The organism is Myxococcus sp. AM009 (genome assembly GCF_013372605.1).
GTDB lineage: Bacteria > Myxococcota > Myxococcia > Myxococcales > Myxococcaceae > Myxococcus > Myxococcus vastator.
Genome location: NZ_JABXEP010000029.1, coordinates 1 through 57,671 on the forward strand (window position 1 = coordinate 1; position 57,671 = coordinate 57,671).

Consider the following 57,671-nt stretch of genomic DNA (forward strand, 5'->3'; position numbering starts at 1 on the left):
CGCCCAGCCAGGACGTGCCCAGCCACGCCGTGCCCACGGCCTCCACGTCGTTCGGCGTGAAGCCCTCATAGGTGAGCCCGGGCCCTACATCCGCCTGACGGCCGTCACGGAGGGACAGCCCATAGCGAAGGCGCAACGAGGCGTGCTCGGCCACCGCCTCCGCGTGGGCGGAGGGCATGGCCAGCATGACGAGGAGCACCAGCGCCAGGCGCGCCACGGAGCAACGCGGGAGAAGCGGAAGCGGCAAAACGCGGCGGAGTATAGAGAAAGCCGGGAAGGCCCCCAACCCCGGGGGACAAGCCCGTTCCACCCCCTCGCGCGCAGGGTGCGGATCCGTGGCCTCCACCCCACAGGGCGTCCGGAGGGCATGGGAACGGGCACGGAACCTCCTTCAGGAAGCGGAAGGCTTCTTGCTGGAGTGGAGACGCTTTGCTAAGCATCCTGACGGTCGGTAGCGCCTCGTCTAACCTCGTGGATTCACTCTAGAAACATCGGAGCGTCGCCATGAGCGGGGCGAGCGAACGCTGAGGAGCGCATACGCCCATGGGCACGCAACTGGTGATGTACGAAGAGGAGTTCACCAAGATCAACGCCGTTTGCGACCGGCTTACCAAGGACGCGAACGCGAAGGTGGTCTTCCTCGTCGACAAGAACGGGCAGCTCATCTCCTCCGCGGGTCAGACGCAGAACATCGACACCACGTCACTGGCCTCGCTGACGGCCGGCAACGTGGCGGCGATGGGAGGCCTGGCCAAGCTGATTGGGGAGAACGAGTTCCCCAACCAGTTCCACGAGGGGGCCAAGGACTCGCTGTACATGACCATCGTCGGCAGCCGGGTCGTGCTGGTCGTCATCTTCGACAACCGCACCAGCCTCGGCCTCGTCCGCCTTCGCATCAAGAAGGCCAGCGACGAGCTCACGAAGATCTTCGAGAGCCTGGTGAAGAAGACGGACAGTCCTGGAGCTGGGTCGCCCTTCGCCGAGATCTCCGACGACGATATCGACAACCTCTTCAGCGAGTAACCCGGGAAGCCATGTCCTTCATCAATTACTCATCCCGCGAAATCAACTGCAAGATTGTCTATTACGGGCCCGGGCTCTGCGGGAAGACGACGAACCTTCAGTACATCTACAACAAGACCGCCGCGGAGACGAAGGGCAAGCTCATCTCCCTGTCCACGGAGACGGACCGCACGCTCTTCTTCGACTTCCTGCCGCTGTCGCTCGGTGAGATTCGCGGCTTCAAGACGCGCTTCCACCTGTACACGGTGCCCGGTCAGGTCTTCTACGACGCCAGCCGCAAGCTCATCCTCAAGGGCGTGGACGGTGTCGTGTTCGTGGCAGACAGCCAGATTGAACGTATGGAAGCGAACATGGAGTCGCTCGAGAACCTCCGCATCAACCTGGCGGAGCAGGGCTACGACCTGAACAAGATTCCGTACGTCATCCAGTACAACAAGCGCGACCTGCCCAACGCGGTGACGGTGGAGGAGATGCGCAAGGCGCTCAACCCCCGCAACATCCCGGAGTACCAGGCCGTGGCCCCCACGGGCGTGGGCGTCTTCGACACGCTCAAGGCCGTGGCGAAGCTCGTCCTCACCGAGCTCAAGAAGGGTGGTTGAAGCAAGCGCCCAGGCGGGCGACCCCGGTCCCCGCCCACGGCGTGGCAAGACGTCCTACAGGCAAGGGTGCTATGTCCTCTCTTGCCGTCAGGTCGGACCGTCTGCCCACTGAGGTCGTACCGTGCGTGTCGCCGCCACCTTCCCGCTCCTCGCCCTGCTGGGCGCCGCCCTCTGTGGGCCGGCGCTCGCGCAGGAGCCCGCCGCCTCCGCTCCTCCCTCCGCGCAGGCCACCGCGGACGAGGCGTTCGACACCCGCGTGAAGACGCTGGAGGAGAACGTCGTCGACCTGAAGGAGAAGATCTACCGCTCCAAGGCGCGCCTGCTGCTGCTGCAGGAGACGGTGCTGGGCGGTGACGTCTCCACCGGCGCTCGCGCCGTCATCCTCCACAAGAACGAGATGGGCGGCTCCTTCGAGCTGGAGTCGGTGGCGTACGCGCTCGACGGCGCGCCCGTCTACACGCAGGTGGATGAAGAGGGCCAGACGGACCTGGGCAAGCGCGAGCGCTTCGAGGTCTTCAACGGCCGCATCGTCCCCGGGCAGCACCAGCTCGCCGTGCGCCTCGTGTACCGGGGCAAGGGCTACGGCGTGTTCAGCTACCTGGAGGGCTACAAGTTCAAGGTGCAGTCCAGCTACACCTTCAACTCCGAGCCGGGGAAGACCTCCACCGTGCACGTCGTGGGCTACGAGCAGGGCGGCATCACCACGGACCTGAAGGACCGGCCCGCGGTGCGCTATGACGTCTCCGTCGCTCGTGAGTCGGGCCGGAAGGCCGCGCCGCCGCCCGTCACCCGCTCCATTCCCGGGCAGTAGAGGGCCAGACGGTGAACGCGTCACTCCGTGCCCTCGCTCTCGCGGCGGCCCTGCTGGGGCCGGCGGCCGTCCGTTCCGCCGAACCCGCGCAGGTGCCCGCGCCCCCGCCGACCGCGCGCGACCTGTCGCCGCGGCTCGACGCGGTGGAGGCGGGACTGCTCGGCGTCGAGGAGAACCTCCGCTTCGTGGAGACGCAGTTCACCCAGCGCGCCGAGCCCAGTGACGACGACGCCCGCGCGCGCCGCTACTCCGACGGCGAAATCCACTACCTGCTGGGCGACTGGCCGGCGGCGTCCGTCCTCTTCTACGACCTGGTGAGCGACCCGCGCTTCCGCTCGCATCCGCGCTATCCGGACGCGCTCTTCTTTCTGGCGGACTCGCTCCTGGCGCAGCGCAACTACATTGGCGCGCGCCTGTACCTGCGCGAGCTGCTGGCCCTGCCCCCCACCTCCGGGCACTACCGCGAGGCCCTGTCGCGCTACCTGACGGTGGCTGGCCGCCTCAACTACTTCGACGGTGTCGAGGCCTACGTGGCGCAGGCCCGCGCGCTGTCCGGCGGACAGCTGCCCCCGGAGATTGCCTACGTCCACGCCAAGTGGCTGTTCCGGCGCACGGACCTGGCTCCCGCGGACCGCGTCGCCCAGGCGCGCGCCGCCTTCACGCCGCTGGCGCAGGTGCCCGACGGCGCCTTCCAGCTCCAGGCCGCCTACCACCTGGGCGTGTTGTCCGTGCAGGAAGGTGACCTGCCCGCGGCCATCACCCGCTTCCAGCAGCTGGCCACCCCACCCTCCGCTCAGGCCGCCCAGGCCGCTCCGGGCAAGACGGGACCTCGCCGCGCCACGCCCACGCCAGAGGAGGAGTCCCGCCGCGTGCGCGAGCTGGCGCTGATGTCACTGGGGCGGCTGCTGTATGAGACGGGCCGCTTCGACGACGCGCTGGACCGCTACGGCCAGGTGCCGCGTGACAGCGAGTCCTTCCCGGACGCGCTCTACGAATCCGCCTGGGTCCACGTGCGCCAGGGCCACTACCAGCAGGCGAAGAACGCCATCGACATCCTGCTGCTGGTGGCGCCCGACTCGCAGCTCGCGGCCGAAGGCCGCATCCTCCAGGGCCACCTGCTCCAGAAGCTGCGCCGGTACGACGAGGCGACCGACGCCTATACCCACGTCATCGACACCTTCCGTCCCCCCAGGGAGCAGGTGGACGCGCTGCTGGGCTCGCACAGCGACCCGGTGGCGTACTTCGACCGGCTGCTGGTGCGCGCGGACGGCCCGCTGGACATGCGCACGGTGCTGCCGCACCTGGTGCTCAAGTACGCCACCACACAGCGCGAGGTGACGGACGCGGTGCGGCTGGTGGAGGACCTCGACAGCGGTCGCCGGGGCCGGAGCGAGGCCGCGGCCATTGCCCAGCGCATCCTCCACGCCCTGGATACGCGCGGCCTGGAGACCTTCCCGGAGCTGCAGGAAGTCAACGCGCGCGCGGACGCGGTCGACACCTCCCTCACCCAGGCGGAGGCGGAGCTGGTGCGGGTGGAGACGCTCGCGATGCAAGGCGTGCTCACGCCCGACGAAGTGGCGCGGCTGACGGAGGCCCGGCAGGCGCGCGAGGCACTGGAGCGCCGCTTCTCCGCGCTGCCCACCACGCTGACGGCGATGGAGGACCGCCGCGAGCGCATGCAGCGGCGCGTGGACGCGTTGGACCGAGAGGCCCACCGGCTCGACGTCGAGCTCCAGTCGCTCCACGCCATCGCCGCCTCGGTGCGCAAGTGGGTGGATGACTCGCGGCCGCTCCGGCAGACGCCTCCGGACGAGGAGCGCGAGTTCCTGCTGCAGTTGCAGGCCGAGGTCCAGACGCTGAAGGACCTCAAGGCGGAGCTGACCGCCACGCGCGCGCGACTGGCGGACGAGCGCAACGCCGTGGACACCACCCTGGCCGGCGAGCGCGCCATCCGCACCGCCTATGCTGATTCGCTGCGGCGCGAGCACGCGCTCCTGCGCGAGGCGGAGCCCCGGGCGGACGCGGAGGTCCTGGCCACGCTGCGGCGCACCCAGGGCGTGCGCGGCAGACTGGACGTCCTGCGCGGGCGGGTGACGGCGGCCCGGGTCGTGGTGCGCGAGCGGCTGGAGCGCCGGGGCCGCGTCATCCGCGAGAAGGTCGTGGCCGAGCAACAGCTCCTGGAGCGCTACGAGGCCGAAGTGGCCACCGTGTCCGGTGACGCCCGGCAGCTGGTGGGCCGCATCGCCTACGACAGCATCCGCCGCGTGCGGCAGCAGCTCTACGACCTGGTGCTCAAGGCGGACGTGGGCGTGGTGGACGTGGCCTTCAACGAGAAGCAGGACAAGACGACGGCCATCCAGACGCTCTCCGCGCAGAAGGACGAGGCCCTGCGCGAGCTGGACGCCGAGTTCCAGGACGTCCTGTCCGAGGTGAAGGAGTGATGCGCGCCCGTCTCGTCGCCGCGCTGCTCGCCCTGGGTGGCCCCGCGTCCGCAGCGGAGGCTCCCGCCGCGCCCGCATCCCCCTACCTCCTGGGCATGGGACGCACGCCCGAGCAGGAGGCGCTGTTCCAGGAGGTGAGCAGCGCGCTCGAGCGCTACGAGTCCGAGGCGCGCGAGTTCCACCGCGAGGTGCAGGAGCTGGTGGAGCGGCGCTACGAGCAGAAGCGTGGCGCGCTGGCGGCCTCCTACGAGAAGCGCATCAAGGACCTGGAGGCCCAGGAGCGCCGCGAGCGGCTGGACGCCATCGCCCGGTTCGAGGCGTTCCTGCGCCGCTACCCCGCCGAGCCGCGCTTCACGCCGGACGTGATGTTCCGCCTGGCGGAGCTCTATTACGAGCGCTCGTCGGACGACCACCTGCTGGCGATGCGGGACTACGCGGAGCGGCTGGAGGCGCACGACAAGGACCCCGGCGCGGAGTTCCCCACCGAGCCGCGCGTGGACTACGCGCCGTCCATCGCGCTCTACCAGCAGCTGCTGGCCACCTTCCCGGACTACCGCCTCAACGACGGCGCCTGGTACCTGCTGGCCTACTGCCTGGAGAAGCAGGACCAGTACGACGACAGCCTCCACGCGTACGAGCAGCTCATCGCCCGCTACCCACAGAGCCGCTTCGCCACCGAGTCCTGGGTGCGCATCGGCGAGTACTGGTTCGACAACTACGAGGACCCACGGGCACTGCCCAAGGCCGCGCAGGCCTACGAGGCCGCCACGCGCGACGCCTCGCACCCGCTCTATGACAAGGCGCTCTACAAGCTCGGCTGGACGTACTACCGCATGGACCGCTTCGAGCCGGCGGTGGCGTCCTTCCTGACGCTGGTGGAGTTCTACGAGGCCCAGCGCGTGGCGAAGGGCGACGCGGCGGCCGGCGGCGACCTGCGCGAGGAAGCGCTCCAGTACGTGGCCATCTCCCTGGCGGACGACGCCTGGGGCGGCATCACCCGGGCGGACGCGCTCTTCGCGGAGCGTGGCCCACGCCCCTACGAGGCCGAGGTGTACCAGCGGCTGGGCAACGTCTACTTCGACCAGACGAAGCACGCGCCGGCCATCGAGGCCTATCGCCGGGTGCTGCAGAAGGCGCCGGACGCACCGGACGCGCCCATGGTGCAGCAGCGCATCGTCCAGGCCTACGAGCGGGACCGCCTGCTGGGCCTGTCCTTCGCCGAGTCCGAGGCCCTGGCCAACCTCTACCAGCCCGGCGGCGCCTGGCACGAGAAGAACAAGGGCGACACGGCGGCCATCACCCGCGCCAACACGCTGGCCGAGCGCAGCCTCTACGGCAGCGCCACGTACCACCACCAGCAGGCCCTGGTCTTCAAGCAGGAAGGCAAGTTCGAGCAGGCGCGGAGCGCCTTCGACGTCGCCGCCCGCGCGTATGGCACGTACCTGGAGCGCTTCCCGCGGACGAAGAGCGCGGGCGACATGCGCTTCTATTACGCGGAGTGCCTCTACAACGCCTTCCAGTTCGCCGCCGCCGCGCGCGTCTATGAAGAGGTGCGCGACACGGACGCGGCCAACAAGCACCGCCCGGACGCGGCCCTCAACGCGGTGCTCGCGTGGCAGCAGCAGCTCACGCTGGACGTCCAGGCGGGCACGGTGCCGGAGTCCAGGACGCTGCGCTCGACGGAGCGGCCCCAGGGCCAGGCGGTGAAGCCCCGCCCCTTCGCGCCCACCGAGCAGAAGCTGGTGGCCGCCGCGGACGCCTACGTGGCCCTGCTGCCCGGCAGTGAGAAGGCGCCCGGCATCGCCTACCAGGCCGCGGAGCTGCATTACTCGCACGACGACTTCCCCGAGGCGCGCCGCCGCTTCGAGGCCATCATCCAGGCGTACCCGAGCCACGAGGTGGCCCGCTACGCCACCAACCTCACCATCGAGACCTTCCTCATCGACGAGGACTGGCGGAGCGTGGAGTCCATCAGCGCGCGGCTGGCCAGCAACGACAAGGTCATCGACCCGGCCAGCGACCTGCACAAGCAGCTGGTGAAGTTCAAGCTCGCCGGCCGCTTCAAGCTCGCCGACCAGCTCATGGCCGAGTCGAAGTACGAAGAGGCCGCGGCGAAGTACATCGAGCTGGTGGACGAGTCACCCCGCCACGAGTTCGCGGACAAGGCCCTCAACAACGCCGCGGTGGCGAATGAGAACACGCGCCGCTTCGACTCCGCGCTGAAGCTGTACGAGCGCATCTACCGCGAATACCCGTCGTCGCCGCTGGCTGGCGGGGCGCTGTTCCGCGTGGCGGTGAACGCGGAGAACTCCTACGACTTCGACAAGGCCGTCGTCAGCTACCAGAAGCTGGTGAAGGACTACCCGGGCTCCAAGGACCGGGAGGCCGCGCTCTTCAACGCCGCGCGCCTGTTGGAAGGCCAGCAGCGCTACCCGGAGGCGGCCGCCGCCTTCATGCGCTACTCGGACCTGTTCCCCAAGGCGGAGGACGCGCCCAAGAATCAGTACCGCGCCGCCATCATCTACGAGAAGCAGGGCAACCCCCGCGGAGAGGTCCGCGCGCTGCAGGAGTTCGTCCGCAAGTTCGCCTCGCGGTCCAGCCAGGTGGAGCTGGTGGTGGACGCGCACCGGCGCATGGGCGACGCCCACCAGAAGCTGGGCAGCGCGCGCGAGGCACAGCGCGCCTGGGAGCGCTCCGCCGCGGAGTTCGACCGGCGCAAGCTCCAGCCGGACACGCACCCGCTGGCCGCGGATGCCGCCGCCTACAGCCGCTTCCAGTTGGCCGAGCTGGAGTTCCAGAAGTTCGACAAGCTGAAGATTGGCGGCAAGGGCAAGGCGCTGGAGCGCAGCTTCACGGCGAAGCGCAACGGCGTGAAGTCCGTCAACACCGCGTACGCGCGCGTCTACCCGTACAAGCAGCTGGAGTGGACGCTGGCCGCGCTCTACCGCCGGGGGTACGCGCTGGAGCGCTTCGCCAACACCATCATCGAGACGCCCGTCCCGGTGGAGGTGAAGCGGATGGGCGAGGAGGCGGTGGTCGTCTACCAGGACGCGCTGGTCCAGCAGACCACCTCGCTGGAAGAGGCCGCCGTGGAGAGCTACGCCGCCACGCTGGCCGAGGCGCGGAAGAACCGCCTCAACAACGAGTGGACGCGCCGCACGCTGGAGTCCCTCAACCGCTTCCGGCCCAAGGAGTATCCGGTGCTCAAGGAGCCCAAGCAGGCGCTGGCCGCGGACGCCACCTATCCGGATGGGCTGGTGGGCAGCCTCACCGGGCCCGTTCGCTCCACGACGCAAGAGGGCCCGCGCCTGTCCGGGGAGGGAACGAAGTGAGCCCTGGCCCGCGTCTTTCCCGCGCCCGTGCGCTGACCTCCGTGGTGCTGGCCTCCAGCCTCTGGCTGTCCGCGTGCGCCACCACGCCCGCCGTCACCCGGCCAACGCCCGAAAGGGCTGGCTCCACCGAGGACGCGGGCGCCGCCGCGACACCGCCGGACGCGGGCGCCACCGCGCAGACGCGGCCGCAGCCCCTGCCCCGCCTGGAGGCGCCGCGCGGCCCCGAGCGTGACTTCGTCGAGGCGGTGGAGATTGCGCGCCGGGGAGAGCTGACCGCGGCCGAAGCGGCGCTGCGCACCCTGGTCGAGCTGGACCCGAAGCTGGACTACGCGTGGACGAACCTGGGCATCGTCCAGGAGCGGCTGGGAAAGCCAGCGGACGCGGAGCGCTCCTACCGCGAAGCGCTGAACGTGGCCCCCGAGCAGCAATCCGCGTGGGACTGCCTGGCGCGCCTGTATGGCCGCACCGGCCGCACGGCGAAGCTGGAGGCCGAGCTGCGCGAGCGACTGTCGTCCCAGCCGGACGCGGTGGCGCTGCGCACCGCGCTGGCCATCACCCTGCTCCAGGCGAAGAACCACGCGGGCGCCTCGGCCGAGGCCAAGCAGGCGCTGAAGGGGGACGAGCGGCACGTGCGCGCCATGCAGGTGCTGGCGCAGGTCTATTACCGCGAGGGCAAGCACGAGCTGGCGCGCATGGTGCTGGAGAACGCCCGCGCCATCGACCCGAAGGACGCGGCCACGCACAACGCGCTGGGGCTGGTGTACCTGGCGCTCGACTCGCGCCCCCAGGCCCTGGAGTCCTTCAAGACGGCCGCGCTGCTGCGGCCGGACTTCGCGGAGGCGCGCAACAACTTCGGCGCCATGCTCAACGAGGCCCAGGACTACGCGGCCGCCGTCACAGAGCTGGAGGCCGCGGTGCGCGCCGCGCCGGACTTCACGTCGGCCCGCCTCAACCTGGGCAACGCCCACCGGGGCCAGGGGAACTTCGCGCGGGCCCGCGCCGAGTATGAACAGGTGCTGCTGCTGATGCCGGGCGCCGCGGACGCGTACTTCAACCTGGCCATCCTCTACCTCGACGTGGAGCCGCCGGGGATGGAGACGCTGAAGCGCTACAAGACGGCGCTCACCCACTTCGACAGCTACCAGGCGCGCGGCGGACGCGATGAGCGCATCCCCCAGTACGTGAAGGACGCCCGCAAGCTCATGGACCGCGAGGAGCGGCGGCTGGAGCGCGAGCAGAAGGACCAGCTCCGCAAGGCCGCCGAGGCGCAGAAAGCCGCCGCGGCCACGCCGCCCGAGGGAACACCGCCCACCCCCACGGTGTCCAACCCGGAGCCAGGCACGCGCGCCGCGGCGCCTGGCGCCTCACCTTCCACCACCTCCACCCCAAGCAGCCCGGCACCGGCACCGGACGGCGCGTCCGCTGCACCGGTGCCCACCGGCTCGGGTAGACTCACCACCGACGCCCAGTAAATCCGCCATGCGCTCCGCCTTCGCCCTCATCGTGCTGCTCGCCGCCGCGCCCGTGCTGGCCCAGGACGCCAGTCAGGCCTCCTCGTCCAGCAGCGGCGCCGCGGCGCCAAAGAAGGCCCCGCGCAGAGTCATCCGCCTGGAAGCCCTCACCGTCGAGGGCCGCATCCAGAAGCCCCAGGCCATGTACATCCTCCAGCGCTCCAACCTGAGCTTCGACGACCTCAGCCGCACCGAGAGCTTCGTGCCCAAGGTCGAGAAGAGCGTGGAACAGGAACCCTTCTAGTCCCATGGCCGCCACCTCGCAGAACAAGCTGCTCCGCGTCGGCGTCATCCAGAACGGCCGCATCGTCGAAGAGCACCACGTCCGCCGCGAAACGGTCACCATCGGCCACGACGCGAAGAACACCATCGTCCTGCCCGCCACCGAGGGCCGGCCCGCACGCTTCGCCCTGCTGGAGAACCAGCACCAGCAGTTCCAGCTCGTCATCGCGCCGGACATGAAGGGCCGCGTCAACCTGGGCTCGTCCGACGTGGACTTCGAAGCCCTGCGCGCGCAGGGCCTGGCCACCCGCCGCGGCGACCTGCACGTCCTGCCCCTGCCGGAGAGCGCGCGCGGCAAGGTGGAGCTGGGTGACGTCACCCTCTTCTTCCAGTTCGTCACGCCGCCGCCCGAAGAGGCGAAGCCGGTGCTGCCCGCGGACGTCATGGTCAGCCGGTGGAAGACGATGGACCGCGTCTTCTTCGGCATCCTCGCCGCCTCGCTCCTGGTCCACTTCTCCGGCGCCGCCCTCATCATCACCTCGGAGACGCCGCAGGTGGCCGAGCTGGAGCTGGACGAGCTGGATGACCGCTTCGTGCGCGCCATCATCCCCCAGCGCCCGGTGGAGGCCCTCAAGCCGGCGGACACCGGCGCCGCGGAAGCGCCCAGGAGCGACACGCCCGATGCGGCGCCCAAGGAGGACTCGCCCGCGCAAGACAAGCCCGCGGGTGACGCCGCCCAGCAGCGCCGCGCGGAGGTGGTGAAGAAGGTCTCCGGCAAGGGCCTGCTGAAGATTCTGGGCTCCAACAGCGGCGGCGGCCAGGGGGCCTTCGCGGACGTGCTGGGCGGTGCCAGTGGCGGCGGGGACATCGCCGAGGCCCTGGCGGGCGCGGGCGGCGTGGGCGTGGCCCGCGAGGCCTCCGTGGGCGCCACCGGCGGTCCTCGCGGCGGTGGCACGGGCACGGTGACGGACATCGGCGCCATCGGCACCCAGGGCGGCGGCAAGGTGGACCTGGGCGACAAGAAGGAGGCGGTGGTGAGGGGCCGCGTGCAGGACGCCACGCCCGAAATCGAGAGCTCCGACGTGGACCGCGACGCCCTGGCCCGCTACGTGCGCGCGCGCAAGGCCGCCATCCAGAGCTGCTACGAGAAGGAGCTCAAGCGCAATCCCCGCCTCAAGGGCAAGGTGGTGGTGCGCTTCACCATCAAGACGTCCGGCCGCGCCGGGGACATTGAAATCGAGGAGAACACCCTGGGCAGCGAGGCGGTGGGCAGCTGCATCCGCACCACCATCCGCAGCTGGGTGTTCCCCTTCAAACCCGACGACGAGACAGCCGTTTCCTACCCCTTCGTCTTCGCGCCGGCGGGCTAGGCTCCCGGTGTCGGGAGCACCCGGCCGGGCCCCGGGGGGGACCATGGAGAAGCTGTCCGTCATCGCCGCCTCGCCACTCTTCGAGATGCTCTCCTCCGCGGAGCTTGGCCACCTCGCCGAGCTGGCGCGCGCGCGGCACTTCGCGGCCGGGGACGTCATCTTCGAAGAAGGAGATTTGGGCGACAGCCTCTTCGTCGTCGTCCGCGGACAGGTGGAGGTCGCTCGCCGTCAGCCGCAGGGCGGCCTGCATCCGCTCGCGGTGCTGTCCCCGCCCGAGTTCTTCGGGGAGATGGGCCTCATCGACAAGGACTTCCGCTCCGCCACCGTGCGCGCGATGACGGACGTGGACGTCCTTCAGCTCTGCGCACAGGACCTCCGCGAGTTCCGGAGGACACATGGAGATGGGTTCACCTTCATCGTGGTGAATATCGCCAGGAGCCTGTCTGCCCGGCTGCGCGAGGCCAATGTCCGTCTCGCGACGAAGGTCTGATTAGTCAGTCCTGACCACTTTCATCGCCCTCGTGTTGGTTTGACACCCCCCACCCCTGCCTCTACGCTCTGCGGCATCGTGAGCCGCATGCGCACTGTCGGAATGCTCGCCGTCCTGGCCGCCGGCATGGCGACGGCACAAGGTCCGTCCCCCGCCGCGCCACCCGCCCCTCCCGCCGCCACCGCGGCGCTGGAGCAGGCCCGCGACGTGCCGGACTCGGCGAAGCTGGCGCGCAGCACGCAGGCCCTGGGCGTCATGCGCGAGGTGCTGCGCTCGGTGTTGGGGAAGGTGGAGGAGGCCCGGCGCACCAAGGACGTGGTGAAGCTCAACTGCGCCAACGAGAAGCTCACCCAAATCAAGGGCCTGCTGCGCATCTCCGAGCAGGCGGACGTGTCCCTCCAGGAGGCGGTGTCCCGCCAGGAGTCCTCGTCCAGCGAGCACGAATTCACCAAGGTGATGATCGCCCAGCAGAAGGTGGGACAGCTCCGCTCGGAGGCCGAGGAGTGCATCGGCCAGCTCGCCTTCCGCACCGATGAGAACCTCTTCGTGGAGGTGGAGGAGCCCAACAACCTCCCCGGAGGAGACCCCAGCCGTCCCCTCACGCCCGACATCGTCCTGGTACGCCCACCTCCCGCCAGCCCCGTCCGGTAACAAACGTTCGGTCCGGCCTGACTCGCATGTTATGACGCCGCCGGCCGCAAGCACGAAAGGTGGGAGGAGATGCGCCTCACACCTGGGAAGCCCTCCTGAGCCATGAAGCAACCCGCGACATTCTGGGGAGGACTGGGTGCGCTGGCGCTGCTCGCGCTGGGCGGCACGGCCTCCGCCCAGGGCATCGCGGCGCCTCCCACCGGGGGCAACGGCTTCAAGGTGGGCAACGGGCGGCTGCACCCCTACTTCGACCTGGAGACGCGGCTGGACAGCGGCGTGGGCTACTTCTCGCCCACCGGCAACTCGGAGCCCAACAGCGACCCGGTGTCAGCCAACCTGGCGAGCGACGTGGCGCTGCGCTTCCGCCCTGGCTTCCGGCTGGAGATTCCGTCGTCCACCCTGGCGTTCAACCTGGGCGCCAACCTGGACTACGTGATGTACACGGGCCTGGTGACGAAGAACTCCAGCGCGGCCTCGCGCATGGAGGGCGCGGCGGACCTCAACGCGCGCTTCAACCCGGACGCCCCGCTGTCGCTGGAGGTGTCGAACCAGTTCGCGCGCTCGGACCGCACGCGCACCGCGGCCGTGGGCGTGGGCGTGCTCAGCCTCTTCAATGAAGCGCGCGTGAAGGCCCCGTGGCGCCCCGGCGGCGGCGCGGTGGAGCTGACGCCCAGCGTGGCCTACGCGGTGGAGTTCTTCCAGCCGCTGAGCTCGGTGAGCCCCATTGGCTGTACCGAAAGCGTGTGTGACCCGGCCGCCGTGGAGCGCTTCGACTACGGCAACCTGCGCGTGGGCGCGGAGGGCCGCTGGCGCTTCCTGCCGAAGACGGCGGTGGTGCTGGACACCAACCTGGACGTGCGCAGCTACTTCAATGACAGCACGCCGGGGGCCGCACTGCTGCGAGTCATGGGCGGCGTGGCGGGCCTCGTGTCCCCCAAGGTGGCCGTCACGGCCAAGGCGGGCTGGGGCCAGAACTTCGACAGCACCGGCGGCGGCACCTTGCTGGGGCAGTTGGATGGCACCTACCTCTACAGCCCCACCCTGAGCTTCAAGGCGGGCTACCTGCGCGCCCTGGAGCCCGTGGCCGCCTACGGCTTCTTCACGGACAACCGGGGCTACGGCGAGGTGCGCGCCCTCTTCGGCGGCAAGCTGACGGTGACCGGTGGACTCGCGGTGGACTTCCTGCGCTTCGACGGCGGCCGGAAGGACACCGTCGTCGGGGTGAATATCGGCCCGGAGTACCAGTTCTACCCGTGGCTGACGGGCGCGGCCGGCTACATGCTGGGCAGCCGCTCATCATCGGTGGATGGCGGCGGCCTCAACTACTCGCGGCACGAGGGGTACGCCCGCCTCTCCGTGACGTACTGAGTGAGCGTCTGTCCCTTTTGGAGATGAACAGCTTCCGCGCCGCCCTCACCGTGCTGTCCCTGCTGACGCTGCCGGCCTGCTTCGGCACGTCGCGGCGTCCGCCGCCGCCCGCCCCGACTCCCGCGGCGGAGGCCGAAGCCGCGCGTTCCACGGGCGGCAGGCTGGGCCCCGGGGACGTGGTGGAGGTGCGCGTCTTCCAGGAGCCCGAGCACTCCGGCACCTGGCGGCTGTCCGGCGAGGGCACCATTGACTACCCGCTGTGCGGCAAGGTGCCGCTGTCGGGGACGACGCCCAGCTCGGCGGCGGACCAGCTGCGCGACTGCCTGGCGCGCTATGTGCGGCGCCCTCAGGTGTCGGTGCTCATCCGCGAGTACAACTCGCAGAAGGTGTTCGTCTTCGGCGAGGTGCAGAAGCCGGGTACCTTCCCCGTGGACAACGAGATGTCCATCGTCCAGGCGATTACGCTGGCCGGCGGCTTCACCAAGCTGGCGGCGAAGAACAACACGCTGGTGACGCGCGTGGTGGGCGGGCAGGAGCGCAAGATTCGCGTGCCCGTGGAGGACATCGGCGTGGGGCGGGAGAAGAACTTCATGCTCCAGCCCGGCGACATCGTCTTCGTGCCGGAGAGCTTCTTCTAGCCTGGGGCCTCAGCCGCGCGGAGGCTGTTCGCGCAGCCCGTCCACGAAGCGCTTCGACTCGGCCAGCAGCGCCGGGGCCAGCGCGGGCGCGGAGGCAATCACGTCACCGCGCAGCACCTCGAAGGGCTCGCCGGAGATGTGGCGGATGACGCCCCCCGCCTCCTCCACCAGCAGCGAGCCCGCGGCGATGTCCCACGGCTTCAAGCCGAACTCGAAGAAGCCGTCGAAGCGGCCCGCGGCCACGTAGGCCAGGTCCAGGGCGGCGCTGCCCGTGCGGCGCATGCCCTGCGCGTGGAGGATGAGTTGGCTGAAGAGGCCCACGGGCCCATCCGGGCGCTCGCGCACGTCGTAGGGGAAGCCCGTGCAGAGCAGCGCCCGGTGGAGCGAGGCCACGGTGCTGGCGCGCAGCGGACGGCCGTTGAGCGTGGCGCCCTGCCCGCGCGCGGCGGAGAACAGCTCGTCCAGCATCGGGTCATAGACGACGCCGGCCAGCACGCCGCCGGGGCCCTCCACCGCCACGCTCACGCAGAAGTGCGGCACACGGTGCGAGTAGTTGGTGGTGCCGTCCAGCGGGTCCACCAGCCAGCGCAGGCTGTCGGTGCCCTGCGTGGCGCCGCTCTCCTCCGCGAGGATGGCGTGCTCCGGGTGGCGCTCGCGGATGAAGGCCAGCAGCGCCTCCTCGGAGGCCTTGTCCGCGTCCGTCACCAGGTCGATGCCCCCCTTGAACTCGATGGTGCGCTCGCCCAGGAAGCGGTCCGCGAGGATGCGGCCGGCGAGCCGGGCGCCCTCCTCGGCGGTGCGGCGCAGGCTGTCGGGTGAGTCCTGGGACATGACGCGCTCCTCTACGGGGTGGGCTCGGCGAGCAGCGCCTCGAGCTCCGTCTGGTACTTCGCGAGGAACTCCTCGGTGAAGCCTTCATGGACGTGGCGCACCACGCCCTTGCGGTCAATGAAGTACGTGGTGGGCATGCCCCGCACCTTGAGGGTGCGCTCGGCCACCTGAGCGTTCTCGTCCATGAGGACGGGCAGCGTCACCTTCGTCTCCGCCAGGAAGGCGGGGATGGCGCGCGGGTCCTCGTCGATGTTGAGCGCGTACACCTTCAAGCCCTGGGCCGCGTACTCGTTCGCGAGGTCCTGGTAGTAGGGCAGCGCGTCCTTGCAGGGCTCGCACCAGGTGGCCCACACGTCGAGCACCACCACGCTGCCCCGGTCCGAGGCGACGTCGTACGGCTCACCGCCGGGGTAGCGCTTCACCTGGAAGTCCAGCGGCTGCGCAGCCCCCTGCCCCTCCGGCACCGGAGGCGGCATGGCGGGGCGGCTCGCGCAGCCGGACAGCGCGAGCGTTCCCACGACGACGGCGAATGGCAGGCGCGGCATGTCAGGCTCCCTTCCGAGCCCGGGCCGAGAGGGCCACGAGCACCTTGTCGATGAAACCACCGAAGGCCCCGTTGCTCATCACCAGCAGCACGTCGCCGGGGCGGGCCTCGCGGGCGGCCAGGTCCACCAGGGTCTGCACGTCCGTGGCGCCCTCGGCGGGGATGCCCTGGGCCTGGAGGTCCGAGACGAGCTTGCGCACGTCCAGCTCCTCGCCCACGGGCACCTTGTCGTGGCGCTCGGGCACCTTGAGGCTGGCGCGGGTCGCGCCGGTGAAGGCGTGGGCGTAGTCCTCCTGGTGGATGTTGCGCCGGCTGGTGTTGGAGCGCGGCTCGAAAATCGCCCACAGCCGCCGCTCCGGGTAGCGGTGGTGGACGGCGGCGATGGTCTCCCGCACCGCCGTCGGGTGGTGCGCGAAGTCGTCAATGACCATGACGCCGTCCGGCTCGCCGCGAAGCTCCTGCCGGCGCTTCACGCCGCTGAAGGTGGCCAGCCCCTGGGCGACTTCGTCGAAGGTGAGCCCCAGGCCCCGCGCCGCGGCGATGACGGCCAGCGCGTTCTCCACGTTGTGCGCGCCGCCCATGGGGAGCTGCACGGTGCCCAGTGATTCTCCATGGGCCACCACGTCGAAGCGGGCGCCGTCCGGGCCGAAGGACAGGTTGCGTGGCGTGTAGTCCGCGTCCGCGCCCTCCTTCGCCACGTACGTCACCACGCGCCCCTTGCACCCCTCGCGCGACAGCTTCACGGCGTTGGGGTAGGCGGCGCAGACGACGAGCTGCCCGTCCTGGGGGATGAGCCGGACGAACTTCTCGAAGGTCGCCTCGTAGTGCGGCAGGTCGCGGAAGATGTCCGCGTGGTCGAACTCCACGCTGGTGAGGATGGCGGTGCGTGGCCGGTAGTGGAGGAACTTGGAGCCCTTGTCCCAGTACGCGGTGTCGTACTCGTCGCCCTCGACGACGAAGTGCGGCCCCTTCCCCACGCGGTAGTTGCCCGCGTAGTTCTGGGTGACGCCGCCCACCAGGAAGGACGGGTCCTTGCCCGCGGCCACCAGCACGTGGGCGATGAGCGAGGACGTCGTCGTCTTCCCGTGCGTGCCGGCCACGACGACGGAGTGCGCGCGGTCCAGGAAGAGCGAGCCCAGCGCGGCGGGGAAGCTCATCTGCTTCAGGCCGCGCTCGCGCACGGCGGTGGCCTCGGGATTCACCCGGCGGATGACGTTGCCGATGATGACGAGGTCCGGCTTCGCCGCGTCCAGGTTCTCCGGACGGTACGGCGTGGAGGCGGGGATGCCCCACGTCCGGAGCATGTCGCTCATGGGCGGGTAGACATTCTCGTCGCTGCCGGTGACGTCGTAGCCGGCGGCCTTGAGCATGCCGGCGAAGGAGCCCATGCCCGTGCCCGCCACGCCCACCAGGTGGACGCGGCGCACGCTGCCGGGTTCGAGGGTGTCGAGCACGTTTCCGTTGTCGTCAGCCATGGTGTCCCTGCTTCGTTTCAGTGAGCTCGAGCGCCTCCACGACGAAGTCATGGAAGAGCGGGCGGAAGTCCCGGATGCGCGTTTCCTGGCGGCCGTTGGCCACGCGGTTCGTCACCAGCGCCACCACCAGCGAGCGGCGCAGGTCCACCCAGAGGCTGGTGCCGGTGAAGCCCAGGTGCCCCACCGCGCCCGGCGGGGTGTCGCCAATGTAGTGCCCGGCGCTGGACACGCCCTCGGACGGCGAGTCGAAGCCCATGGAGCGGGTGCTGGCCTGCACCTTCGGGTCCGTGGCCAGCGCGCGGTGCCACAGCGGCCCCGGCGCGATGATGGCCCCGCCCGCGCAGCCGTCCAGCACGGCCTGGCCGAAGCGGGCCACGTCCACGGCGGTGCCGAAGAGGCCCGCGTGGCCGGCGACGCCGTCCATCACCCAGGCGTTGTCGTCGTCCACTTCGCCCGGGCGCGTGGGCTGGGTGGGCACGTCCTTCCACAGCGTCTCCTGCCCCGGAGCGGGCTCGCGCGGGCGGGTGGCGCCGGTGGGCGCGGGCATGGCGTCCGCGGGGAAGTCGGTGAGGCGGTGGAAGCGGGCGCCGAGGCCCAGGGGCTCGGCGACGTGGCGGGAGAAGAGCGTGTCCAGCGGAGCGCCCGCGGCCCGCGAGAGGATCTCGCCCAGGAGGATGAAGCCCACGTCGCTGTAGGCGGCGCGCGTCCCGGGCTCGGCGGCGAGCGGCGTGGCGGCGGCGGCCTGGATGACCTCGTCGCGGACGCGGGCGCGCAGGGCGGAGGGACAGTCCGCGTCGAGCAACTCGGGGTGCACGGTGAGCGCCTGCGCGAAGAAGGGCACGAAGGGCGGCAGACCGGAGCGGTGGTAGAGCAGGTCCGCCACGGTGACGCCCGCGTCGCCCACCGGAGTGCCCGGGAAGTAGCGGGACACCAGCGTCTCCGGGCCTACCTTCCCTTCCGTCCAGAGGCGGAGGAAGAGCGAGGTGGTGCTGATGACCTTGGTGAGCGACGCCAGGTCGAAGCGCGTGTCGCCAGAGACGTTGCCCGCGACGCCGCCGAACACCTGGACGCCCCGGTGCAGGACGACGGCCTGGGCCGAGGGGAAGACGCCCAGGGCACAGGCATCGTCGAGGACCTTCTGCAGAATCGCGATGGGGTGGGTACCGCCACTCATGCGCGCACGGCTCCTTCGAGGAAGGTGAGGCGCGCGGCGTCCGCGTCCAGGCGGACCTGGGTGCCGAGCGCCACGGGGTAGTTGAGGTCACCGTGGCCAATGGGGAAGCCCGCGGCGCAGGGGAGGCCCGCCTCGCGCGCGAGCTCTCGGAGCACGTCGGCGCTGGAGTAGTCCGCGCCCTTCTCCTCGCACCCGGTGAAGTCGCCCAGGACGATGCCGCGCACGCGCGAGAAGACACCCGCCAGGCGCAGGTGGGTCCACATGCGGTCGAGGCGGTACGGGCGCTCGGTGACGTCCTCCAGCAGCAGCACAGCGCCGTCGAGCGGCGGCAGATACGAGGTGCCGATGAGGCGCGACAGCACGGACAGGTTGCCGCCCACGAGGTGCCCCTCCGCCATGCCGGGCACGTAGGTGGCCGAGCCCGTCAGCGGGGGCGGCGCCTCGGGGGACTCGAGGAGGCGGAACAGGTACTCGCGCACCGAGGGGGGCTGCCGACCGAGCTGCGTGAGGACGGGCCCGTGGAAGGAGACGCGCCCCAGCGCCTGGAGCGCTCCGTGTACGGAGGTGAGGTCGGAGAAGCCGACGAAGGCCGCGTGCGAGGCGTCCGCGAAGGGGAGGTCCGGCAGGAGCCGGGCGCTGCCGTAGCCACCACGGGCGCTGAAGATGGCGCGAGCGTCCCGGTCCAGCAGGGCGCGCGACAGCTCGCCGCCCCGGCGCGCGTCGTCGCCCGCGAGGTAGCGGTGGGCGGAGAAGAGGTCGGAGCCGTGGATGGGGCGGTAGCGCTCGGCGATGACGGCCAGGCCGGCCTCGAAGCTCGGGCGGTCGAAGGGCCCGGAGGGGGCGACGACATGCACGGCGTCGCGAGGACGGAGCGGAAGGGGCTTGAGCCAGCGCACGGTGCGCTTCATAGCATCCGGGGCTCGGGCGGCACGGTGATTCGCGGCCTGGACGGGCGAAGCGTTGAGTTCCCCCGTCCGTCGGGACACGGACACTGCGACCGCCTGCCGCTCCTGCCCCTACCCTGCCGAGCGCTCCAGGACGGCCGCGAAGAAGGCGTCCGTGCCATGCCGGTGCGGCGCGACGAAGAGGAAGCCGTCCCGGAGACACGCGTCGGGGAGCCACCCCGTCCCGGGCCGCACGAGGTGGAAGTCCGGGCGGGATTCCAGGAAGGCGGCGACGACGTCCTCGTTCTCCGCGCGGTTGACGGTGCAGGTGGCGTAGACGAGCCGCCCGCCGGGGCGCACCAGGCGGGCCCCGCGCTGGAGGATGTCCTGCTGGAGCGCCGGGAACCGGGTGAGCACCTCCGGCTGGATGCGGAAGCGCTGGTCAGGGCCCCGGCGCAGGGAACCCAGCTCGGAGCACGGGGCGTCCACGAGCACCCGGTCCGCTTCGAGGTGCTCGGGGAGGCTCCGGAGCACCTGGACCCGGGTGAGGTGCGCGCGGGCGGAGCGCTGGAGGAGCCGGTCGAGCCGCTCGGGGTCCGGGTCATAGGCCAGGAGCCGCCCCGAGTCCTTCATGTCCGCGCCCAGTTGGAGCGTCTTCCCGCCCGCGCCGGCGCAGAGGTCCAGCACCGTCTCTCCAGGCTGGGCGCCCACGAGGAGCCCCAGGAGCTGGCTGCCCTCGTCCTGGACCTCGAACAGGCCCTCCTGGAGGGCGCGGAGCCCATAGAGGTTGGGCCGGGGCCCCTCGATATGGAGCGCCAGCGGGCTCCAGGGGCCGGGGCGCGTCTCGACGCCCTCGGAGCGAAGCCGCTCGGCGAGGGCCTCTCGGGCGGTGCGCAGGACGTTGGCCCGGAGGGTGATGGGGCCCGGGACGTTCAGGTGGGCACAGAAGTCGTCGGCCTCGGGCCCGAGTTCCCGGGTGAAGTGCTCGGCGAGCCAGTCCGGCAGGGAGGCCCGGAGCGCGAGTGAGGGGGGCGAAGACGCGTCCAAGAAAGGCGGAGCCCCCTCCTCCAGCCCGGCCAGGGAGGCGGCTTCCACGGCTGGGAGGCCGGCGAGGCCGTGCAGCAGGGCATGGAGCAGGGAGAGAGGCGCGACGTCCTCCCGGCCCAGGAGGAACCCGAGGCGGCGCCGCCAGAGCCCGACGTTGAAAACGGCTTCCTTGAGGGCCTGGCGCTGCTCGCGGGTCAGGGAGCGATGGTCACGCAGAGTGCGGTCGAGCACGCGCTCAGCGGCGGAGCCGGCGAGCACCTGGGCGATGGAATCGGCCGCCACAGGGCCCAGGCCGGCGAGTGCGGACCAGGGCTGGAGGCGAAGCCGGGAGAGCGGATCAAAAGGGACTGTTGACAGAGCGGGCACCATTCTCTAGAAAGCGCCTCATCACGGCAACGCGGTTCCGCCGGGACGACATATTCCCCGATAGCTCAGCCGGTAGAGCGGGTGACTGTTAATCACTAGGTCCGAGGTTCGAGTCCTCGTCGGGGAGCTACTTGAAGGGCCCTACCAACTGGTAGGGCCCTTTTTGTTTAACAAGGGCCTCGCGATGATATCGCGGGGCCTTCGTGCTTAAGCCGCTGAATCCCAAGGGATTTTGGCTCGCGGTGCTGAAGAGGGCGCTCTCGGCTCTCTACCCCGCAGAGCGAGATGCCCCCTCTCCTCCGCCGCTGATTGGGCTCTCTGGACCGCTCTTTCACCTGTTTTGGGGAGAGAGAGGTCGAGAGTGGTTAACAGGTGCTGTTAATTTTTGGGGAGGCGGTTAACAACATTCCCCTGGAGACCCGCTCTTTCCGCTCTGAAGTTTCTGGGAAGGCGTCTCTCTCCTGTGCCTACCCAAAATTCGGTCGCTGCGTCATGAGTGCGTCAAAGCTGCGTCAAAACGCGCGTCATGACGTGAGCGATGCGCATGACGAGCCGCTCGGTCCTCTCTTCCATTTCATGGAGGTCGGGATTACGCCCGGCTCAGACGCCTCAACACCTCTCTGCCCGCGTGTGGACACTCCCCTGCCGTCCTGCGAACGCAGGTGGGCTGATGCAGCATGCGCGGATCTGCGAGGGTGTTGGTAGAAGGACCCAGACGCTACGCAGCGCGGCGCTCGTACCGGTGGTGGAGCCCGAAGACTTCCCGTAGCTCTATCACCTTGGCTCCGTGATCCGGGCCCTGCACCTCACGCGTCTCGGGCGCATCTTTCCCGAGCGACAGGTGCGTCCGGCTCGCATTGTAGTAGCGCTGGTACTCGCGCAGCAGGCGCCGAGCGTGGGCTTCGTTCAGGACGACGACATGGTCCAGCAGCTCCCTACGTATCGAGCCGATGACTCTCTCCGCATAGGGGTTCTGCCACGGACACCGTGCTGCACTCGGCACCTCGCGAATCCCAAAATGGGTAAGCGTGGCGCGAACGCCCTCGGAGTAGAGCTTGTCCCTATCTCTGTGCAAGTATCTCGGAGCACTGGTCCAGGGAAAGGCCTCTCGCAACTGCTGCTTCGTCCATTCTTCCGTCGGGTGAGCTGTCACATTGAGGTGGAGGATTTGCCTGTCTCGGTGACTCACAACCACAAATCCCAACAGCACTCCAAACGTCGCAGTCGGAATGACAAAGAAGTCCATCCCCGCGGACTCCGCCAGATGCAAGCGCAAGAAGTTCCGCCATGTTGGTGACGGTTTCGGCGCTCCCCTTCTCGGTCTGGGCATGTACCGAGCGACCGTTGTCTGGCCTACCTCCATCCCCAGCTTCAGTAACTCCCCGTGAATCCGCGGGGCACCCCAGGTCGGGTTGGCTTCGGCCATGCGCCGAATCAACGCGCGCAGTTCCGGAGCTGCCCGAGGCCGCCCCACCCGACGCCGGGACGTCCAGCGCCAGAAGAGCCGAAAGCCCATCCGATGCCACTTCACCACTGTCGCCGGCTGAACCAGGCACAATGGCCTCCGCCAATCCTGCCAAAGGCGTTGGAGAACGACCCAGAAGATGCGGTCGCCCCGGGCAAGCCTCGGGGATGGGCGCCTCTCACGGAAGACAGCGAGTTGCTGTCGAAGGGCCAGGTTCTCCAGCGCCAGCTCCGAACGGCTCCGCAGGGCTGAGCGCATCGTCTCGACCAGCGCCTTCACGAAGACCCGCATCTTGCCATTCTTGCCGACCGCAGCTGGCGGGCCAGAATTCTGCCACGCCCTGTCACGCGAGGCCTGGCGCCACAGAGAAAGCCGCGCACACTCACCCACTTTCGCCCCGTCAAGCCCAGCATTCTTCGGACCCATCCGTAGAACTGTGCATGCAATGACGCGTTCGCCGACGCACGCTTCTCGCCGGCCCCGAATATCCGGTAGTCAAACGCCCGCTGGCGACGCCTACGCGCCCGTCTCCGTGACGCGGTCACGCAGCGGTTGGCCGGGGCCAGATGCGCTTCGCTACTTCGAGCAGCATCTCGCCGCGCTTCACGATCTCGGCCTCGTCCCAGGTCGTCACGTCCTGGAAGTAGGTGTTCAGGCGAAGGACGCTCTGCTTGGCAATCTCGGGGCGCTTGGTCGCGAACGGGCCGTTGCTCACGGACGAGTTCAGCTCCTGCGTGAGCAGCGTCAGGTTCCCAATCGCGTGCAGCAAGCGCCCACGGCGCTCGATGGCGGTCTCGTCGTCGTTGCCGGCCTCGGCGGGCAGCTCAGGCCACGCGGGCGGCGCCCACTGCTGCGGGAGCACATGCTCCACCGTGAGCTTACCGTTGATGGTCACCGCCTCCTGCTTCGACGTCAGCATGGCGCGGTCGAGGGCCTCAAGGAGCATCGAGCAGCGCATCGGCTTGAGCGTCTCGTAGAGCGGCTTCTCCAGCCACGCCTTGGCGAACTTCTTGTCGTCGGGCCACTCGCCCGCCGAGCCGTCTGGCGCGAGCATCATCTGCTGGACCGTCGCGCGCGAGATCGGGCCCGTCGAGCCGCGGAGCTTCTGGAGCATCGAGAGGAAGAAGCGGTTGTAGTTCTTCGTGCCGAGGTCGCAGACCATGCGACGAACCAGGTACGACTCAAGGTCGGTCACGATGCCGTCGAGATCGCCCGCGACCACGCGGTCCTTCCCTCCGACGAGGAGCAAGAGGAGCACCGGGTAGACGGTGCTCGTGTCGAGCGCCTGGAGGCGTTTGGCGAAGAGCGCGGTGCGCCCGTTGCCGTCGGGAACGAGCACGTTTGCAAAGACGTCGCTGTGCCGTCGCAGCTCCTTCAGCTCGGCGGAGACGCTCCGCTTCGCCTTCGCCCCCCACCACGACCGGAAGGCCTGGAACAGGTGGCCGATCGAGAGGTCCTGCGCCGACCGGTACTGGACGTAGTGGTGCATGAACAGGTCGAGGCGCGGGCGCTTCACGCGGCCTTGGCGCTCCTCCAACTTCCAGAAGTGCTCGTTCTTGCCGGCGCCCGCCTCTGCGGGGCGCTCGTCGTACTCCTTCCAGTGAGCATTGTAGAGGTCCTCGGCGCTCTCGCCCTGTTGGGTGGCCTTCAGGAAGACGAAGTTGCGAATGAGGTCCGACGGCAACAGCGGAACGCCGCGCGCGTTGAGGGTCTCGAAGATGACCTGGGGATCGTCGTCGTCTTCGAGCTCGATCACGACGAGCTGGATGTGGCGCTTGAGCGCCTCGAAGAGCGCGTAGGCGCGGTCCGCCGAGAACGTCGGCAGCGCAGGCGTCTCAGCGTTCTCCGGTGCCCCCTCCGGCGCGACCGAGCAGAACTCGCTGACGCGCCGGGAGAAGAACAAGTAGGTCTCCACGAGGCGCGGGCGCGGGTCAAACTTGCGGGCGTACTTGCGGCGCTGGAGCGGGTACTTGGCTTCGAGGTCAGCAACGGAACCCGCAACCAGAGCTGCCTCGAAGTCACGCCGATCGGCATTCGTCGGCCAGACCTTGAAGCGCTCGATCTCCGACGCGAGCACACCGCTGTTCTCGGTGAGCCGAGTGAGGTCGTCGACGAGACGCCTCTCCTCCGTGCCCTTGACCACGTCGCGGAAGGCGGCGAGCAGGAGCTGTAGTGTCGTCAGGCGTTGCTGCCCGTCGATCACCTCGACGGCGTCGACCTCCTTGCCGTAGACCCTGATCTGGTTGAGAACCACGGCACCGAGGAAGTGGTTCTCAATGCGGTCGCTGCGAGTTCCTCGCGCCTCGCGCTCAAGGATGGAGTCTGCGCGACCCGTGATGTCTTGCCAGAGAGGCTCCCACTGCTCGTCCTGCACCCAGACGTAAGGGCGCTGGAAGAGCGGCACGACGTAGCGCCGCTGCTTCTCGAACATCTCAACGAGGGAAAGCTTGCTCGGGCGCATATGCCTACTTCCCCTCCTCGGGCGCTGCGAACGTGTAGGTCTTCGCCAGTCCGTCGAGGGTCATGTTGTCGGCGATGACGTCGTGCGGGATGAGGAGGTAGCGCCACGGCTTGCCCTTGTTGGCCGTCTCGTGAGCGGTAGCGTGCTTGCACCACGTGGCCGCTGCGCGTGCCTTGGCAAGGACCACCGGGTCAGTCATTCGGTCCGCGCCCTTCGGCTCGCAGATCAGCTTCTCGGTCTCGGTCTCGACGACGAAGTCGGGCTCATAGTCGGCATCGTTCGAGTAGCAGATCTGGAAGACGCGCTTGCCGGGCTTGAACCACTTGATGACAGTCTTGTCCTTCTCGATAACGACCGTGAAGCGGCGCTCTGTGTCCGAGTCGAACTTCTGCGTCGGGTACAGGCACTTCTTGAACCCACTGAAGAGCATCTTGCGGATGTCGATCTTGTTGTCGATCGGCACATCAAACTGGCGAACGACTTCGCCCGCGGGCGCTGCAAAAGCCTGCGAACGCACGTCGGAGAAGCCCTGGTTCACCACGGCCTCGTAGGACGAAGCCTCCTCCCACACGTGCGGCTGCATCTGCGCGTGAACAAGCTCGCCGATCTGCTTCGCATGGAAGATGAGAACGTTGCGGACCTCGTCGTCGTCCTTCAGGTACGAGCGCAGGTGCGTGACCAACTCTCCGGCGAGCTTGTAGAGCAGGTCCGCCTGGTCGTCGTAGCTGATGTCGTCGAAGTCGATCAGGGTACGTACCACGTAGTCCTCGAGCCGCTCCTCAGCAGCACCTCCCGTGAGCGCACCGATGACGTGTTCGTCGCCGCTCTCGAGGTGCCGAACGAGGATCTCCTTCGAGACCGGCTGCAGCCGGAACGACGAAAGGTTCAACGAGAAGTCACTGAAGCCCGCCTTCACCACTCCCTTCGGCAGCACGATGACGCGCGGGATAGCGATGATGTGTTCGACGTAGATGGCCGTCGCCTGTTGCACGACCTCGTTGAGTCTTTTCTCGCTGAGGACTCCGACCGCCCCTAGCAGTGCGAGCTGGCCCTTCGAGGACTCCTTCACGACCTGAGCAATCTTTTTCTGAACCTCGGGGCTTTGGAGCGCCGCCGGACCAGGAACGAGCTTCGGATCGCGGACGATCTTGGCGATGGCGTCGAGCGTTGCCTTCGCTGCCGCGACCTCCTCGGGCTTGGTGAACTTGGGCGGCGCCACAGGCGCGGGCGCTGCCGGCTTCATGCCGGGACTCGGTGCCGTCGGTGACGGTGCTCCCTCGGGCTCCGGCGGGGTGATGCCAAGCGCGGTCTCGAACGACGGCGCGACCACGACGGTCTGCTTCGGCTTCTCGTCGACGTCGGTGCCGATGTTCACCGTGCTGAACGAGTAGCCACCCCTCTTCGCCTCATCGACGATGTCCTGGAAGCGGTCGTGCGCGATGATGGTCAAGCGATCAACGGCAGCGACGCCAGTGCGCTTGCCAAACGGAAGACGCAGGCCACGGCCGATCGACTGCTCCACCAGCGTGCGCGAGTCCGCCGTGCGCAGCGGCACGATGGTGTAGAGGTTGGTGACATCCCATCCCTCTTTGAGCATGTTGACGTGGACGACGATCTCCGTCGGAGAATCGGACCTCTCGACCGAGAGCAGCCGCTCAATGTTCTCGTCCTTCTCCGCGCCCTTCTGGCCGGAGTGGACCTGGATGACTCGGCCCTTGTAGCGCCCCTCGAAGAACTGCGGATCCTCGATGAGCTTCACGAGCTCGCTCGCGTGGCCGGTGTCCTCCGCGATAACGAGCATGAACGGCTTGACCTTCCGCTCGCTGTTCTGCTGCGCATACACCTCGAGGTCGACCTTCGTCGACTCGTGAACACGCACGCCATCCTCAAGTTTGAGCCGCTCCAGCGCGCTCTTGCTCATCTCCTTCGTGACGAGCTCCTTGCGCGTCGCGACGGCGGGAGCCTTCACGTAGCCGTCCTGCATCGCCTTCGAGAGCGGGTAGTCGAAGATGACGTTCTTGAAGCGCGTGGCCTTGCCGCCGGATTCAATCTGCGGCGTCGCGGTGAATTCGAAGCCGAGCACCGGCTTCAACTCTTCAATCGACTTCGCGCTGGTGTCGGCTCGGTAGCGGTGCGCCTCATCCATGATGAGTACGAGGTCGTCGAGCCCGGCAAGGTAGTCGAAGTACGACTGGCCGAGGAACTCGGAGAGGCGCCGCACCTTGAGCGTCTTCTTTCCTTCCTCGTCAGTGGCCTTCGCCTTCTCGTTGAACTTCGAGATATTGAAGACGTTGACCTCGACGCCTCGGAACAACTGCCCCTGCGTCGTTGCACTGGAGGCGTGCTCGTAGTTGCCGGCGGTGACCAATCGCGGGGCATTGATGGCGAACTCGGCGATGCCCTGGAATACGTACTTCGGCGTGTTGGGCGTGAAGTCGGCGACGAGCTTGTTGTAGATGGTGAGGTTCGGGGCCAGCACGAAGAAGTGCCGGATGTCGTGCTCAAGGTGCAGGTACGTGATGAACGCACCCATGAGCCGCGTCTTGCCGACGCCGGTGGCGAGCGCGAAGCACAGGCTCGGGAACGCGTGCTCAAAGTCCTCCACCGTCGGGTACTCCGAGCGGATGACGTCGAGCGCCGCATTGAGGTCGCGGCTCTTGTGCGGCTGCGCGATCTCCATGACGCGGTCGAGGATCTCGAGAGACTTCTTCTGCGGGGAGCGAAGAGAGAGGCGTCCGGTGATGCTGTTGACGTGACGGCTGGCCATTACTTGCTCCCGTTGTCGATCCCGGCGAACAGCGGGAGTGCTTGCACCGGCGTCGCCTTCTTGCGCCGCCCGCCGGTCTTGGTCTTTGTACCGTCGGCGGTCGACGCGTCGGCCTTCGCTTCCTCGACGGCGACGACCGGGGCCTGCTCAGTCACATTGAGGCTGTAGTCGACCTTGCCCCACTCGCAGCGCGAGAGTACCGCCTGCGGGATCTTCTTCACCGTGAGGTTCGGGAAGTCGGGCTTGCCCCGGAAGGCACCACAGCAGATGAGGAGCGTGCGCTCCGGGCCAACCTGCTCGCTGATGAAGCGGAGCTGGTCGGGGCTGAGGTTCTGCGTGGTGACGTAGATGAAGTCGCGCTCGGTCGAGTGGCCGTGGTTCCAGAACACCTCGCGGTCAGGCGCGTAGCGGAAGCCTTCGAGCTTGCACATCGCCTCGGCAAGCATCTCGGGTTTGTACTGCTTGCTGACGATCCAATTTCCCCACTTGTCCTTCTCGAGGAGTGAGGGGGCGAGCTTGAAAAAGCGGAAACCGCCACCACCCTTCCAGCCGACGTCGGAGGTGACGCCACTCGCGTCGGTGCCGTCGATCACAGAGCGGATACGCGGAAGGATGAGGCTGTGGCAATGCTCTCCGAGTTCGATCATCACCCAGCGTCGCCCCATCTTTTGCGCGACTGCGCCGGTCGTCCCCGAGCCTGCGAACGAATCCAAGACCCAGTCTCCCGGCTTCGTGGAGAGTTCCAAAGCACGCTTCAATAGCGCTTCGGGCTTCTTGTTCTTCGGGAAGGCGACGCCGCCCTCTTTGTGCAGGTTGTTCGACAACAGGTCGTCCCAGAGAGTGGTGAGGGGTTCACCGGACATCTCCTGCCCATCGATCACCTTGATCTTGTTCTCGTAGAAGAGAATCCGCTCCCCACGAATGAAGAAGAAGTCCGAGTGGTCCTCGCGAGTCAAGTGGAAAATGCGCTCAGGCTTTGCCTTTGAGCGATCGATCATATTGCGCGCGGCCTCGCTGACGGCCTTGTAGTCGGGTCTTGCAAGGCGACATACGGACTGGACGTTCTTCATGACAAAGGCATCGAGTAGCTCGGGCTCGGCCTTCGTCTGCGCGCGCGCCTCACGGACGTCGATTCCCTCCGCAGCCGCATACCCTTCGATAAGCGGAACGATCTCCCACTTGTCATACGGCTCATTCCGGTTGAGAACGAACTGCGAGTAGCGCTTGTCTCGGTCGCGGGCGACGAACAGCCGGTTCGGCGACCACTTTGATTTGTCCTTTGCATAGATCAGGACGAAATTCGTGGTCGTGACGCACCCCGGATTGATCGCCTTGTGCCCTGTAGGAGCACCTTGCTTGAACGTGATGATCGACGCGCGGTTCGCCCGCCCCCATATTTCGTCGAGCAAGACGATCAAATAGCCGAGTTCATTGTCGTCGATATGGACGTATAGCGTTCCATCGTCTGCAAGCAGCGAGTGAAGGATCTGCAGGCGGTCGCGAAGGAGCGTCAGCCAGATCGAATGCTCGATGCCGTCATTGTACTCCTCAAAGGCCTGCCCCGTGTTGAACGGAGGATCGATGTAGACGCAGCGAAATTTCCCGGTGAACTCCTGCTCCAGCGCCTTCAGGGCGAGCAGGTTGTCGCCGTAGATCAACCGGTTATCGAAGATGTCCTCGTTCGAGATGCGCTTCGCGTAGGACAGCTCTTGTTCCTCAAGGAGGATGCGCGGCTCCAGGCGGGGCCGGTCCTCCTTGCCGATCCAGGTCAGTTCCAGTCGTTTCAATCGGTTCGTCATCGCTTCGTCCCCGGCATCGTCATGCGCTCGCTCCGTCGACCAGTGTCCAGCGCAGCGTGAAGACCGATTCGACACTGGTCTTGGTTTGAAGCTGCTTCTCAATGTCCTCGATGAGCGCGTCACGCCGCTTCACTACTTCGTCTTGAGCATCGAAGAGTTGCCGGCGCTTCATGTTCCGCTTCGCCTCCAGCGCCTTGAGCACCTTCTGGGCTTCGAGCTTCTCTGCGAGAGCGACCACCGACTTCGAGGTCTTCTTGGCCGCTTTGATCTGCGTGTCGATGTCGCGCAGCTCGCGCTCAAGCCCAAACTTCACGTCTTCGGCCCAGCGGTCGAGCTTGTCTTCCTCCTCGTGGAAGAACTCTTCGTTTCGCTCCTGGAGGTCCTGCAAGCGGAAGCTGCGCAGCTTGTCGCGGATCTCGTTCAACACAGCGGGCACAGCTCCCGCAGCGGCATCCGACGCTCGTCCTGAGAGGGAGAACAGCTTGGTCGCCACGTCCGGCTCGACGTGCTTGCCGTCGGCATCACACGCGGCGACCAGGAGGAACTCCTCGATGCGCCCAACGGCTTCTGCGGTGAGCTTCGAGACCTCGAGCCAGCCCGACGTGCCCCGGTAGCGTTCGAGGGCGCTTGCGTGCGCCTCGTACTCGAATGCCACCTCGGCAACTTTTGTTGCCGCCTTGGAGGCCTTCTCGATCAGTTCTTCAGCGAGCGGGTGTTCGACGCGGAAGAACGCGTCGCCCAACGCCTCCGCTCGTTGCCATTCAAGGTGATACCTCTGGGGTTCCGCAGCCCCCACAGGCCTTACCCAGAATCGGGGTTCGTCTTCGTCAAAAGTCGCGCGACCGTCGAGACCGAACCTGGCGAGATCGAGCAGCATGCGCTGCTGCTCGCCGAGTGACTGCTTGGCCGCGCCCTTGTGAACGCGCAGCCGGTCGTGGACCTCGGCGTCGAAGTTCTCGAGGAACGCGCGCCGCGCCGAGCTGATGCCTGCCTTGATCTTCTCGTCGAACTCGACCTGCAGCGCATCAAAGGCGGTCTTGATTTGCTCGGGCGTGCGGCAGTCTTGGTAGATGGCGGCGATACGCATCTCGAGATCGACGCCGCTCTCGACCGCGCCGAGCACGTCGTCGCTCGCACCGAAGACGCCCTTGAACAGGTTGAACTTCTGGTCGAGCAGCTCGAACACGCGCTTGTCGGCTTCGTTCTTCCGGTTGAGGAAGTTCACGACGAGGACGTCGGTCTTTTGGCCGTAGCGGTGGCAGCGGCCGATGCGCTGCTCGATGCGCTGCGGATTCCACGGCAGGTCGTAGTTGATGACGATGGAGCAGAACTGGAGGTTCACGCCCTCGGCCGCCGACTCGGTGGCCAGGAGCAGCATGCCACGCTCGCGGAACTCGTCGACGATGGCTGCCTTCATGTCGGCGCTCTTTGAACCCGAAGAGACGTTGTCCCAGCGGTGCTCGTTGCGAGCTTTCCACTCGGCGTAGATGCGCCTGGACGTCTCGTCGTTGTTCGTGCCGTTCATCAGCACGATCTGGCCGGCGTACCCGCTCTCGGAGAGGAGCTTGAACAGGTACTCCTGCGTCTTCACCGACTCCGTGAAGAGGACTGCCTTGCGTGCGGCTCCCTTCTCCTGGGCGAGCTTGAAGGCCGTTGGCAGAACTTCGACGAGCTTCGTCGCCTTGGAATCACACTCGACCGACTGCGCGAGCTGCACGAAGCGCTGGAGATCGGCCAGCTCGATCGTCGCCTCCGAGCTCGAGTCTGGCGTCGTCGGCTCGGCTGCGGTGTCGCCATCATCACCGCTCCACTCCTCGTCAATCTCGGCCATCGACTCGAAGTCCTGAGCCAGCGACTCCTCTACGGGGATCGGGAGCTTCTGCTGCTCGGACAGGCGCGCCGCGAACTTCGCGAGGGTTGCGCCGATGGCGGCCGACGACGACGCAAGCAGCTTGCGCATGATGAGCGTGATGAGCTTGCGGCGCGCGTTCGGCAGCGCGACCAACACCTCGCGCTGCAGGTACGCAGAGACTTCTTCGTAGAGCTGCTCCTCGGCCTTCGAGGGAACGAAGTCTGCGGTGTGCGTGAAGCGGTTGGTGAAGGGGATATACTCGAGCACCTGCCGCCGGAGGGTGCGCTTGCAGACGTGCTGGAGCCGCTCGCGCAGCGAGGCATCGCGCTCCTCTACGTCGTCGTTCGAGAGGAACTGCGCTTGGAAGGCCTCGGGACTTCCGAACAGGTCGGGGTCGAGGATGCTGACGAGCCCGTAGAGTTCCCAGAGAGAGTTCTGGAGCGGCGTCGCGGTGAGCAGCAGCTTCCGCGCCGGTCGAATCGCATCGACGATGCCCTCGGCGGTCTTGGTGCCCTTGTAGATGCTGCGAAGGCGGTGCGCCTCATCGACAACCACGAGGTCCCACGCCACCTGCTTGACCAGCTCACGCTTGGCGAAGACAAACTGGTACGAGGCGATGACGATCTTGTCGTCAATGGAGAACGGATTCTCGATGCCCTTCTTGGCGAGCGCGTTCGCCGCGCGGGCATCGAGGATCTTTGACGGCAGGAAGAACTTGTCCTCGAGCTCGACCTGCCACTGCTTGCGCAGCGTCGCCGGGACGATAAGCAAAATGCGGCGTCTGCGCTCGGCCCACTTCTGCGCGAGGATGAGCGACGCCTCGATGGTCTTGCCGAGGCCGACCTCATCGGCGAGGAGCACGCCCTTCGAGTAGGGCGAGCGCAGTGCGAAGAGCGCGGCGTCGACTTGGTGAGGGTTGAGGTCCACGCGCGCGTTGCCGATCGAGCGAGAGAGCGCGTCGACGCCCTCGTGACGCGCGAGGCGCAGACTGTTTGCCCAGAACTTGGCGTGGAACGGAGTGAACATTGGGGACCGCAACCTCGCGAACCTATCGAAGCGCGCGGCGACCGTCGCAAAGCCCAACTCCTTCCAGGCTTGGGCCCGCAGCGCGGCGATGTCCCTCTTGGCGTGCGCCGGAACGACGCCACGAAGAGCCAGCAGGGCGGCTTCCCATGCGCCGTCCTGCACGAGCCCACGTGACGCCGCGAGTTGCTCGTGCTCATCGGCGGCGACCAGTGCTTGGAGTGCGACGTCGCGACCGCGCAGAGACTTCAAGTCATGGAGGAGCCCGGCGTAGAGGCGGCGCTCCTTCTCGGCCATCTGGGCCCACGCATCGTCGAGGCTCGAGCGTGTTGCTTCGAGTTCGTCCTCACTCGCGCCGCGCGCGAGCTGGTCGTGCAGTTGAAGGACCAGCGCCTCTAGCTTCATGGTTCTCCCACCGTCCAGAGCGTCGCTGTCGCCGCAAGGTGCGCCTCGTACTGCGCGAAAGGGCGCTGATCATCAGGCTCGACGTGCGCGTGCGTAGCCGATGTCACTCGAAGCGACAGACCTTGGGCGAACGCGCCGTCGACAAACGCAGCCGTGCCGACGACCCAAACGCGATCCCCGTCGGCGCCCGACGCGCCCTCTCTCAGGTGACCAAGACGTTCAGGAACGCGATGCGGGGGCAGGTCAGCCAGCGTCGGGGCCACCGACATGCCGCCCTTGTTCGGATGTGCGAGGCCAAGCTCACAGGGGGCGAGGTCACTCGGTCGAACACCGAGCCCTCGCGCGCTCGCCTCCACAAGCGGAGCGTTCCCCGTCGCATCGCGCTTCATGGCCCGGAACACCTTGGGGGTCACACGTCCCCCCGCTGCTTGTCGTCACGTCCCGCAGCCTTCTGCTCCTCGATCCATGCGTCGAGGTCGACGCGCTTGAACCGCCACTGACCGCCGACCTTGAACGCCGGCAGCTGGCCTCGTTGGGCCATCGAGTAGACGGTTTTCTCCGCGACCTTCAGCAACTGTGCGACCTCGGGCAGTGTGAGGATCTCATCCGACATTGGGTGGGACATTCGGTATCGGTTGGCAGCATTTACCAGCCGACGGTACGATACAGCAGGCGGCCATGCGGTCACAATGCTCCCGAGCCCGACCAGCGGGCGGGACAGCTTTCTCGTTCCGCGTCTCAGAACAGCCCGAGTTGCGGCGGCGCGGGCGGGACCGGCAGCACCCCGATGATGTGCCCCAGGGATTCGGGGCGACGAAGTGGAACTCCGTGTCCCTTCGGCAAGCGTGCGTGAGCGCGCCGCCGGGGGCCAGTAGAATGGGGGCAGGCGAGGAGCGCTGGTGCCTGCGCTGTGGGTCACCCGGACGCGCGGATTTCTGGCCATGGACGGCCAGGCGTTCGCGACAGAGGCTGAGTGAGTCAGCTCGCGGACGGCGCATCGGCTGCGGCCAGCGCCTGCTGGTAGTTCCAGGGCATCCACTCGCCCGGGGCTTGCGCCAGCGCCTCCGGGTGGCGGAGCAGCGCCACCAGGTAGTCGAAGGGGTTGCCCTCGCACAACTCCACGGTGTGGATGAGGCTCATGAAGACGTCACCCACGTGAGCGCCATTCAGCGTCTGGTAGAAGAGGGCATTCTTGCGGTGAAGAATGACTTTCTTCAGGGCCCGTTCGCACACGTTGTTGTCCAGTGGAGCGCCCTCCTCGCGCAGGAAGAGGGTCAGCTTCTCCCAGTGCTTGCGCAGGTAGGCGATGGCCTGGCCCAGCCCGGAGTTGGGCTCCACGTTGCGCTGGGTGACTTGCTCCTCCAGCCACGCCTTGAGGTCGTCCAGGACGGGAAGGCTTTCTTGCTGGTGCAGCGCCAGCCGCTGCGCGGGCGTCAGGCCCCTTTCCCGGGCAACGGCATCCACCCGGTACACCTCCCGGAAGGCCTCCAGGACGTGCGTGCATTCAGCCGGGAAGTCGGCGGCCACGTCGACGAAGCCCCGCCGCGCATGCGTCAGGCAATTGGCCCACAGCGTGGCGAACTCCCCGGGCACATTCGCCGTCTGCGCGTCGCTCATCTGAATGGGCGCCGAGAGTTCGGCGGCGCGCTGCCGCAAGACGTCCGCGAGATTCTCTCCGGCGTGCTGGCGTCCGGTGAAGAAGAGGGCAATGGGGTGCTGCTGGCCCACGGCGAGCAGGCCAGAGGTGTGCACGCCGGTGCGCTTCAGCGGGGCCCCCGCGGCGGCCGCCTGCACCTGCTCCCGCGTCAGCGCCAGCACCTTCATGACGGTGTCGTCATTGTGGAGCACCGGAGCCTGGGCCGCCTGGTTGAGAAGCGCGTCGAAGGCGGGCTGAAGCTTGCTGGCGCCGGCCTCGACGAGCTCCCATTGGGTGGCGGCCGGTAGGGGGATGCCCAGGCCCGCCTGGAGCTTCTCAATGCGGTGGAAGGGCAGCCCCGTGCCGTACTTGAGAAGCCCCGTCATGGCCACGGCCGTCTCGTCGTACTTCTCCTCGCCCACACCCTCGGGCGCCTGGGCGGTGTACACCTCCCCGCAGAGGTTGCAGCGCAGCCGCGCGCACTCCCACACGGTGGCCACCAGCGGGGCCACGCCCTTCACCCGCACCCGCATGGCTGGCTCCTTCAGCGGGTACACCTTGCCCTTCAAGCAGCCCTGGCACACCTCCCCACCGTGCAGCGAGGCGTGCGCCACCTTCTCCCGGCTGGCGCCCGTGTAGGCCGCCACCGCGGTGCGCCCATGCCCCGGGGCACGGGCCTTGTCCTCTGCCTGGGGCTGGGCGCGCCCGGCCGGCTGCCCTGCCTTGCGCAGCACCGCGTCCGTCTTCTCGGTGGGGGCGCCGAAGAGAAGTCTGCGCAGCCGCTCCAGGCTCGTCCCCTTCGCCTGCAGCTCCGCCGTCACGAAGGCCAGCGTGTCCATGGCGGCCTTCAGCGTGGCGAAGTCCTCCTGGCTGAGTGCCCCACGCGTCCGCTCGACAATGACTGCCAACTCCGCTGGATTCACCTCCAGCCGCTGGCGCTGCTTCTTGCCCATGCCCGCTACAACCGGTTTGTGGCGCGCAAGCCTGCCTGGGCCGTGGGAGTCCGGACTCGCTCCCATGGAGGCCGACGCGGCCTACGTGCCCACCTTGCGCCACTCAGGGGCGGCCTGCGTGGCCGAAGCGTCGCCCGCGCACAGCAGCACCTGCAACTCGTGGGCGCGCAGCGGGGCCGCCGCCTCACTCGCCGTGGGCCACCAGCGAAATCGCCCCTGGGAGAGGCGCTTGTGACACAGCCAGAAGCCCTGCCCGTCGTAGACGAGCAACTTCACCGCCGTCCGCTGCCGGTTGCGGAAGACGAATACCGTTCCGCTGAAGGGGTTCTCCGAGAGGGCCGCCCGGCACTGCTGCGCCAGCCCATCAACGCCCCGGCGGAAGTCCACCGGCTCAATGGCCACCAGCACTCTCATTTGAGGAGTGATTTGAATCATGGGCCCCGCAGCGCGGCCACCAGGGCCGGCACGTCGAAGCCCTGGCACGAGGCGGGCACGGTGAGCGTCAGCCGGCAGCCCTCCCGGGCCACGTACTCAATGACGAGGTTGGCGGTGGGGCCCGGCCCCAGCAGTTGCGCGGCGCTCACCTCGACGAAGCCGTCCGGCCTGCCCGCCGCGCCGGCCTGACGACTCGGCAGGGACGCCGCCGACGTCCGGGCCTTCAGCCCGGCGTGGCCCACCCCCAACGCGCGCGCGACATGGGACACCCCGTAGCGCTGCGCCGCCGAAACCGCCGCACTCCAAAGCGCCTCCGGCATCCGTCCCTGCCGGGTACGCGTCAGCCGCCACTGCTGCACGCGCCCGCGCAACGCCTCCAACTCTTCCGCTGCCATACTCCCTCTCGCCACCGTGTCTCTCCCGGTCCGCTCCAATGGGCCGAGGACGGTACCGGGGGGCACCAGGGCCCTTCACGCACGTCTGCCGAAAGGACACGGAACTCCTGCGTCGTGCCGAGAAAGAAGTGCCAGGATGCACTCAATCGGTCAACGCAACACCTGCTGCAGTTTGGCTGTCGGGGTCTCGAAGTTCAGGGTGTGCCTACCTGTGCCTGCCCAAAACTCGGTCGCTGCGTCATGCATACGGCAAGGGCGAGTGAGCGCGGTGCGTGGGGGGCCGCGACCAACCGAGTGCCTGTAGCGGCGAAGGGGTGGTGGAGAACTAGGGCCCGGTATCGGGGCGTACCAAGCTGCTGCTGCGCGCGGCCGGCTCGGCGCCCCCCCGAAGCGGGGACGCAGGCCGGACCCGCCGAGATGGGCCGCAGGGCCACCTGGGCAGTGCTTCGCCCCTGAGCCCGCGCGCGCATCGAAACCATGCGACTTTCACCCACCCTAGCGAGTTGCCGGCGAGCCCCACGCGCACCACGGCGCCACGCACTCTCCGTGAGGCAGGGGGAGGGGCGGAGTGGATCAGGACCATGGACGAGAGGCCACCCACGATGTAGTTTGCGGACATTCAATCGGGCCCCGATTGAAGGGCTCGCCCAGCCCCCTCTTTGAAACCGCTGGATATCACTCGCCTTTCTGCCCCCAGAGAGTTTGAGTCCTCTCAGAGAAAAGCCGAGAACGGGTTCGCAGAAGCCTTCATTCGGGGAACTGAACGAGGGGCCCTACCAACCGGTAGGGCCCTTTTGTTTTACATGGGCCTCGCGATGCGGAAGAGGGCTTTCTCGGCCCTCTACCCCGCCGAGCAAGAGGCCCCCTCTTTTCCGCCGCCAACTGGGCTCTCTGGAGCGCTCTTTCGCCCGTTTCGGGGAGAGAGAAGCCGAGAGTGGTTAACAGTTTTGCTAACCACCTGGGGCAGCCGCTTCTGACAATCCAGGGCTTTCGATGTCGCACCTTCCGGGGTTACGCCATTTCCCTCTTTCAGAATGCCGAAATGGGCCATCTGGTAACCGAGAGAGCGAAATGTGGCGGGCACTTACCGGGTACTCACGATTTCTTCGCTCGGCACAGACTCTCCGAGACGACTCTCAGAGGCTCTCCGGCAAACTTCCCGACTGACACAGTCCCTAGCTCTAGCCACTTTGGCGGCGTCAGCTCGGCAGGAGCATCAGCCGAGGAGACACCTTCCTGACACAGGGGCGGCGTGGCTCTACCGCTGTCGTGGCGGTGCGTTCGCGTTGTCCATGTCCGAGACGATCAGCCACGGCCCACCGGGTGCACGACGCAGGGTTAGGGTGAATTTTCCCGTGTCGTCGGCTCTGTTGCCGTAACCGTATGCGCCGATGATGTAGCCACTTGTATCTTCGGTGGCAAACGCGAGCGCACGCAGCTGCAATGGACCGCCTCCTTGACCCTCATAGGCGGCCCGGATGGCCGCACGACCACGGACAGGCGGGCGATTGCTCTGTAGTACGAACCCATCCTCCGCGAACAGCGAGGCAAGTGCGGCCGCGTCGCCTGCGCGCCATGCACGCTCGTAGTCGCGCAGCACGCGGTCCAACGCAGGTGGCAATGTGACATCGGGAAGTCGTACGGATGCGGCAGGAGCTGAGGTGCTCTGCGCCAGAAGTGGCGCAGTCAACAGCAGCGAGCCGAGGACGACGAACGGAAGGTTATAGCGGCTCATGGACCTCGATCACGGGTGGGTGGTGGGTGTGGCGCCGAATGAGTACTGGAGCGAACACCATAGAACTGGTCTCGAAATTGAGCGAGCAAGTATGGGCGCGGAAGCTGGGGCGCTAATCGACATGAGAGGGATGGACCTCCTCGAAGCTGACCGGTGGATCTGACCGACGAACAGTTGGAGCTGATTGAGCCGCTTCTTCTCGGTGAGCGTCAAGGTAGATGTCGCGTGAAAGGATTCAACCGATGCGCTTCAACTCCTGCACTGCCGGGGTGAGGTTGGGAGAGGGGCCGAGGCGGACGGGGCCCGCGGGCGTCCAGTCGCGCGTGTCGCGGCTCCATCGCTCGGGGTGACGGGCTTTGGCGCGTTGGTACACCTGGCGACGTTGGGCCAGCGGCGCGCCCTCGCGGCCGAAGTGCCTGTCCTCGGGCGTGACGTAGCGGATGGCTCAGTGGCGGTGCTCGGTGTTGTACCAGGCCACGAAGCGCGTCACCCAGCGGCACGCGTCCTCGACGGAGGCGAAGGGGCGCTGAGGGAAGCTGGGGCGGTACTTCAGCGTGCGGAAGAGGGCCTCGGAAAAGGCATTGTCGTCCGAGACGCGGGGCCGGCTGAAGGACGGGGTGACGCCCAGCCACTGCAAGGTGGCCAGCAGCGTGGCGCCCTTCATGGGGCCGCCGTTGTCCGAGTGCAGCACCAGCCCCTCGGGACAGCCAGCCTCCTGCCAAGAGCGACGGATGAGGGCCGCTGCATGCTCGGACGACTCCTCTTCGTGCACCGCGAAGCCCATGATTCGTCGGCTGAAGACGTCCACCACGAGGTACAGGTAGAGGAAGCTGCCCTTCACCGGGCCCTTCAGGTAGGTGATGTCCCAGCTCCATACTTGGCGGGGCCCGGTGGCGGTGTGCTCGGCCCGGGGCCTGGGCACAGGAGCCTTGGCGCGGCCGCGGTGGGCCAACTGGCCCGCTGCACGCAGCACCCGGTAGAAGCTCGCCTCGCTGGCCACGTACTCTCCTCTGTCCGCCAGCCGGGGGACAATCTGCTTGGGCGAGGCGTCCCGGAACTCCTCGCTGTTGCCCACCGCCAGGATTCGGCGCCGCTCCACCTCGGACAGCCGGTTGGCCGGCCGGGTATGCGGGCCGCACCGCCTGTCCTCGGACGTCGCGGGCTTCCTCCAGCGCTGAATGGTGCGCGCAGTCACCCCCAGCCGCTCGCAGACAGCCTCCAGGCAACACGCCCTTGGCCAGCGTCTCGTCGCCGAGGGTGAGCGTCACTTCTCGCGCTTCTCGTCCGCTGCGTCGTCCTCGCCGTCCCGGTGCCGCTCGTCCCAGCCCATCGCCTGAAGTTTTTCGAGCACCAGCAGCGCCGCCGCCTCCACCAGCGCTTTCTCCTTGCGGTGCAGTTCCCGCTTGCGCTCCTTGGCGGGTAGCGGCTCCGTCCCGCCCTCTCCCATCCAGCGAGCCGCGTTGCGCCGAGCGCTCGGCCGCGAGGAGGTCAAGCGCCCGGTCAGCTGCCAGGGTGAGGGGGAAGCGCATTCTCTGCTCTGGCAAATGGCCATCGAAGGGTATGAGGAATACCCATGAGTGAAGAGCGCACGCCTGCCGAGCCCGAAGTGATGGAGCCCACGTTCTGGCGGAAGAATGGTTGGTCGGCCCGGGTCATCAAGAACGAGGAGGATGACGGCTGGGCCGTGGAGATCCGCAAGCAGGGAATCGCCGAGCCCGTCCTCATCAGCCCATGGGTGATGGGCCGCGACAAGAAGAACCCCAAGCCTTTCGATGCGCCCGCGTTCGCGACCTTCGTGAAAACGGCCTCGGAGGTCCTCGACCGCTCCGCGCGACAGCGCGACCAGGCCATGACCCGGAAGCTCTCCATCGCCTGGGAGGGCCGCTGGTACGAGGTCCGGCTCGAGTTGGTGGCCGATGAGTATGAGCCCCACGCCCTCCTCTCGGCCATCGACGACGCAGGCGCAACTGTCGCGAAGTATCGCGTGTCGATGAACTTCAAGTTCAACAGAGACGCCGCCAACGCGTGGGTGCAACGCGGCTTCTCCGAGCCGTGACCTGGCTGTCCTCCGTGGGTCTATGATTCGCGAGTCCGCCCCGCCGCACTGAATCTCCGACGAACCTTCGAGTGAGGGCAGCACGCATGTTCAAGGACAGCGCCGCTTCAGGACTCGGGTCCGAGTACCGCCCGCTCGAATCTCCCCAACTCGAGAATCCCCACCCGTTCCTCGCGCGTGCGCGGCGAGAGGCGCCGGTGTTCTTCAGCCCGGCGCTGGGGGCGTGGGTGGTGACCCGCCATGCGGACATCAGCGCCGTGGTCGCCGATACCGAGCGCTTCTCGTCCGCCGAATCCATCACCGTGGGTGCCGCGACGACGCCTCCGGAGGTGGTCGCCGCGCTGATGGACGGCTACCCCCTGGTCCCCAGCCTCGTCGACAATGACCCGCCAGCGCATTCGCGCTTCCGGAGCCTCGTCAGCAAGGCCTTCACCGGGCGGCGCCTCGCGGAGAAAGAGCCCTTCATCCGCGCCCTCGTGGACGAGCTCATCGACTCCTTCCGGCAGGAGGGGAAGGCGGACCTGTTCCTCAGGTTCGCCCATCCGCTGTCGGCCAGCATCATCGCGGAGATTCTCGGAATCCCTCGCTCGGACATCCACAGGTTCCGGCGCTGGTCCGACGAGCTGACCACGGTCCTCGCGGCGCATGGACCCATCGAGCACCAGGTCGCATGCGCGAGAGGCGTCGTCGACTTCCAGCGCTACCTCGCCGAGGCGCTCGAGGAACGAAAGACAGCGCCCCGGGAGGACTTGCTGAGCGACATCGTCACCGGCTCGCGGGGGATGACGCCGCCCATGAGCATGGCGGAGCTTGTGAGCATGCTGATGCAGGTCCACTTCGCGGGGCACGAGACGACCGCGGGCCTCATCGTGGGCGCGGTGGAGCTCCTGCTCGAGCATCCAGAGCAACTGCGAGCCCTTCGGGACGACCCGAGCCTCATCGCGGGCGCGGTCGAGGAGGCGGTGCGGATGACCTCCCCCGTGCATGCCATGTTCCGGACCGCGCTGGAGGCGGTGGAGCTCGGGGGCGTTCCCATTCCCAAGGGAGCCCACATCCGAATCGTCTACGCGTCGGCCAACCGCGACGAGGCCCGGTTCCACGAGCCGGAGCGCTTCGACGTCCGGCGACCCGACGTCAAGAAGCACCTCGCCTTCGGGCAGGGGCTGCATTTCTGCATTGGCGCGCCGCTCGCACGGCTCGAGACGCGCCTCGCGCTGGGGGCCCTGCTCCGGAGTCTCCCGAGGCTCCGGCTCGTGCCAGGGCAGACGCCGGGCTTCTTGAGGAGCGTCACCGTCAAGAGGCACGAGGGCCTCGAGGTCGCCTGGGATGTCCACGCGCCCCAGGCTCGCTGACGACAGCGGTGAAGCGGCACGGCGCCTGGGACCGATAGACGCCCGGCGTCAGCCGAAGACCCCGTGGTTGTAGTTGGATATGTGTCGAGCGCGACAGGCCGTCGCACTCGGAGCGCTCCGCCTCGCGGGCATCGCGCGTCGGCCCCGCGTTCACATCGGACGGGGCCTGGATACGCAGCGCCCCCCAAGGTCCGCGGCCAGCACACGTGACAAGATTTCGTAGGAGTTCGAGAAGACTTCCGTCAAGTCGAGCGAGCTGGTCAGCGCCGTCATCGCCTCCAAGAGCACCTGCTCTCCCTGACTGGAATCCGGCGGCCCCTTCACGCACATGGCGTTCCTCCACGTCTGGATTCAAGCGCAGGCACGACAGTCAAGGCATCTTCCCAGGTCCGCAAGGCCTGTAAAAATACGCTGAATTCAGCTCTTTCCGGAAGACCATCCCTTGACATATGACAGGCATCGGGCCCGATGACCGACGACACCCTCAGCGCCGAACACGCCCCCTCGTTTGAAAGTGGAACCGGTGCGGCGACGCTCTTCCTTGCCTATACGCGCAACGCGTTCATCGAGGATGAGCGTCATGGGCTTGGCAGCGGCGCGGCGCTCCTGGGGCGTGGCGCCCCCCTCTTCCCCCGGGTCGCCCTGGACGACGCCCGGCTCTCCCGGGGCCATGCGCGCATCGAACACGCCGGGGGGACCTGGTTCGTGGAGGATTTGGGAAGCCACAATGGCACCCATCTCAATGGACGACCGCTCACGGGACGCGCTCCCCTCGCGTGGGGGGATGTCCTGCGCATGGGGGACACGCTGTTTGTCTTCGCCGAGGCCTCCGAGGCCCCCAATGACGAACACCCGGTTGACGGACTGGTGGGCAGGAGCGCCGCGCTGACGCGGCTCCACCGCGACCTCGAGCGGGCGGCGCGGCAGGTGCAATCCGTGCTCATCCTGGGGGAGACCGGGACGGGCAAGGAAGTCGCCGCGCGCGCGCTCCATGAACGAAGCGGCCGAGAGGGGCCCTTCATCGCGCTCAACTGCGGAGGCGTCGCGGAGAGCGTGCTGGACAGCGAGCTGTTCGGGCATGTGCGCGGCGCGTTCACGGGCGCGGCATCCGCCCGGGACGGTCTTCTGCGCGAAGCCCATGGGGGCACGCTGTTCCTGGACGAGCTGGGTGAGATGCCGCCCATGCTCCAGGTCAAACTGCTCCGCGTGCTGGAGACGCGGCGGGTCCGCGCCCTGGGAGGAACGCAGGAGGTCCCCATCGACGTGCGGGTGCTCGCGGCCACGCACCGGGACCTCGTCTCCCAGGTGAATGAGGCCGCCTTCCGCGCGGACCTCTACGCGCGGCTCGTGCAATGGCGCCTCCTGATGCCCCCCCTGCGCGAGCGCCGCGAGGACATCGCGCCCATCGCGCGCCACCTGCTCGGACGCATGAAGGCCGAATCCCGGCCCATCGACGTGAGCCTCGCCGAGACGCTGCTCCTGCACGACTGGCCGCTCAACGTGCGAGGGCTGCTCAACGTGCTCTCCATCGCGGTCATCGCTTCAGATGGCGGGCCGTTGAAGTGGGGGGTGCAGGTGGAGCATGAGCTGGAGGCGGAGCGGCGGATGCGGACAGCCCGGCCCTCCACGCAGCCGTCAGTGGCGGAGGTCTCCTCCCAGCCGCCTGCTCCGCGTTCGGCGCGCGCCGTCGATTCCACCCCCCAGGAGTTGGAGACCCACCTGCGCGCGCACCAGGGGAAGGTCGCCGAAGTGGCCCGGCACCTCGGGTGCTCGCGGCAGCAGGTGTATCGATGGATCGAGGACTTCGGACTCGAACTGGACCATTACCGCGCGCCCCCGCCGCGCCTCAGCTGAGACTTCCCAGAGGGTCCCATGCGTTCTCTCCTCCCCCTGACGATGATGGCCTGGATGGCGACGCTGAGCGCCAGGGACTGCGTTCCGCCCATGGCCTTCGAGCCGCAGGCCCAGGAGTCCCGCGAGGCCCCGCTCCTCCAGCCCGATCACGTCAATCCTCAGGCACCCAGCCTTACCGGGTGGACTGGCGTCGATGGCGGCAGTGTCTTCTTCCAGAGACAGTTCGACGGAGGCGCCGGCGTCTGGGTGGGAAGCGATGGCAGGGCCTATCAAATCCGCGAGAGCCCCCCCGCGGACCCGTGCCTGCCCGCGCTCCTGAAAGACGCGGGCGCCCAGCTCAAGCTCTATACCGTCACCGATGTCGTCCTGAACCGCAACGTCTGCGCAGGCCAGGGCTACGTCACGCGGAACCCCCAGGAATGCTCACCGCCCACGAGCCACTTCTATGAAGGGAAGGCGGTCGTCATTCCCGGCTGCTGGATGCCGGATGGAGGCTTCAACGACGGAGGCGGCGACACGCCCTGCTTCACGGCGAGCTGCACGACGGGCGCGGTCGGCGTCTGCGCGCACTGGGGCTACCTCCCCAACCAGGAGTGGGATGGCGGGCCCCCGCTCGCGCGGCTGTTCCAGGCGTGTGTGCGGGCCGCGCGCGCCGACTACAACGGCGACGGAGAGCCCTTCACCTGCCAGGGCACCTACGTCGACTTCGTCGATGGTTATGGCATCCAGACCCAGGACACCTTCTCCGGAGGGCTTCCGCCGTTGCTTTTCGAGGCCGCCTGGAATGAGCACGGCGCCCTGCCCTTCGGCGTGACGCCGCACGGGGAGCGCTGCGTGCGGCCGCGTTACGCCCCCACCCTCCTCTCGAAAATCCGAGGGGCGCCAGGAGCCCCGGTGAGGGCCAGCTACGACTGCCGCCAACCCGGTGACGCGGGCACCCCCTTGAAGGATTACTTCGACGGGGGCGTGCCCTTCCTGCTGCTGACCCAGACCTGGAAGAACGAGTACTGCGTCACGGACGCTGGACCGGGTGGCGAGCTCCGCACCCAGTGCCCCGTGTGCACTGGGGAGCCCCTGGGGCCAAGGACCTGTCATGGGGGGAGCTGCGTGTCCCCTCCGTTGCCTTGAGCGCCCCCACGCCAGAGGGTTGGGAGCCGCCCCCGGCCTTCGACGAGTACCGCCTCATCCGCCTGCTGGGCCAAGGGGGGATGGGCCGCGTCTACCTGGCCGAGGACACGGCGCTCCAGCGGCGAGTCGCCATCAAGTTCATCGGCGAGGAGCGGTCCGGGCCGGGCCAGCGGGACCGGCTCTTCGCCGAGGCCCGGGCGCTCGCCCGCCTCCGCCACCCGAACGTGGTGACGGTGTACCGGGTCTCGGAAGTGGGCGCCCAGCCCTATCTGGTGCAGGAGTTCCTCCCCGGCGTCTCCCTGCGGGACCTGGACACGCCGCTCCCGCCGGAACGGGTCCTGGCCATCGCGCTGGGTCTGGGACGGGGACTGGCCGCCGCGCACCGCGCACATGTGCTCCACCGCGACATCAAACCGGACAACGTCATGGTGCTCCCGGAGGGCGAGGTGAAGCTCGTCGACTTCGGGCTCGCGCTCTCCTGGGCGGCGGAGCAGGCGGACGCCTCGGCCAGGGCCACCGTCCCCATCGCCGGCACCCGTGGGTACATGGCGCCGGAGGCGCTGCGTGGCGAACCGCCCGGCCCCCGGGGAGATGTCTATGGGTTGGGAATGGTGCTTCACGAGTTGCTGGAGGGCCATCGCCCCTTCGACACACCCACCGCGAGCGGCGCGGTGGACGAACCGAGGACGCCAGAAGCGCGTCCTCCCCGTCTGGAAACCTCCGGAAGCGGGCTCGGCGTCCGCCTGCGCGCCGTCATCCTCCGGTGTCTCGAATACGATCCGGCGCGGCGCTTCGCCTCCGCCGACGCGCTGTGCGCGGAGCTCGAGCGCCTGAACGAGGACAGCGATGCGGCGCCGGTTCCTCCCGGCAATCCCTATCGCGGGCTGCGGGCCTTCGACGCGGAGCACCGGGCCGTCTTCTTCGGACGTGGCGCGGAGGTCCGCGCCATCCATGAGCGGCTTCGCGCCCAGGCGCTGGTGCTCGTCGCGGGGGACTCGGGCGTGGGCAAGTCCTCGTTGTGCCGGGCGGGCGTGTCGCCGCTCGTCATGCTCGCGGGGCTCGACGACGGCTGTGCGTACACCGTGCTGTCGCTCATGCCCGGGCGCCGGCCCTTCACGGCGTTGGTCGCCGCGGTGGCGGGACGGCTCGGGCTGTCCGAGGAGACACTGGCGGCCCAGGTGCGGCAAGAGCCCGCGGCGATGGCCCGGACGCTGCGCGCCGCCGGGCCCACGCGAGGCACCCTGCTGTTCATCGATCAGCTCGAGGAGCTGTTCACCCAGAGCGAGTCGGACGAAGCAGCCGCCTTCACGCAGGTGCTCGGGCACCTGGCCATCCTGGCCCCAGGTGTGCGCACGCTGGCCACGGTGCGAGGCGACTTTTTCACCCGGCTGGCGGCGCTGCCAGGGCTGGAGGATGAAGTGGCGCGCGCCCTCTTCCTCATCAAGCCGCTGGGCCCGGAAGGGACGCGCGAGGCCGTGGTCGGTCCGGCGCGCGTGACAGGCGTCGCGTTCGAGACAGAGGCCCTGGTGGACACGCTCGTGGCGTCCTCCGCCCACGCTCCGGGAGGACTGCCGCTCCTCCAGTTCACGCTCGCCGAGCTGTGGGATGCCCGCGACCGGGCGAACCAGCGCATCCGAGAGGCGTCGCTGGAGGCGCTCGGGGGCGTGGCCGGGGCCCTGGGTCGTCACGCGGACGGAGCGCTGGCGGCGCTGGCACCCGAGGCGCGCCGGGCGGCTCGCGACCTGCTTTTGCGCCTCATCAGCCCGGAAGGCGCCCGGGTCCGACGGACCACCGGGGAGCTGGGTGCCGAGACCTCCGCGAACCGCATCGCGCTGGAGGCCCTGGTCCGGGCGCGGCTCGTCGTGGTGAGGCAGGACGGTGAGGCGCACGTCCACGAGGTGGCGCACGAGGCGCTGCTCGAGGGTTGGTCCACCCTGCGCGGATGGCTCGAAGCGGCCCGGCAGGAGCGGCAGGTGCTCGAACGGGTGAGGCTCGCCGCGGCAGGATGGGAGCGCGCGGACCGCGCCACCTCGGCGCTGTGGAGCCGGCGTGAACTCGACGCGGTGACCGCGGCGGGCGAGCTCGCGCTGACGCGGCAAGAAGTGGCTTTCCTCAAGGCCTCGCGGAGGGCGCTCCGGCGCGCCTTCGCGCGGCGCCTGGGGCTGGTGCTGGCCCTGCCCCTCACCGCGCTGGTGGCGGGGGGCGCGGCTTGGATGAAGGGCCGCCACGCGCTGGAGCGCACCGTGCAGGAGCACCTGGATGAAGCCCGGGTGTCTCTCACCGAAGCCCGCGCCCACCATGCCGAAGCGAAGGCAGCGCGCGCGGACACCTTCCAACGCTTGGACGCGCGCGGGGAGCGCGTCCTCACCGGCGCGCTGGCCAAGGCAGACGCAGGGGAACCCGAGGAGGCCTGGACCCAGGCACGAACGAGCGATGGCCACGCGGACGAGGCCTACCAGCGCGCCACGCAGGCACTCGACACCGCCCTGCTGCTGGACGGCTCGCGGAGGGAGGCCCGCGGACTCCTCGCGGAGGTCCTGACCGGGCGCATGGAGTTGGCGGAGTGGTTCTTCCGTCCCGGACAGCGGCGCGAAGCCCTGCGCAGGCTGGCGAGCCTCGATGACGACGGTGACGGGCGACGCAGGCGCCTCGCTCCGCCGGTCCTGGAGCTCGCCACGGAGCCCCCGGGTGTGGAGGTGCTGCTTCAGCGTGACACAGGCATGCCCGGAGCACCCAGACTGTCCGAAGGCATCTCCCTGGGCCCGACGCCCATCGCGTCGCATGCACTCGATACGGGCCCGGGGTCCTATGTCCTCACCTTCCAGGCACCGGGCCTGACGCGCGCCGTCCTGCCGGTGGTGTTGTCATCGGGAGAGCGCCTCCAGGCGCGCATCCCCCTGCCGCGGTCGGCCGACATCCCGGAGGGCTTCGTCTACATCCCGCCGGGCCGTTTCCTCTTTGGCAGCAGCGACGACGAAGCCCTGCGACGCGAATTCCTCCAGGCGCCCCCGCTCCGGCCGGTGATGACCGAGGGTTACCTCATCGCCCGCCATGAGGTGACGTTCGCCGAGTGGCTCGCGTTCCTCGATGCATTGCCACCGGACGAGCAGCGGCGACGGACGCCCGGCGTGAGGTCCACGGCCGGCGCCCTGGCGCTCACTCGGGAGGAGACGGGCTGGCGGCTCATGCTCCAGCCCACGCAGCATCCCCTCTCCGCGCGCAGCGGCGAGCCCATCCACTACCCAGGCCGCACGCACAGGGCCGTGCAGGACTGGTCGCGGTTTCCCGTCTCGGCCATCTCGCTGGAGGACGCGCGGGCGTACCTCGCGTGGCTGGACCGCTCCGGGCGCGTTCCGGGAGCCCGGCTGTGTTCCGAATACGAATGGGAGCGCGCGGCACGTGGCGCGGACGCCCGCCTGTTTCCCATGGGCGACCTGCTCGCGCCGGACGACGCGAACTTCGATGAGACCTATGGCCGCCAACCGCTGGGCTTCGGTCCAGACGAGGTGGGTGCCCACCCTGCTTCCGCCAGCCCCTTCGGGGTGATGGACCTGGCCGGCAACGCCATCGAATGGGTGCAATCGGTCCGCGCGCCCGGAGAGGCAGTGGCCCGCGGAGGGTCCTGGTACTACGACCGCATCTCCAACCGCTCCAACACGCGAATGCCCAACGAGCCCTGGCTGAGGGACATCCGCGTTGGCCTCCGCGTCTGCGCGCCCGACACGGGTTCGCGTCACGCCCCGTGATGTGACTGGAGCCGTTCGCGTCCGGACATGTCCGGACATGTCCAGGACAGGCGCCCGCACACGAGCGCGCCACCACCGCCCCTGCGGACACCACCTCCGTGCGGGCTGGCACAACGCGTGCTCAAGGGAAGGTCCGAGCCCACGCAGGGCTCCTCGACCCCCAGAGAGGTTTCACTCATGCAGCAGAGCAAGCTCTTCGGCCTCCTCTTCGTCCTTCCGATGCTGATGCTCAGCACCTCCGCCCACGCCTTCAACATCAATGGGACGTACAAGTCCGAGAACGGTGAGTTCGTCCTGACGATCACCCACTCCAGCGATTACGACGGCTCCTTCAGCGGGACCTACGACACCCACTTCACGCCAGTCGGCCCGTTGAGCATCCCCGTCTCTGGGACCTTCCATTTCGTCAACAACCCCGACGGGAGCCTGGTGCCGCTCGCCCTCAATTTCTCCGCGGCGACGCGGCCTGCTGACTGGTCCTATGTGCTGGTGGACTCCTGGTCGGGCATTCTCACGCAGCCCGGCGTCATCTCCGCGACGGGCGTGAGGTCCTACCTGCCCGCGGGAGGCACGGGCGTACTGTCGAGCCTCGGAACCCATACGTTGCAGTAACGCTTCAAGTCTGCCCACCACAGCCCCCTGGGATTGAAGCCATGCGCTGTGGGTGGGCAGCTGGGGTCCTCACGATTTTGTCGCGTGGCGCAGACGCGCCAAGACCGCCTCAAAATGTCTCGGTCATGTGAGCCAAGTCCAGTCGGTGTTGTCCAGGAGCGGAGTCCGTTCCCGACGGCGGCGGGCGGAGACCTCTTCGCGCCAGGCTTCCCGCTACGCCAACGTGAGTGAGACAGTTCGTCCCGGCAGTTTAGTGTGTAGACGGCGAGAAGTGCGCGTCGTAGGTGCTTTCGCTGCGAATGATCGGTTGCTCCCCCCGGGCCGAGCCTCCTCCGCCTTCGTGGCATGAGGACGCTTTCTCACTTTGGGCCGTGGTGGTTCATAGGCCGCGCCAATCAACACGAGGCGGCGCCCCTCCGTTCAGAACGGAGCCCCCTCGGTCTGTACTTCGAGCGCTTGACTGTTGATCGTCGTGATGAGCCGGCGGATGGCATCGTTGCGATGAGCCGGGGGCATGATGCCGAGCGATTCACGGAACGCTTGCGCATCCTCTACGGTCCAGCGACGTGCGCGGATCGCAGCGTCGATCAGACGGTGTATCTCCTGGACCGCGGAGAGGCTCTGGGGGGACGCTTCCTCTGGAGCTTCGGCCGCGTCGGCACGGGCGGAAGCATGACTCGGGGGCAGAGCCTCACGGAGTGCCAGGGCGAGCTCGGCTCGAAGCAGGGCAACATCCACGCTGGCGGGGGGTGGCGGCGGGCCGCAGGGCGCGTTGGAGGGTAGCGCCGTTTGCTTCACCAGGGATTCGAGCATCCCACTTTGATGTTCGAGCTCCTGGAGGACCTGAGCGTTCGCATCTGGCGCCGCGTGCCAGCCCGCGAGGAACGCGGCAAGGGGCCCGGTGACGAGGAAGATGAGCCACGGCTTGGAGAGGATGGGCATGTCTGGGCATACTCGGGCGCTAATGACGAACTGCTGCGTTCCCCAAAGGCACGTGTGCGCGACGTGCCTCCGGAGGCGCAACTCACAGCTGCTTGGGTGCGTAAGCTGACGCGTTTTCCACATACAGTGACGTACACCGACCCAAGGCGTTCCATCTGAACAAGATGTAGGAGTCGCCATTGATGGCGCGTGCGGTGGTCACGAGGTACGGGTCATCCGATGTGCAGGAACCATATGTGTTGAGGCTGTGCGCGAAGCAGGTCAGTAACGGCGCGCTGCCCGCATAGGTCGTGATGCTGCAGCCAATGCGTTGCACTGCGTCCGGGCTGTTTCGAGCACTGCCAAGGGGGCCCGAGGCGTGTTCACTCGTCACTTGGACGGGTTTGTTAACCTTTTCGCCTGCTCCCGCCACCGCCCCAAGCAGCGACGTCAGGGCCATAGCCATCCACTTCGTGCCGCGCTTCATCAAGGTGTTCCTCCTGGCGTCAAGGAATGTCACTCCAAGGGCATGATGTCCTTTACGGTGTGTGGAAGGCAATGCTCGTAGGACGCGACGCTCGGGTGCCCCGGATACCGAGGTCCGGGCTCGCCCGGCTTTGGGGCCCTGGATGTTGGAAACACTTGGAAATACCTGTACTTTGGGTTGGCGGCCGAGGCTGAGGCGGGGACACTTGGCCAACCCTCCCAAGGAGCAACAACGCATGTGGGACTTCCGGCGGACGACATGAGGCACGGCATGTCGTGGCGAGGTCGACCCCAGGGATGCGCGCATCGCGGAACTCGGGCGCCCGGTCGAGGAGCCGGCCGAGCGCCTCAGCGTTGAGTATCCGACACCCCGGACCCAAGAGCCTGAAGGCGTCGGCTATTCAACCTCTGGGCAGCCCCAAAGGGCTCGGGATAGGAAACTTCCGCACTGAGGAGAACGGTGAGCGTCAAGGTAGATGTCGCGTGAAAGGATTCAACCGATGCGCTCCAATTCCAGTTCCATACCCTGCTGGGCATGGCGCAGGAGCGGAGAGATGAGCGACTGAAGGAGAAGCTGGTACGTGCTAGTACTACCCGGTCACATGCGTGACGGCCCCCGAGGAGGTGCGCGGGCGTTGATGTGGCGCAGGCAGAGTGGGCAGTGGCCTATGCGGCGCAGTAGCAGGTGCTGAAGGCGGCGGCGCACCTCGGGCAGTGTCCAGCGCGTTCTCCTCCGGGGGGAAAAGCGCCCGGCAGAGCGCGAGGAATCCGTGGGCGACCATGCAGAGGGTGGCATGGTGGTGGAAGCCTCGCCACCCTCGCCCCTCGAAGTGGTCAAGCCCCACCTCTCCTTTGAGTTCCTGGTAGTCGCGCTCCACTCTCCAGCGCAGCTTGGCCAAGCGAATCAACTTCTTGAGCCTCGTGTTCGCGGGCAGCGAGCAGAGCGAGTACTTCGTCGGAGCCTTCTCCTCCTGGGGCCACTCGATGAGCAGCCACACCTCTTCACTCGGGGGAACTCGCTGGACGTGCCGCTCCGCCATCCGCACGCGCACGGCAGCGAATCGGGAGGACTGCTCGCCCCGACTGCCCTCGCGCCAAGAGACTGTCTAAAATTCCTCTTTGGGAAGTTGAAGCGCCAACTCCTCAATGGTCCAAGGCTGCACGCCCTCGGCCACGTAGCCCGTGCGCGGGCGCCCGCTTTGGCCCGGTTCCCTCTCGGGCTGATGCGGCTTTGCGCCGGGCGGCCACACCTTGCGCGTGCCCTGCACGCCCATCAGGTAGTGCAGGCCGCGCTCGCGCACGCCGTCGCGGAACTCCCGCGCATCGCCGTACCCGGCATCAGCCAAGACGAGGTGCCGGCGCACACCCCACGCCAACGCGTCATCCAATTGGCTCAGCGCTATCTGCCACTTCCTCTGAAACTTCACTCCAGACGGGACACCCGCGGCCTTGCAGCGCTTCCCGCGGCGCGTCCACTCCTCAGGCAGGTACAGCTGCATGGCGAGGCAACCGCTGCCCTTCTCTCCCGCGACATGCAGGCTGACGGCCACCTGGCAGTTCTCCGTCCGCCCCAGGGTGCCCGAATACTGGCGGGCCACGCCCAGTGAATGCACGCCCTTCTTCGGGAAGCCCGTGTCGTCAATGACGAGGGCCTCCAGGCCTGGCAACTCGTGCTCGAGTTGCCGGGCCAAGCGCCGTCGCATTTCAGAGTCGTCCCAAGCCGCGCCGGACACGCACTGCTGAAGCCGCTGGCGCATGGCTTCTGTCTGCTCGGGTGCTTCGACGAGCCGGGCCGCCATGGGCTCGATGCTTTTGCGTTCTCCGTCGAGCAGCAGTCCAGTGAGGTATCCGCCGAGGGCACGACGTCTCTCAGTCCGGCCCATTCCCTCCGTCATCGAGCCCAGGAACTCGCTCAGCTCCCGGTCAAGCTTGCGTAACTGGGTGGGCGTCATGCTCCGTCAAGACGGGGCGTCCGCGCCCGATTCATCTGACCGGGTAGTACCAGGAGCGCCCTGGCATATTCGGCTCAAGCGTACGAGCGGTTCTGGAGCAACCTGGCAGGAACGACCACCTGCAAGATCAAGACGTTGCCAGAAATGAGAAGAGGAGCTGATGGAAAATCCCCATCAACCCCCCCTCTGTTGATCTGAAACGAGGAACGCCCAGACTCAACAGCGGGCGTCAAAACGACTGACTACTAGCGCGCCTTCGGGCCGCCGCGAACGTGGATCTTGATCTTCATGTCGAGCCTCCTTTCTTCGAATTGAACGCTACGTGTACTCGAAACAGGATGTCAAATCGAACCAGTGATTAATGTGCAACGCATTGCGGCGATACGGACGAAGTCCCGCGGCGCATCGAGGTGCCCGTGTTCAGACAAGGGGAGCGTGAATCACAAAGCAGTGGCCGAGGTGTTGACAGGGCGCGACCATTAAGGCGACTTTTGTTCGCGGACCATGGCATATCCCTTCGAGCGGACCCTTCGTTCCCTGAACTACGAGTCGGACACGCGCCTCGTGTTCGTCGCTCTGATGGTGTTGTGCGCCGGCGGGCTCATCGCCTGGTCGCTGTTCGCCAAGGTCCCGCTCGTCAAGGCCAGCTCACAGGCCCGGATCGAGCCACACAACGCCGTCCATCGCATCGAGCCGCCCAGCGCGGGCAGGGTCGTGCTCTCGCGGCTCAAACTCGACCAGGAGGTCAAGGAAGGCGACCTTCTCATCGAGTTCGACACACGGGCCGAGCGCCTCGAGCTCGAGCGGAGCAAGGCGACGCTCGCCGCGACCGAGAAGGAGCTCGCCATCATCCGCCAGCAGATCGCCAACAAGCACGAAGAGGCGGCTTTGACGGCACGGGTGGACGAGGTCGCGGTCAAGGAGGCGCTGGAGAGGGAGCAGGAGCTCGCGCCCAGGCACCGGCTCGCGGTGGAACGCGCGCAGCTGGCCCTCAATAGCCCGACGGGCGCGGTCTCGGAGATGGAGAAGCTCGAGCGCACGACCGATGTCGACGCGCTCCGCTTCGCGCAGACGGCGCAGGGCCTGGCGCTCATCCGACTGCGGCGCGAGCAGAACGTGCGCCGTCAAGCCCTCGCCGCGCAGCTGCTGGAATTCGAGCGCGAGGAGCTGGGCGCCGAGGGGCGGATCCGGGAGCTCCAGGGCACCATCGACCGCCTTGAGTACCAGATCGAGCAGAAGCTGTATCGGGCGCCGGCCACGGGCCACCTGGTCGACGTGGCGGAGCTCGGCGCGGGAGCGTTCATCGCCGACGGGCAGCGGGTCGGCACCATCCTCGCGAGCGATGCCGAGGTGCGGGTGCGCGCCCGTTTCCCGAAGGAGATCGTCGGATTGATCCATCCCGGTCAAACGGCGCGCCTCAAGCTCGACGGCTACCCGACGACCATCTACGGGACGGTCCCCGCCAGCGTGACGGCCGTCGGGACCGAGCCCGGCCAGACGGCCACGCCCGAGGCCATCCCTGGTACGGTGCGCGTCGAGCTCAAGTTCGCGCCGCCGGACGATCCGCGCATCCAGCTGCGCCACGGCATGACCCTGGCGGTGGAGGTCGAGGTCGCGCGGGCATCGCCTGTCGCGCTGCTGATGCGGGCGGTCGGCGAATGGAATCCGCAGCCTGAAGAACGGCCCACGACTGTGTTCCGGCCCGAAGAAGTGGCCCGCTGACCATGACTCCTCCCAGGCGCCGACGCTCAATCATTCCCGAGGTGATCCAGATCTCGGCGACGGATTGCGGCCCCGCTTCACTCAAGAGCCTGTTCGCGGGGATGGGCGCCGAGCTCAACTATCGCGTCCTTCGCGAAGTGTGTCAGACGGACGTCGATGGCACCTCGATCGTCACCTTGGATGAAGTCGCGAACCAGCTCGGGCTCGACGCCGAGCAGGTGATGCTTCCGCTCGATCACGTGGTGGTCCCCGAAGCCAAGGCGCTTCCCGCCATCATCGTCACGCTCAGCGCGGGAGGACGGCCACACTTCGTGGTGCTGTGGAATCGCGTCGGCCCGTTCATCCAGGTCATGGACCCGGCGGCGGGCCGTCACTGGACCCGGATTTCGACGCTGCTGAGCCACCTGTACCAGCACACCACGTCCGTTCCGGCGACCGGCTGGCGCGAATGGGCCGGGTCCGAGGAGGCGGTCGCGACGTTCGAGCGCCGCCTGCTGAACCTGGGTGCGACGCAGGCGCGGGCGCTGGTTGCCGGGGCGCTTGAGGACCCCGGGTATCTGTCGATCGCCAGGCTCGACGCCGCGTGCCGGGCGTCCGAAGCGATGATTCGCGCGGGCGCCGTCCGGCGAGGCCGGACGGCGGCGGGGCTGCTGCAATCCATGATTGCGAAGGACGACTCCGGCGCAGTGCCCATTCCCGCTGCCTATTGGTCCGTTCGCCCCAACCCGGAGGTGGAGGGCGAGCTGTCGATGACCGGCGCGGTGCTGATGCGGGTTCGCGGTTGGCGCGAGGCTTCGCGCGCAGGCGAAGATGCGCCGAGAGCCGTGCTCGCGAGCGACCTGGCGACGGAGCTCGTCGCCAGGCAGGTGAGCCCGGCGCGAACGCTGCTCCGCCTGCGAGGCGAAGATTCGTGGGTCGTTCCGGGCCTGATTGCGGTGGGACTGGTGTTCGCCACCTTCGGGCGGATCCTGCAAGCGCTGATGCTCCGTGGCGTGCTCGACCTGGGGCGCGACCTCGGCACGTTCGCGCAGCGTGCGACGGGCATGGCCGTTCTCGCGGGCGTCGCGCTCTGCTTCATGCTCATCCAAATCCCCGTTTCATTGGGATTGCTCGGCATCGGCCGCCGGCTCGAGGTGCGGCTGCGGAAGGCGTATTTCGAGAAGCTCCCCGAGATGGAGGACCGCTATTTCCAGAGCCGGCTCGCCTCCGACATGGCGTCTCGCACGCACAACATCCAGGCGATGCGGTCGCTGCCGGCCCTGCTCGCGCAGGCCTTGGTCCTGTCGCTCGAAGTCGCGAGCATCACTGCCGCGCTCATCTGGGCCGCGCCGCACGCATGGCACATCGTGCTCGCGCTCGCGGCGGTCACGCTGCTCGTGCCCCTGGTCGCGCAGAAGCTGCTCTTCGAGCCCGACCTGCGCGTGCAGATGCACGCAGGCGCGCTCAGCGGATTCACCCTGAACGCGCTCGTCGGGCTCACGCCGATCCGGATCCACGGCGCCGAGCGGTCGCTGCGCCGCGCGCAGGAGACCTTGCTCGTCAGCTGGAGCAAGGCGCGCTATTGGCTCCAGACGCTGTCGGTCGGGTTCGAAGGCGGGCTGATGCTGGTGAGCTACGGCCTTGTCATGCTGCTCGTCTATTCGTACCTCGCGGGCACCGATCGGGCTTCGCTGGTGTTGTTGGTCGTCTATTGGGCGCTGCGGTTCCCCATCCTCGGCCAGCGGCTGATGCTGCTGAGCCGCGCGTTCCCGAATGCGATGAACCGGGTTCGCCGGCTCCTCGACGTCATCGGCGACATCAAGGATCCGCAGGCCCGGCCCGAGGCGCCAGCGCGGGAGCCTGTCGCGCCCGCGGCCGCCGCGAGCGGCGTTTCGATCGTGATGGAGAAGGTCCGCGTGAAAGGCGGCGGTCACACCATCCTCGACAAGGTTTCCTTGAACATCGCCCCCGGCGAGCACGTGGCCGTGGTCGGTGTCTCCGGAGCAGGCAAGTCGACGCTGGTCGGCCTCTTGCTCGGCTGGCTCCGGCCGGCGCGCGGCGAAATCAAGGTCGACGGGCAGGTGCTCGATCAGGCCGCTGTCGAGCGGCTGCGCCGCACCACGGCCTGGGTGGATCCGGCGATCAGTCTCTGGAACCAGAGCCTCATCGACAACCTCCGGTATGGCAACGACGGCGCACAAGGCTGGTCACTGTCGGGGGCGCTCAAGGGCGCCGAGATGCTCGACATCCTCGAAGCGCTTCCAGACGGGCTGCAGACGTCGTTGGGCGAAGGCGGAGGGCTGGTCTCGGGCGGCCAAGGTCAGCGCGTGCGCCTGGCGCGCGCGATGCTTCGCTCCGGCGTGCGCCTGGCCATCCTCGACGAGCCCTTTCGCGGTCTCGACCGCGACCGGCGCGCGCGGCTCCTCACCGAGTCCCGGCGGCTCTGGGCAGACATCACGCTCCTCTGTGTCACCCACGACGTCGAGCACACCCAGGAGTTCGATCGCGTGCTCGTGATAGAGCACGGTCGGATCCTCGAGAACGGGCCGCCGAAGGAGCTGCTCGCGAACAAAGAGTCGCGGTACGCCGTGCTCCTTCGCGCCGACCAGGAGAATCGCACGCTGCTCTGGGGCGGTGGGCGCTGGCGCCATTGGTGGCTTTCGGACGGCCAGCTGGTGGAGAGGCCAGCGCCGAAGCCGGTGGAGCCGCCGGTCGCGGAGCCCGTCGCAGGCGAGATGGAGCTGGCGGGATGACGCGCTCGCACTCCGACTTGTTGTGGCCGGTCGAGCGACTGCCCGACGCGCTGGAGCAGCTGGCGCAGCGGCAAGGCTATGGCAGGGCTGCGGGCGAGATCGCTCCGCCTGCGGCGGCCGTCGAGCCGAGCCGGGTCTGGATGTTCGCGCTCGGAGATCGACTCGGCGTGGAGCTCGAGCCGATCACGCCGCTCTACCACGAGCTGCCCGACGTCCTCGCACGCGCCGCGCCCTGCATCCTCCAGGTCCGGCGAGACGGCGTCCCGTCCTATCTGGTGCTGCTGGGTACGCGGCGCGGGAAGCTGCGCCTGCTCGCGCGCGACGCCACGGTGGTTTCGGTCCATACGAAGAGCGCGATCGCGCTCCTGCGCGAAGAGCAGGAAGCCACCGTCGCCGAGGTGGACCAGCTGCTTGGCGGCGTGGAGATGTCGCCCCGTGCGCGCGAGCACGCCCGCTCACAGATGCTGCTGCAGCGGCTCGGCCAGGCGCAGCTGCGCACCGGCTGGATCATGCGCCCCAGGCGCACTGCGAACCGGCGGACGCTGCTCGGCGACATCCCGTCGCTCGTCGCCGGCATCCTCGTGAGCCACACGCTCCTCTCGCTGGTGCTGGCTGGCTCGTTCTGGTTGCTCGGTCGCGCCGCGCTCCAGGCCCACCTCGAGACCGGCTGGTTCCTGGGGTGGATCGCCGTGATCGCATGCGCGATTCCGCTACGCATGCTCGAGGTGTGGTGGCAGGGCGTGTTCTCGATCCGGCTCGGAACGCTGCTGAAGCAGCAGCTCCTTGCGGGAACCCTCAAGCTGACCCCCGACGAGGTGCGGCTCGACGGCATCGGCCGCCATTTCGGCCGCGTCGCCGAGGCCGAGGTCGTCGAGCAGCTTGCGGTCGGCGGCGCCCTGCTCGCGGTGCTGTCGCTCGTCGACTTGATCCTGGCGGGCGTCATCCTCGTGCTCGGGGCGGGAGGGTGGCCCCAGGCGATGGTGCTCGTCCTGTGGGTCGTGGTCGCGTTCGTCCTCGCGCGCCGCCACTACGGCGTCCAGCGGGCGTGGTCGAGCGCGCGCGTCGAGATCACCCACGACCTGCTTGAGCGCATGCTCGGCCATCGAACGCGGCTGGCGCAGCTTCCACTCGAGCGCTGGCATGATGGCGAAGACGTCCGCTTGAGCTCCTACTCCGAGATCTCGAAGGTCATGGATCGCCGGACCATGCAGCTGACCGCGCTCCTGCGCGACGGCTGGTTGGTGCTCGCCCTGCTGACCTTGCTGCCGGCGTTCAGCAGCGGTACGGCCAATGCCAGCGCGCTGGCGGTGTCCGTGGGCGGCATCTTGCTCGCGCTGCGAGCCTTCGACGAGGTCGCCGTCTACTTCCAGCAGGTCTCCCAGGCGGCGGTGTCGTTCGAGCAGATCC

At 68.0% G+C, this 57,671-nt stretch carries 44 protein-coding genes, 1 tRNA gene and 2 pseudogenes (1 of these 47 running past the window's edge); 22 read left to right on the top strand and 25 right to left on the bottom strand.

From position 1 onward, the window contains the following. Nucleotides 1-346: pseudogene (locus tag HV824_RS38185) on the bottom strand (hypothetical protein); the annotation flags it as partial. A 197-nt stretch (nucleotides 347-543) separates the two neighbouring features. Here HV824_RS38185 and mglB point away from each other — a divergent pair. The 12 genes from mglB to HV824_RS10040 all read left to right on the top strand — a co-directional run bounded on the left by mglB (nucleotide 544) and on the right by HV824_RS10040 (nucleotide 14,456). Next, complete coding sequence (gene mglB, locus HV824_RS09985) at nucleotides 544-1,023, top strand: gliding-motility regulator GTPase-activating protein MglB (protein WP_002637270.1); 480 nt, start codon at nucleotides 544-546, stop codon at nucleotides 1,021-1,023. An 11-nt stretch (nucleotides 1,024-1,034) separates the two neighbouring features. Next, nucleotides 1,035-1,622, top strand: a complete 588-nt coding sequence (mglA, locus tag HV824_RS09990; protein ID WP_002637269.1) for a gliding-motility regulator Ras-like GTPase MglA — start codon at nucleotides 1,035-1,037, stop codon at nucleotides 1,620-1,622. Nucleotides 1,623-1,743: 121 nt separating this feature from the next. Next, nucleotides 1,744-2,433 (top strand): dihydrolipoamide acetyltransferase, encoded by a 690-nt coding sequence (locus HV824_RS09995; RefSeq protein ID WP_176418910.1) that lies wholly within the window; start codon nucleotides 1,744-1,746, stop codon nucleotides 2,431-2,433. A gap of 11 nt (nucleotides 2,434-2,444) precedes the next feature. Next, nucleotides 2,445-4,874: a tetratricopeptide repeat protein gene (locus HV824_RS10000; RefSeq protein WP_176423161.1), complete on the top strand. Its 2,430-nt coding sequence runs from the start codon at nucleotides 2,445-2,447 to the stop codon at nucleotides 4,872-4,874. Beyond that, entirely contained in the window at nucleotides 4,874-8,206 is a 3,333-nt protein-coding gene (locus HV824_RS10005) for a tetratricopeptide repeat protein (protein ID WP_217917271.1), read from the top strand. Before HV824_RS10000 ends, HV824_RS10005 begins: the two co-directional genes overlap by 1 nt. Beyond that, on the top strand, nucleotides 8,203-9,678 hold the full coding sequence (locus tag HV824_RS10010) for a tetratricopeptide repeat protein (protein WP_176423163.1): 1,476 nt from the start codon (nucleotides 8,203-8,205) through the stop codon (nucleotides 9,676-9,678). The genes HV824_RS10005 and HV824_RS10010 overlap by 4 nt, the downstream gene beginning before the upstream one ends. Before the next feature lie 7 nt (nucleotides 9,679-9,685). Beyond that, the gene (locus HV824_RS10015; RefSeq protein ID WP_163784540.1) at nucleotides 9,686-9,961 is read left to right on the top strand and encodes a hypothetical protein; all 276 of its coding nucleotides are present in this window, start codon (nucleotides 9,686-9,688) and stop codon (nucleotides 9,959-9,961) included. A 4-nt stretch (nucleotides 9,962-9,965) separates the two neighbouring features. Beyond that, entirely contained in the window at nucleotides 9,966-11,309 is a 1,344-nt protein-coding gene (locus tag HV824_RS10020) for an AgmX/PglI C-terminal domain-containing protein (protein ID WP_176418914.1), read from the top strand. 43 nt (nucleotides 11,310-11,352) lie between these two features. Further along, complete coding sequence (locus HV824_RS10025; RefSeq protein WP_176418915.1) at nucleotides 11,353-11,799, top strand: cyclic nucleotide-binding domain-containing protein; 447 nt, start codon at nucleotides 11,353-11,355, stop codon at nucleotides 11,797-11,799. A gap of 87 nt (nucleotides 11,800-11,886) precedes the next feature. Continuing rightward, a complete protein-coding gene (locus tag HV824_RS10030; protein ID WP_176418916.1) occupies nucleotides 11,887-12,450 on the top strand; it encodes a hypothetical protein in 564 nt (187 codons plus the stop codon). A gap of 102 nt (nucleotides 12,451-12,552) precedes the next feature. Next, nucleotides 12,553-13,818 (top strand): hypothetical protein, encoded by a 1,266-nt coding sequence (locus HV824_RS10035; protein ID WP_176423164.1) that lies wholly within the window; start codon nucleotides 12,553-12,555, stop codon nucleotides 13,816-13,818. A gap of 23 nt (nucleotides 13,819-13,841) precedes the next feature. Further along, the gene (locus HV824_RS10040; protein WP_176418918.1) at nucleotides 13,842-14,456 is read left to right on the top strand and encodes a polysaccharide biosynthesis/export family protein; all 615 of its coding nucleotides are present in this window, start codon (nucleotides 13,842-13,844) and stop codon (nucleotides 14,454-14,456) included. A gap of 9 nt (nucleotides 14,457-14,465) precedes the next feature. Here HV824_RS10040 and HV824_RS10045 read toward each other — a convergent pair whose 3' ends face one another. The 6 genes from HV824_RS10045 to HV824_RS10070 form a co-directional block, all read right to left on the bottom strand. After that, nucleotides 14,466-15,287, bottom strand: coding sequence for an inositol monophosphatase family protein (locus HV824_RS10045; RefSeq protein ID WP_176418919.1), 822 nt, complete (start codon nucleotides 15,285-15,287; stop codon nucleotides 14,466-14,468). Nucleotides 15,288-15,298: 11 nt separating this feature from the next. Further along, nucleotides 15,299-15,832 (bottom strand): TlpA disulfide reductase family protein, encoded by a 534-nt coding sequence (locus HV824_RS10050; RefSeq protein WP_176418920.1) that lies wholly within the window; start codon nucleotides 15,830-15,832, stop codon nucleotides 15,299-15,301. A 1-nt stretch (nucleotide 15,833) separates the two neighbouring features. Beyond that, nucleotides 15,834-17,306, bottom strand: a complete 1,473-nt coding sequence (gene mpl / locus HV824_RS10055; RefSeq protein ID WP_176418921.1) for a UDP-N-acetylmuramate:L-alanyl-gamma-D-glutamyl-meso-diaminopimelate ligase — start codon at nucleotides 17,304-17,306, stop codon at nucleotides 15,834-15,836. Next, a complete protein-coding gene (locus tag HV824_RS10060) occupies nucleotides 17,299-18,480 on the bottom strand; it encodes a serine hydrolase (RefSeq protein WP_176418922.1) in 1,182 nt (393 codons plus the stop codon). The genes mpl and HV824_RS10060 overlap by 8 nt, the downstream gene beginning before the upstream one ends. Beyond that, on the bottom strand, nucleotides 18,477-19,388 hold the full coding sequence (locus tag HV824_RS10065) for an LD-carboxypeptidase (protein WP_176418923.1): 912 nt from the start codon (nucleotides 19,386-19,388) through the stop codon (nucleotides 18,477-18,479). The genes HV824_RS10060 and HV824_RS10065 overlap by 4 nt, the downstream gene beginning before the upstream one ends. Nucleotides 19,389-19,496: 108 nt before the next feature. Continuing rightward, nucleotides 19,497-20,693 (bottom strand): RsmB/NOP family class I SAM-dependent RNA methyltransferase, encoded by a 1,197-nt coding sequence (locus HV824_RS10070; RefSeq protein ID WP_176418924.1) that lies wholly within the window; start codon nucleotides 20,691-20,693, stop codon nucleotides 19,497-19,499. A gap of 138 nt (nucleotides 20,694-20,831) precedes the next feature. On the opposite strand from HV824_RS10070, the gene HV824_RS10075 reads away from it, so the two are divergent. After that, nucleotides 20,832-20,904: transfer RNA gene (locus tag HV824_RS10075), tRNA-Asn, on the top strand. Nucleotides 20,905-21,495: 591 nt separating this feature from the next. On the opposite strand, the gene HV824_RS10080 is transcribed toward HV824_RS10075, so the two are convergent. From HV824_RS10080 to HV824_RS10140, 14 genes and pseudogenes are all read right to left on the bottom strand, one after another. After that, nucleotides 21,496-22,023 (bottom strand): integrase core domain-containing protein, encoded by a 528-nt coding sequence (locus HV824_RS10080; RefSeq protein WP_176423165.1) that lies wholly within the window; start codon nucleotides 22,021-22,023, stop codon nucleotides 21,496-21,498. Between the two features lie 93 nt (nucleotides 22,024-22,116). Then, nucleotides 22,117-22,668, bottom strand: a pseudogene (locus HV824_RS38190) (hypothetical protein); the annotation flags it as partial. A gap of 115 nt (nucleotides 22,669-22,783) precedes the next feature. After that, nucleotides 22,784-24,703: a DUF262 domain-containing protein gene (locus HV824_RS10085; protein WP_176423166.1), complete on the bottom strand. Its 1,920-nt coding sequence runs from the start codon at nucleotides 24,701-24,703 to the stop codon at nucleotides 22,784-22,786. 4 nt (nucleotides 24,704-24,707) lie between these two features. Next, nucleotides 24,708-27,470 (bottom strand): DEAD/DEAH box helicase, encoded by a 2,763-nt coding sequence (locus HV824_RS10090; protein WP_176423167.1) that lies wholly within the window; start codon nucleotides 27,468-27,470, stop codon nucleotides 24,708-24,710. Beyond that, a complete protein-coding gene (locus HV824_RS10095; protein WP_176423168.1) occupies nucleotides 27,470-29,269 on the bottom strand; it encodes a site-specific DNA-methyltransferase in 1,800 nt (599 codons plus the stop codon). The genes HV824_RS10090 and HV824_RS10095 overlap by 1 nt, the downstream gene beginning before the upstream one ends. A gap of 19 nt (nucleotides 29,270-29,288) precedes the next feature. Beyond that, nucleotides 29,289-32,549, bottom strand: coding sequence for an SNF2-related protein (locus tag HV824_RS10100; protein WP_217917273.1), 3,261 nt, complete (start codon nucleotides 32,547-32,549; stop codon nucleotides 29,289-29,291). After that, nucleotides 32,546-32,938 (bottom strand): hypothetical protein, encoded by a 393-nt coding sequence (locus HV824_RS10105; protein WP_176423169.1) that lies wholly within the window; start codon nucleotides 32,936-32,938, stop codon nucleotides 32,546-32,548. The genes HV824_RS10100 and HV824_RS10105 overlap by 4 nt, the downstream gene beginning before the upstream one ends. Nucleotides 32,939-32,958: 20 nt before the next feature. Next, a complete protein-coding gene (locus HV824_RS10110) occupies nucleotides 32,959-33,174 on the bottom strand; it encodes a helix-turn-helix domain-containing protein (protein WP_217917274.1) in 216 nt (71 codons plus the stop codon). Nucleotides 33,175-33,527: 353 nt separating this feature from the next. Next, a complete protein-coding gene (locus HV824_RS10115) occupies nucleotides 33,528-35,138 on the bottom strand; it encodes an IS66 family transposase (RefSeq protein ID WP_176423171.1) in 1,611 nt (536 codons plus the stop codon). A gap of 81 nt (nucleotides 35,139-35,219) precedes the next feature. Then, a complete protein-coding gene (gene tnpB, locus HV824_RS10120) occupies nucleotides 35,220-35,540 on the bottom strand; it encodes an IS66 family insertion sequence element accessory protein TnpB (protein ID WP_176423172.1) in 321 nt (106 codons plus the stop codon). Between the two features lie 29 nt (nucleotides 35,541-35,569). Beyond that, nucleotides 35,570-35,968: a hypothetical protein gene (locus HV824_RS10125; protein WP_255207904.1), complete on the bottom strand. Its 399-nt coding sequence runs from the start codon at nucleotides 35,966-35,968 to the stop codon at nucleotides 35,570-35,572. A 1,258-nt stretch (nucleotides 35,969-37,226) separates the two neighbouring features. Beyond that, entirely contained in the window at nucleotides 37,227-37,703 is a 477-nt protein-coding gene (locus HV824_RS10130; protein WP_176416354.1) for an SgcJ/EcaC family oxidoreductase, read from the bottom strand. 445 nt (nucleotides 37,704-38,148) lie between these two features. Next, nucleotides 38,149-38,898: an IS3 family transposase gene (locus HV824_RS10135; protein ID WP_176416353.1), complete on the bottom strand. Its 750-nt coding sequence runs from the start codon at nucleotides 38,896-38,898 to the stop codon at nucleotides 38,149-38,151. Nucleotides 38,899-38,967: 69 nt separating this feature from the next. Next, the gene (locus HV824_RS10140; protein WP_176416352.1) at nucleotides 38,968-39,150 is read right to left on the bottom strand and encodes a hypothetical protein; all 183 of its coding nucleotides are present in this window, start codon (nucleotides 39,148-39,150) and stop codon (nucleotides 38,968-38,970) included. Nucleotides 39,151-39,276: 126 nt separating this feature from the next. On the opposite strand from HV824_RS10140, the gene HV824_RS10145 reads away from it, so the two are divergent. The 6 genes from HV824_RS10145 to HV824_RS10170 all read left to right on the top strand — a co-directional run bounded on the left by HV824_RS10145 (nucleotide 39,277) and on the right by HV824_RS10170 (nucleotide 48,451). Next, nucleotides 39,277-39,759, top strand: a complete 483-nt coding sequence (locus tag HV824_RS10145) for a hypothetical protein (RefSeq protein WP_176423173.1) — start codon at nucleotides 39,277-39,279, stop codon at nucleotides 39,757-39,759. A gap of 86 nt (nucleotides 39,760-39,845) precedes the next feature. After that, nucleotides 39,846-41,111: a cytochrome P450 gene (locus tag HV824_RS10150; protein WP_176423174.1), complete on the top strand. Its 1,266-nt coding sequence runs from the start codon at nucleotides 39,846-39,848 to the stop codon at nucleotides 41,109-41,111. 468 nt (nucleotides 41,112-41,579) lie between these two features. Continuing rightward, nucleotides 41,580-42,965, top strand: coding sequence for a sigma 54-interacting transcriptional regulator (locus tag HV824_RS10155; protein ID WP_176423175.1), 1,386 nt, complete (start codon nucleotides 41,580-41,582; stop codon nucleotides 42,963-42,965). Between the two features lie 18 nt (nucleotides 42,966-42,983). Continuing rightward, nucleotides 42,984-44,093, top strand: coding sequence for an ADYC domain-containing protein (locus HV824_RS10160; RefSeq protein WP_255207905.1), 1,110 nt, complete (start codon nucleotides 42,984-42,986; stop codon nucleotides 44,091-44,093). After that, the gene (locus HV824_RS10165; protein ID WP_176423176.1) at nucleotides 44,090-47,839 is read left to right on the top strand and encodes a bifunctional serine/threonine-protein kinase/formylglycine-generating enzyme family protein; all 3,750 of its coding nucleotides are present in this window, start codon (nucleotides 44,090-44,092) and stop codon (nucleotides 47,837-47,839) included. The genes HV824_RS10160 and HV824_RS10165 overlap by 4 nt, the downstream gene beginning before the upstream one ends. Nucleotides 47,840-48,016: 177 nt before the next feature. Further along, nucleotides 48,017-48,451 (top strand): hypothetical protein, encoded by a 435-nt coding sequence (locus tag HV824_RS10170; protein ID WP_176416348.1) that lies wholly within the window; start codon nucleotides 48,017-48,019, stop codon nucleotides 48,449-48,451. Between the two features lie 420 nt (nucleotides 48,452-48,871). On the opposite strand, the gene HV824_RS10175 is transcribed toward HV824_RS10170, so the two are convergent. From HV824_RS10175 to HV824_RS37320, 4 genes are all read right to left on the bottom strand, one after another. After that, nucleotides 48,872-49,393 carry a hypothetical protein gene (locus HV824_RS10175; protein WP_176416347.1) on the bottom strand — a complete coding sequence of 174 codons (522 nt, stop codon included), beginning with the start codon at nucleotides 49,391-49,393 and terminating at the stop codon, nucleotides 48,872-48,874. 82 nt (nucleotides 49,394-49,475) lie between these two features. After that, the gene (locus HV824_RS10180; protein ID WP_176416346.1) at nucleotides 49,476-49,859 is read right to left on the bottom strand and encodes a hypothetical protein; all 384 of its coding nucleotides are present in this window, start codon (nucleotides 49,857-49,859) and stop codon (nucleotides 49,476-49,478) included. 589 nt (nucleotides 49,860-50,448) lie between these two features. Then, the gene (locus HV824_RS37315; protein WP_255207911.1) at nucleotides 50,449-50,898 is read right to left on the bottom strand and encodes a transposase; all 450 of its coding nucleotides are present in this window, start codon (nucleotides 50,896-50,898) and stop codon (nucleotides 50,449-50,451) included. 66 nt (nucleotides 50,899-50,964) lie between these two features. After that, nucleotides 50,965-51,810: an IS701 family transposase gene (locus tag HV824_RS37320; protein ID WP_255207906.1), complete on the bottom strand. Its 846-nt coding sequence runs from the start codon at nucleotides 51,808-51,810 to the stop codon at nucleotides 50,965-50,967. Between the two features lie 504 nt (nucleotides 51,811-52,314). On the opposite strand from HV824_RS37320, the gene HV824_RS10190 reads away from it, so the two are divergent. The 3 genes in view from HV824_RS10190 to HV824_RS10200 are tightly spaced (at most 2 nt apart) and all read left to right on the top strand, a layout consistent with a single transcriptional unit that may run on beyond the window. Beyond that, the gene (locus HV824_RS10190; protein WP_176416345.1) at nucleotides 52,315-53,532 is read left to right on the top strand and encodes an HlyD family secretion protein; all 1,218 of its coding nucleotides are present in this window, start codon (nucleotides 52,315-52,317) and stop codon (nucleotides 53,530-53,532) included. A 2-nt stretch (nucleotides 53,533-53,534) separates the two neighbouring features. Beyond that, nucleotides 53,535-56,264: an ATP-binding cassette domain-containing protein gene (locus tag HV824_RS10195; protein ID WP_176423177.1), complete on the top strand. Its 2,730-nt coding sequence runs from the start codon at nucleotides 53,535-53,537 to the stop codon at nucleotides 56,262-56,264. Then, nucleotides 56,261-57,671: the 5' portion of an ABC transporter ATP-binding protein gene (locus HV824_RS10200; RefSeq protein WP_176423178.1), read on the top strand. The gene runs 701 nt beyond the window's last position; the window shows 1,411 of its 2,112 coding nt (coding positions 1-1,411); it begins with the start codon at nucleotides 56,261-56,263; its stop codon lies beyond the right edge, outside the window. Before HV824_RS10195 ends, HV824_RS10200 begins: the two co-directional genes overlap by 4 nt.

Excerpts from the sequence above, each read along its gene's own strand:
- mglB (WP_002637270.1), top strand. The coding sequence starts at position 544 with ATGGGCACGCAACTGGTGATGTACGAAGAGGAGTTCACCAAGATCAAC.
- mglA (WP_002637269.1), top strand. The coding sequence starts at position 1,035 with ATGTCCTTCATCAATTACTCATCCCGCGAAATCAACTGCAAGATTGTC.
- HV824_RS10005 (WP_217917271.1), top strand. The coding sequence starts at position 4,874 with ATGCGCGCCCGTCTCGTCGCCGCGCTGCTCGCCCTGGGTGGCCCCGCG.
- HV824_RS10015 (WP_163784540.1), top strand. The coding sequence starts at position 9,686 with ATGCGCTCCGCCTTCGCCCTCATCGTGCTGCTCGCCGCCGCGCCCGTG.
- HV824_RS10020 (WP_176418914.1), top strand. The coding sequence starts at position 9,966 with ATGGCCGCCACCTCGCAGAACAAGCTGCTCCGCGTCGGCGTCATCCAG.
- HV824_RS10025 (WP_176418915.1), top strand. The coding sequence starts at position 11,353 with ATGGAGAAGCTGTCCGTCATCGCCGCCTCGCCACTCTTCGAGATGCTC.
- HV824_RS10030 (WP_176418916.1), top strand. The coding sequence starts at position 11,887 with ATGCGCACTGTCGGAATGCTCGCCGTCCTGGCCGCCGGCATGGCGACG.
- HV824_RS10035 (WP_176423164.1), top strand. The coding sequence starts at position 12,553 with ATGAAGCAACCCGCGACATTCTGGGGAGGACTGGGTGCGCTGGCGCTG.
- HV824_RS10040 (WP_176418918.1), top strand. The coding sequence starts at position 13,842 with ATGAACAGCTTCCGCGCCGCCCTCACCGTGCTGTCCCTGCTGACGCTG.
- HV824_RS10045 (WP_176418919.1), bottom strand. The coding sequence starts at position 15,287 with ATGTCCCAGGACTCACCCGACAGCCTGCGCCGCACCGCCGAGGAGGGC.
- HV824_RS10050 (WP_176418920.1), bottom strand. The coding sequence starts at position 15,832 with ATGCCGCGCCTGCCATTCGCCGTCGTCGTGGGAACGCTCGCGCTGTCC.
- mpl (WP_176418921.1), bottom strand. The coding sequence starts at position 17,306 with ATGGCTGACGACAACGGAAACGTGCTCGACACCCTCGAACCCGGCAGC.
- HV824_RS10060 (WP_176418922.1), bottom strand. The coding sequence starts at position 18,480 with ATGAGTGGCGGTACCCACCCCATCGCGATTCTGCAGAAGGTCCTCGAC.
- HV824_RS10065 (WP_176418923.1), bottom strand. The coding sequence starts at position 19,388 with ATGAAGCGCACCGTGCGCTGGCTCAAGCCCCTTCCGCTCCGTCCTCGC.
- HV824_RS10080 (WP_176423165.1), bottom strand. The coding sequence starts at position 22,023 with ATGGACTTCTTTGTCATTCCGACTGCGACGTTTGGAGTGCTGTTGGGA.
- HV824_RS10085 (WP_176423166.1), bottom strand. The coding sequence starts at position 24,703 with ATGCGCCCGAGCAAGCTTTCCCTCGTTGAGATGTTCGAGAAGCAGCGG.
- HV824_RS10090 (WP_176423167.1), bottom strand. The coding sequence starts at position 27,470 with ATGGCCAGCCGTCACGTCAACAGCATCACCGGACGCCTCTCTCTTCGC.
- HV824_RS10095 (WP_176423168.1), bottom strand. The coding sequence starts at position 29,269 with ATGACGAACCGATTGAAACGACTGGAACTGACCTGGATCGGCAAGGAG.
- HV824_RS10100 (WP_217917273.1), bottom strand. The coding sequence starts at position 32,549 with ATGAAGCTAGAGGCGCTGGTCCTTCAACTGCACGACCAGCTCGCGCGC.
- HV824_RS10105 (WP_176423169.1), bottom strand. The coding sequence starts at position 32,938 with ATGAAGCGCGATGCGACGGGGAACGCTCCGCTTGTGGAGGCGAGCGCG.
- HV824_RS10110 (WP_217917274.1), bottom strand. The coding sequence starts at position 33,174 with ATGTCCCACCCAATGTCGGATGAGATCCTCACACTGCCCGAGGTCGCA.
- HV824_RS10115 (WP_176423171.1), bottom strand. The coding sequence starts at position 35,138 with ATGGGCAAGAAGCAGCGCCAGCGGCTGGAGGTGAATCCAGCGGAGTTG.
- HV824_RS10125 (WP_255207904.1), bottom strand. The coding sequence starts at position 35,968 with ATGGCAGCGGAAGAGTTGGAGGCGTTGCGCGGGCGCGTGCAGCAGTGG.
- HV824_RS10130 (WP_176416354.1), bottom strand. The coding sequence starts at position 37,703 with ATGAGCCGCTATAACCTTCCGTTCGTCGTCCTCGGCTCGCTGCTGTTG.
- HV824_RS10140 (WP_176416352.1), bottom strand. The coding sequence starts at position 39,150 with ATGGGAGAGGGCGGGACGGAGCCGCTACCCGCCAAGGAGCGCAAGCGG.
- HV824_RS10145 (WP_176423173.1), top strand. The coding sequence starts at position 39,277 with ATGAGTGAAGAGCGCACGCCTGCCGAGCCCGAAGTGATGGAGCCCACG.
- HV824_RS10150 (WP_176423174.1), top strand. The coding sequence starts at position 39,846 with ATGTTCAAGGACAGCGCCGCTTCAGGACTCGGGTCCGAGTACCGCCCG.
- HV824_RS10155 (WP_176423175.1), top strand. The coding sequence starts at position 41,580 with ATGACCGACGACACCCTCAGCGCCGAACACGCCCCCTCGTTTGAAAGT.
- HV824_RS10160 (WP_255207905.1), top strand. The coding sequence starts at position 42,984 with ATGCGTTCTCTCCTCCCCCTGACGATGATGGCCTGGATGGCGACGCTG.
- HV824_RS10170 (WP_176416348.1), top strand. The coding sequence starts at position 48,017 with ATGCAGCAGAGCAAGCTCTTCGGCCTCCTCTTCGTCCTTCCGATGCTG.
- HV824_RS10175 (WP_176416347.1), bottom strand. The coding sequence starts at position 49,393 with ATGCCCATCCTCTCCAAGCCGTGGCTCATCTTCCTCGTCACCGGGCCC.
- HV824_RS10180 (WP_176416346.1), bottom strand. The coding sequence starts at position 49,859 with ATGAAGCGCGGCACGAAGTGGATGGCTATGGCCCTGACGTCGCTGCTT.
- HV824_RS37315 (WP_255207911.1), bottom strand. The coding sequence starts at position 50,898 with ATGGCGGAGCGGCACGTCCAGCGAGTTCCCCCGAGTGAAGAGGTGTGG.
- HV824_RS37320 (WP_255207906.1), bottom strand. The coding sequence starts at position 51,810 with ATGACGCCCACCCAGTTACGCAAGCTTGACCGGGAGCTGAGCGAGTTC.
- HV824_RS10190 (WP_176416345.1), top strand. The coding sequence starts at position 52,315 with ATGGCATATCCCTTCGAGCGGACCCTTCGTTCCCTGAACTACGAGTCG.
- HV824_RS10195 (WP_176423177.1), top strand. The coding sequence starts at position 53,535 with ATGACTCCTCCCAGGCGCCGACGCTCAATCATTCCCGAGGTGATCCAG.